Origin of the sequence: Mycobacterium sp. WUMAC-067 (assembly GCF_020217485.1) — a bacterium.
Lineage (GTDB): Bacteria > Actinomycetota > Actinomycetes > Mycobacteriales > Mycobacteriaceae > Mycobacterium.
The window spans coordinates 56,696-112,531 of record NZ_JAEKMI010000001.1 but is presented as its reverse complement, the minus strand read 5'-3'; the positions used below and the strand labels follow the sequence as shown (position 1 = coordinate 112,531).

At 66.8% G+C, this 55,836-nt stretch carries 56 protein-coding genes and 1 pseudogene (2 of these 57 only partly in view); 33 read left to right on the top strand and 24 right to left on the bottom strand.

Going from position 1 to position 55,836, the window contains the following annotated elements; all coding sequences use genetic code 11:
- Positions 1-1,565, bottom strand: partial view of a fatty acyl-AMP ligase gene (locus JF781_RS00570; RefSeq protein ID WP_225326469.1) — the 5' portion only. Its footprint begins 70 nt before the window's first position; 1,565 of the gene's 1,635 nt are visible here — the first part of the coding sequence; it begins with the start codon at positions 1,563-1,565; its stop codon lies beyond the left edge, outside the window.
- Positions 1,566-1,775: 210 nt separating this feature from the next.
- Between JF781_RS00570 and JF781_RS00565 the strand changes: the two genes are divergently transcribed.
- Positions 1,776-2,009, top strand: a complete 234-nt coding sequence (locus JF781_RS00565) for a hypothetical protein (RefSeq protein WP_225326470.1) — start codon at positions 1,776-1,778, stop codon at positions 2,007-2,009.
- Between the two features lie 44 nt (positions 2,010-2,053).
- On the opposite strand, the gene JF781_RS00560 is transcribed toward JF781_RS00565, so the two are convergent.
- Positions 2,054-3,499 (bottom strand): aldehyde dehydrogenase, encoded by a 1,446-nt coding sequence (locus JF781_RS00560; RefSeq protein ID WP_225326471.1) that lies wholly within the window; start codon positions 3,497-3,499, stop codon positions 2,054-2,056.
- 186 nt (positions 3,500-3,685) lie between these two features.
- Here JF781_RS00560 and JF781_RS00555 point away from each other — a divergent pair, with 186 nt between their 5' ends.
- From JF781_RS00555 to JF781_RS00505, 11 genes are all read left to right on the top strand, one after another.
- Positions 3,686-4,954: an aromatic ring-hydroxylating dioxygenase subunit alpha gene (locus JF781_RS00555; RefSeq protein WP_225326472.1), complete on the top strand. Its 1,269-nt coding sequence runs from the start codon at positions 3,686-3,688 to the stop codon at positions 4,952-4,954.
- Positions 4,951-5,289: a hypothetical protein gene (locus JF781_RS00550; protein ID WP_225326473.1), complete on the top strand. Its 339-nt coding sequence runs from the start codon at positions 4,951-4,953 to the stop codon at positions 5,287-5,289. Before JF781_RS00555 ends, JF781_RS00550 begins: the two co-directional genes overlap by 4 nt.
- Positions 5,286-6,539 (top strand): amidohydrolase family protein, encoded by a 1,254-nt coding sequence (locus tag JF781_RS00545; protein ID WP_225326474.1) that lies wholly within the window; start codon positions 5,286-5,288, stop codon positions 6,537-6,539. The genes JF781_RS00550 and JF781_RS00545 overlap by 4 nt, the downstream gene beginning before the upstream one ends.
- An 11-nt stretch (positions 6,540-6,550) precedes the next feature.
- Positions 6,551-7,003 carry a MarR family winged helix-turn-helix transcriptional regulator gene (locus JF781_RS00540; protein WP_225326475.1) on the top strand — a complete coding sequence of 151 codons (453 nt, stop codon included), beginning with the start codon at positions 6,551-6,553 and terminating at the stop codon, positions 7,001-7,003.
- A gap of 102 nt (positions 7,004-7,105) precedes the next feature.
- Positions 7,106-8,197 carry a ferredoxin--NADP reductase gene (locus tag JF781_RS00535; protein ID WP_225326476.1) on the top strand — a complete coding sequence of 364 codons (1,092 nt, stop codon included), beginning with the start codon at positions 7,106-7,108 and terminating at the stop codon, positions 8,195-8,197.
- Positions 8,198-8,229: 32 nt separating this feature from the next.
- Positions 8,230-8,973: an SDR family NAD(P)-dependent oxidoreductase gene (locus JF781_RS00530; RefSeq protein ID WP_225326580.1), complete on the top strand. Its 744-nt coding sequence runs from the start codon at positions 8,230-8,232 to the stop codon at positions 8,971-8,973.
- A 14-nt stretch (positions 8,974-8,987) separates the two neighbouring features.
- Positions 8,988-10,250, top strand: coding sequence for an aromatic ring-hydroxylating dioxygenase subunit alpha (locus tag JF781_RS00525; protein WP_225326477.1), 1,263 nt, complete (start codon positions 8,988-8,990; stop codon positions 10,248-10,250).
- Positions 10,247-10,585, top strand: a complete 339-nt coding sequence (locus tag JF781_RS00520; protein WP_225326478.1) for a hypothetical protein — start codon at positions 10,247-10,249, stop codon at positions 10,583-10,585. Before JF781_RS00525 ends, JF781_RS00520 begins: the two co-directional genes overlap by 4 nt.
- A 27-nt stretch (positions 10,586-10,612) precedes the next feature.
- The gene (locus JF781_RS00515) at positions 10,613-11,458 is read left to right on the top strand and encodes a TauD/TfdA family dioxygenase (protein WP_225326479.1); all 846 of its coding nucleotides are present in this window, start codon (positions 10,613-10,615) and stop codon (positions 11,456-11,458) included.
- The gene (locus tag JF781_RS00510) at positions 11,455-12,006 is read left to right on the top strand and encodes a carboxymuconolactone decarboxylase family protein (RefSeq protein WP_225326480.1); all 552 of its coding nucleotides are present in this window, start codon (positions 11,455-11,457) and stop codon (positions 12,004-12,006) included. The genes JF781_RS00515 and JF781_RS00510 overlap by 4 nt, the downstream gene beginning before the upstream one ends.
- Positions 12,007-12,199: 193 nt before the next feature.
- Complete coding sequence (locus JF781_RS00505) at positions 12,200-13,483, top strand: enolase (protein WP_225326481.1); 1,284 nt, start codon at positions 12,200-12,202, stop codon at positions 13,481-13,483.
- A gap of 12 nt (positions 13,484-13,495) precedes the next feature.
- On the opposite strand, the gene JF781_RS00495 is transcribed toward JF781_RS00505, so the two are convergent.
- From JF781_RS00495 to JF781_RS00465, 7 genes and pseudogenes are all read right to left on the bottom strand, one after another.
- Positions 13,496-16,303 (bottom strand): DUF2232 domain-containing protein, encoded by a 2,808-nt coding sequence (locus tag JF781_RS00495; protein ID WP_308011530.1) that lies wholly within the window; start codon positions 16,301-16,303, stop codon positions 13,496-13,498.
- A 143-nt stretch (positions 16,304-16,446) separates the two neighbouring features.
- Entirely contained in the window at positions 16,447-19,275 is a 2,829-nt protein-coding gene (locus JF781_RS00490) for an RND family transporter (RefSeq protein ID WP_225326482.1), read from the bottom strand.
- A complete protein-coding gene (locus tag JF781_RS00485; protein WP_225326582.1) occupies positions 19,272-19,670 on the bottom strand; it encodes an MmpS family transport accessory protein in 399 nt (132 codons plus the stop codon). Before JF781_RS00485 ends, JF781_RS00490 begins: the two co-directional genes overlap by 4 nt.
- 192 nt (positions 19,671-19,862) lie before the next feature.
- The gene (locus tag JF781_RS00480) at positions 19,863-20,288 is read right to left on the bottom strand and encodes a hypothetical protein (RefSeq protein WP_225326483.1); all 426 of its coding nucleotides are present in this window, start codon (positions 20,286-20,288) and stop codon (positions 19,863-19,865) included.
- Positions 20,289-20,358: 70 nt separating this feature from the next.
- A complete protein-coding gene (locus JF781_RS00475) occupies positions 20,359-20,544 on the bottom strand; it encodes a hypothetical protein (protein WP_225326484.1) in 186 nt (61 codons plus the stop codon).
- 16 nt (positions 20,545-20,560) lie between these two features.
- Positions 20,561-21,214 (bottom strand): annotated as a pseudogene (locus JF781_RS00470) (hypothetical protein); the annotation flags it as partial.
- A gap of 44 nt (positions 21,215-21,258) precedes the next feature.
- A complete protein-coding gene (locus JF781_RS00465) occupies positions 21,259-21,582 on the bottom strand; it encodes a multidrug efflux SMR transporter (protein ID WP_225326584.1) in 324 nt (107 codons plus the stop codon).
- Between the two features lies 1 nt (position 21,583).
- Between JF781_RS00465 and JF781_RS00460 the strand changes: the two genes are divergently transcribed.
- From JF781_RS00460 to JF781_RS00445, 4 genes are all read left to right on the top strand, one after another.
- Positions 21,584-22,591, top strand: a complete 1,008-nt coding sequence (locus JF781_RS00460; protein WP_225326485.1) for an alpha/beta fold hydrolase — start codon at positions 21,584-21,586, stop codon at positions 22,589-22,591.
- Positions 22,588-23,028 (top strand): DoxX family protein, encoded by a 441-nt coding sequence (locus tag JF781_RS00455; RefSeq protein ID WP_225326486.1) that lies wholly within the window; start codon positions 22,588-22,590, stop codon positions 23,026-23,028. Before JF781_RS00460 ends, JF781_RS00455 begins: the two co-directional genes overlap by 4 nt.
- A 61-nt stretch (positions 23,029-23,089) precedes the next feature.
- A complete protein-coding gene (locus JF781_RS00450) occupies positions 23,090-23,887 on the top strand; it encodes an SDR family NAD(P)-dependent oxidoreductase (RefSeq protein WP_225326487.1) in 798 nt (265 codons plus the stop codon).
- Positions 23,887-24,846: a phosphotransferase family protein gene (locus JF781_RS00445; RefSeq protein ID WP_225326488.1), complete on the top strand. Its 960-nt coding sequence runs from the start codon at positions 23,887-23,889 to the stop codon at positions 24,844-24,846. Before JF781_RS00450 ends, JF781_RS00445 begins: the two co-directional genes overlap by 1 nt.
- Positions 24,847-24,858: 12 nt before the next feature.
- Here JF781_RS00445 and JF781_RS00440 read toward each other — a convergent pair whose 3' ends face one another.
- Positions 24,859-25,053 (bottom strand): hypothetical protein, encoded by a 195-nt coding sequence (locus JF781_RS00440; protein ID WP_225326489.1) that lies wholly within the window; start codon positions 25,051-25,053, stop codon positions 24,859-24,861.
- 242 nt (positions 25,054-25,295) lie between these two features.
- Between JF781_RS00440 and JF781_RS00435 the strand changes: the two genes are divergently transcribed.
- A complete protein-coding gene (locus JF781_RS00435; protein ID WP_225326490.1) occupies positions 25,296-25,970 on the top strand; it encodes an MspA family porin in 675 nt (224 codons plus the stop codon).
- On the opposite strand, the gene JF781_RS00430 is transcribed toward JF781_RS00435, so the two are convergent.
- Genes JF781_RS00430 through JF781_RS00415 form a run of 4 tightly spaced genes read right to left on the bottom strand, consistent with a single transcriptional unit; the run spans position 25,967 to position 30,392 of the window.
- Positions 25,967-27,262 (bottom strand): acyl-CoA dehydrogenase family protein, encoded by a 1,296-nt coding sequence (locus tag JF781_RS00430; protein ID WP_225326491.1) that lies wholly within the window; start codon positions 27,260-27,262, stop codon positions 25,967-25,969. The genes JF781_RS00435 and JF781_RS00430 overlap by 4 nt on opposite strands.
- The gene (locus JF781_RS00425) at positions 27,263-28,408 is read right to left on the bottom strand and encodes a CaiB/BaiF CoA-transferase family protein (RefSeq protein WP_225326492.1); all 1,146 of its coding nucleotides are present in this window, start codon (positions 28,406-28,408) and stop codon (positions 27,263-27,265) included.
- Entirely contained in the window at positions 28,405-29,187 is a 783-nt protein-coding gene (locus JF781_RS00420) for an enoyl-CoA hydratase/isomerase family protein (protein ID WP_225326493.1), read from the bottom strand. The genes JF781_RS00425 and JF781_RS00420 overlap by 4 nt, the downstream gene beginning before the upstream one ends.
- Positions 29,184-30,392 carry an acetyl-CoA C-acetyltransferase gene (locus JF781_RS00415; protein WP_225326585.1) on the bottom strand — a complete coding sequence of 403 codons (1,209 nt, stop codon included), beginning with the start codon at positions 30,390-30,392 and terminating at the stop codon, positions 29,184-29,186. The genes JF781_RS00420 and JF781_RS00415 overlap by 4 nt, the downstream gene beginning before the upstream one ends.
- 272 nt (positions 30,393-30,664) lie before the next feature.
- Here JF781_RS00415 and JF781_RS00410 point away from each other — a divergent pair, with 272 nt between their 5' ends.
- Positions 30,665-31,630 carry an LLM class F420-dependent oxidoreductase gene (locus tag JF781_RS00410; protein ID WP_225326494.1) on the top strand — a complete coding sequence of 322 codons (966 nt, stop codon included), beginning with the start codon at positions 30,665-30,667 and terminating at the stop codon, positions 31,628-31,630.
- Between the two features lie 3 nt (positions 31,631-31,633).
- Here JF781_RS00410 and JF781_RS00405 read toward each other — a convergent pair whose 3' ends face one another.
- The 3 genes from JF781_RS00405 to JF781_RS00395 form a co-directional block, all read right to left on the bottom strand.
- Complete coding sequence (locus tag JF781_RS00405; protein WP_225326586.1) at positions 31,634-32,296, bottom strand: nitroreductase family protein; 663 nt, start codon at positions 32,294-32,296, stop codon at positions 31,634-31,636.
- Positions 32,297-32,310: 14 nt separating this feature from the next.
- Positions 32,311-33,837 (bottom strand): Hsp70 family protein, encoded by a 1,527-nt coding sequence (locus tag JF781_RS00400; RefSeq protein ID WP_225326495.1) that lies wholly within the window; start codon positions 33,835-33,837, stop codon positions 32,311-32,313.
- A 70-nt stretch (positions 33,838-33,907) separates the two neighbouring features.
- A complete protein-coding gene (locus tag JF781_RS00395; protein WP_225326496.1) occupies positions 33,908-35,437 on the bottom strand; it encodes an ATP-dependent DNA ligase in 1,530 nt (509 codons plus the stop codon).
- Between the two features lie 113 nt (positions 35,438-35,550).
- On the opposite strand from JF781_RS00395, the gene JF781_RS00390 reads away from it, so the two are divergent.
- Both JF781_RS00390 and JF781_RS00385 read left to right on the top strand, forming a co-directional pair.
- Complete coding sequence (locus tag JF781_RS00390; protein ID WP_225326497.1) at positions 35,551-36,318, top strand: SDR family NAD(P)-dependent oxidoreductase; 768 nt, start codon at positions 35,551-35,553, stop codon at positions 36,316-36,318.
- 167 nt (positions 36,319-36,485) lie between these two features.
- Complete coding sequence (locus JF781_RS00385; RefSeq protein WP_225326498.1) at positions 36,486-38,663, top strand: acyl-CoA dehydrogenase; 2,178 nt, start codon at positions 36,486-36,488, stop codon at positions 38,661-38,663.
- Between the two features lie 9 nt (positions 38,664-38,672).
- Here the strand turns inward: JF781_RS00385 and JF781_RS00380 are convergent, their stop codons facing one another.
- Positions 38,673-39,008: a Zn-ribbon domain-containing OB-fold protein gene (locus tag JF781_RS00380; RefSeq protein ID WP_008259204.1), complete on the bottom strand. Its 336-nt coding sequence runs from the start codon at positions 39,006-39,008 to the stop codon at positions 38,673-38,675.
- A 62-nt stretch (positions 39,009-39,070) separates the two neighbouring features.
- Here JF781_RS00380 and JF781_RS00375 point away from each other — a divergent pair, with 62 nt between their 5' ends.
- The 3 genes from JF781_RS00375 to JF781_RS00365 all read left to right on the top strand — a co-directional run bounded on the left by JF781_RS00375 (position 39,071) and on the right by JF781_RS00365 (position 42,861).
- A complete protein-coding gene (locus JF781_RS00375) occupies positions 39,071-40,264 on the top strand; it encodes a thiolase family protein (protein WP_225326499.1) in 1,194 nt (397 codons plus the stop codon).
- A gap of 18 nt (positions 40,265-40,282) precedes the next feature.
- Positions 40,283-41,737 carry a FadR/GntR family transcriptional regulator gene (locus tag JF781_RS00370; RefSeq protein WP_225326500.1) on the top strand — a complete coding sequence of 485 codons (1,455 nt, stop codon included), beginning with the start codon at positions 40,283-40,285 and terminating at the stop codon, positions 41,735-41,737.
- A 131-nt stretch (positions 41,738-41,868) separates the two neighbouring features.
- Positions 41,869-42,861: a sensor histidine kinase gene (locus JF781_RS00365; RefSeq protein ID WP_225326501.1), complete on the top strand. Its 993-nt coding sequence runs from the start codon at positions 41,869-41,871 to the stop codon at positions 42,859-42,861.
- Between the two features lie 49 nt (positions 42,862-42,910).
- Here JF781_RS00365 and JF781_RS00360 read toward each other — a convergent pair whose 3' ends face one another.
- Both JF781_RS00360 and JF781_RS00355 read right to left on the bottom strand, forming a co-directional pair.
- Positions 42,911-43,117: a hypothetical protein gene (locus JF781_RS00360; protein WP_225326502.1), complete on the bottom strand. Its 207-nt coding sequence runs from the start codon at positions 43,115-43,117 to the stop codon at positions 42,911-42,913.
- Positions 43,118-43,486: 369 nt separating this feature from the next.
- The gene (locus tag JF781_RS00355) at positions 43,487-43,675 is read right to left on the bottom strand and encodes a hypothetical protein (RefSeq protein WP_225326503.1); all 189 of its coding nucleotides are present in this window, start codon (positions 43,673-43,675) and stop codon (positions 43,487-43,489) included.
- A gap of 295 nt (positions 43,676-43,970) precedes the next feature.
- Here JF781_RS00355 and JF781_RS00350 point away from each other — a divergent pair, with 295 nt between their 5' ends.
- Complete coding sequence (locus JF781_RS00350; RefSeq protein WP_225326504.1) at positions 43,971-44,465, top strand: homocitrate synthase; 495 nt, start codon at positions 43,971-43,973, stop codon at positions 44,463-44,465.
- Between the two features lie 115 nt (positions 44,466-44,580).
- On the opposite strand, the gene JF781_RS00345 is transcribed toward JF781_RS00350, so the two are convergent.
- A complete protein-coding gene (locus JF781_RS00345; RefSeq protein ID WP_225326505.1) occupies positions 44,581-46,059 on the bottom strand; it encodes a cytochrome P450 in 1,479 nt (492 codons plus the stop codon).
- Positions 46,060-46,173: 114 nt separating this feature from the next.
- On the opposite strand from JF781_RS00345, the gene JF781_RS00340 reads away from it, so the two are divergent.
- Both JF781_RS00340 and JF781_RS00335 read left to right on the top strand, forming a co-directional pair.
- Positions 46,174-46,809 (top strand): TetR/AcrR family transcriptional regulator, encoded by a 636-nt coding sequence (locus tag JF781_RS00340; RefSeq protein ID WP_225326506.1) that lies wholly within the window; start codon positions 46,174-46,176, stop codon positions 46,807-46,809.
- A 37-nt stretch (positions 46,810-46,846) separates the two neighbouring features.
- Entirely contained in the window at positions 46,847-47,788 is a 942-nt protein-coding gene (locus tag JF781_RS00335; protein WP_225326507.1) for an SDR family oxidoreductase, read from the top strand.
- On the opposite strand, the gene JF781_RS00330 is transcribed toward JF781_RS00335, so the two are convergent.
- Both JF781_RS00330 and JF781_RS00325 read right to left on the bottom strand, forming a co-directional pair.
- Positions 47,723-48,766 (bottom strand): DNA polymerase IV, encoded by a 1,044-nt coding sequence (locus tag JF781_RS00330; protein WP_225326587.1) that lies wholly within the window; start codon positions 48,764-48,766, stop codon positions 47,723-47,725. The two genes, JF781_RS00335 and JF781_RS00330, sit on opposite strands and share 66 nt — an antisense overlap.
- A gap of 8 nt (positions 48,767-48,774) precedes the next feature.
- Positions 48,775-49,389, bottom strand: coding sequence for a TetR/AcrR family transcriptional regulator (locus JF781_RS00325; protein WP_225326508.1), 615 nt, complete (start codon positions 49,387-49,389; stop codon positions 48,775-48,777).
- A 92-nt stretch (positions 49,390-49,481) separates the two neighbouring features.
- Between JF781_RS00325 and JF781_RS00320 the strand changes: the two genes are divergently transcribed.
- The 4 genes from JF781_RS00320 to nrdE all read left to right on the top strand — a co-directional run bounded on the left by JF781_RS00320 (position 49,482) and on the right by nrdE (position 53,414).
- The gene (locus JF781_RS00320; RefSeq protein WP_225341130.1) at positions 49,482-50,036 is read left to right on the top strand and encodes an NAD(P)H-dependent oxidoreductase; all 555 of its coding nucleotides are present in this window, start codon (positions 49,482-49,484) and stop codon (positions 50,034-50,036) included.
- 527 nt (positions 50,037-50,563) lie between these two features.
- Positions 50,564-50,803, top strand: coding sequence for a redoxin NrdH (locus JF781_RS00315; protein WP_064936759.1), 240 nt, complete (start codon positions 50,564-50,566; stop codon positions 50,801-50,803).
- A gap of 32 nt (positions 50,804-50,835) precedes the next feature.
- Positions 50,836-51,279 (top strand): class Ib ribonucleoside-diphosphate reductase assembly flavoprotein NrdI, encoded by a 444-nt coding sequence (nrdI, locus tag JF781_RS00310; protein ID WP_225326510.1) that lies wholly within the window; start codon positions 50,836-50,838, stop codon positions 51,277-51,279.
- Between the two features lie 17 nt (positions 51,280-51,296).
- The gene (gene nrdE, locus JF781_RS00305) at positions 51,297-53,414 is read left to right on the top strand and encodes a class 1b ribonucleoside-diphosphate reductase subunit alpha (RefSeq protein WP_225326588.1); all 2,118 of its coding nucleotides are present in this window, start codon (positions 51,297-51,299) and stop codon (positions 53,412-53,414) included.
- 27 nt (positions 53,415-53,441) lie between these two features.
- Here nrdE and JF781_RS00300 read toward each other — a convergent pair whose 3' ends face one another.
- Positions 53,442-53,909 carry a glyoxalase/bleomycin resistance/extradiol dioxygenase family protein gene (locus tag JF781_RS00300; protein WP_225326511.1) on the bottom strand — a complete coding sequence of 156 codons (468 nt, stop codon included), beginning with the start codon at positions 53,907-53,909 and terminating at the stop codon, positions 53,442-53,444.
- Positions 53,910-53,936: 27 nt separating this feature from the next.
- On the opposite strand from JF781_RS00300, the gene JF781_RS00295 reads away from it, so the two are divergent.
- The 3 genes from JF781_RS00295 to JF781_RS00285 form a co-directional block, all read left to right on the top strand.
- On the top strand, positions 53,937-54,767 hold the full coding sequence (locus tag JF781_RS00295) for a helix-turn-helix domain-containing protein (protein WP_225326512.1): 831 nt from the start codon (positions 53,937-53,939) through the stop codon (positions 54,765-54,767).
- Between the two features lie 73 nt (positions 54,768-54,840).
- A complete protein-coding gene (locus tag JF781_RS00290; protein ID WP_255640590.1) occupies positions 54,841-55,569 on the top strand; it encodes a TetR/AcrR family transcriptional regulator in 729 nt (242 codons plus the stop codon).
- A 152-nt stretch (positions 55,570-55,721) separates the two neighbouring features.
- Positions 55,722-55,836 carry the 5' end (the start) of an NAD(P)/FAD-dependent oxidoreductase gene (locus JF781_RS00285; protein WP_225326514.1) on the top strand. 1,439 nt of this gene lie beyond the right edge of the window, so 115 of the gene's 1,554 nt are visible here — the first part of the coding sequence; its start codon is at positions 55,722-55,724; the stop codon falls past the right edge of the window.

Genomic DNA, 55,836 nt, shown 5'->3' with positions numbered 1-55,836 from the left:
GCCAGCACCACCACGCTGCGTGGCCGAGCCGCGACTTCGGTGACGACTTCGTGAGCGACCTCGTGCTTGATGCGCCGCACCTGCGCGGGATCGTCGACGTCGTTCGACTCCACCGCAACGGCAAACGATTCCCGAGAATGGCCGGCATCGAGCCGCACGGCCGCCACACACCCGGCGCGCACGCCGACGACCCGCCCGGCAGCACGTTCGACATCACCGGGGTAGATGTTGCGTCCGGCCATGATGATGACGTCTTTGGCCCGACCGCAGACGACCACGTGGCCCTGCTCGGTGAGGTAACCCAGATCGCCCGTGTTCAACCACCCCTGATTGTCTTGAGCGGCCACAAAACCGGCCGTCGTGACATACCCGGACGTGACCGGATCACCCCGCAACTCGATGACTCCCACACCTCGAGGCGCCAGAAGGGCGCCGTCCTCATCGACGATGCGTGCCTGTATGCCGTTCAGCAGCGGCCCCAGCGACGCGAGCCGACGGGTGCGGCCGGTGGAGGCGGGCACTGCGCGCCGCAGCACCGCCAGCATGTCGCCGTCCACCTCATCGACGACGAGTCCACGGCCACACTCCGAAAATGACACTGCCACAGTTGTTTCGGCCATTCCATAGGCGGGCAAGATCGCTTCTGGACGCAGTCCGAACGGCGCGCCGGCCAAACACAGTTCCTCCACGTCGGCCGGTTCGACCTGTTCGGAACCCGATAACGCCCACCGCAACGACGACAGATCAAAATCACCGGGCTTTGCGTGCCGCCGTAACCGCTTGGCCAGCAACGCGTAGGCAAAATTCGGTGCCGCGGTCATGGTCGCTCGGTACTTATCGATCAACTTGGGCCACAACAAGATATCGGACAGGAAGTCGATCGGCGTGATCTTGACCAACTCGGCACCGAATAGCATTGGCACCGTTAAAAATCCGGTCATTCCCATGTCGTGGAAAAGAGGTAACCAGCTCACGATCACATCGGTATCCAGGTCGTACCGGGCACCGACGAACATCGCCTCGGCGTTGGCGATCACGTTCGCATGAGTGATCATCACTGCTTTGGGACAATCCGTCGAGCCCGACGTCAACTGCAGAAGCGCCAGATCGTCCTCACCGCTGTCGACGACAGCGGTCGGTGCGGCGCTCAACAGCTCGGCCATCGTCACCACCGCGACGTCGTGCTCGGCCAACACGTCCACGGCGGCCATGAACGGCTCCGACACGATCACGACGGTCGCCTCGATCATCGTGATGACCGCCAGGGTGTCGCGGACCCACGCCTGCAGATCGGTGCGTGGCGTCGGTTGATGCAGCATCGTCAGACACGCGCCGCGCAGCCACACACCCTGCGCGATCGGCGCGACTTCCGCCGGGGCGCCGGCCAGCACACCGACCCGATCGCCCGCGCCGACCCGGAGCGCCGCCAATCCGCCGGCTACCCGCCGGGCGCTCTGATGAACTTCGGTCCAGGTGGACCGAACTGGCGAACCGGGCTCGCCGGTCACCAGGCCGTGGGTACTCGTCTCCGCAGCGCACAGCATCGCATCAACGAATCTGCTCACCGCCACCTCCCCTGCGTCAGGCCAGCTACAGGCCTGTTTTGGTCATCTCGGGACGTATGAGGTGCCGAGGACATGCTACTGACCTCAGGCGCGTCTCCCCAGAGGGCGCGCCGCCCGTCCGGGTAAGGGCGACGGCCGCGGCAAGCTGATCCGCCCGCGAGAAACGCGGAACTGCGGATAGGCTGGTGGGAACAAGGGAGGATGGACATCATGTCCACACAGAATTGGTCCGACGCACCCGAGATTCACCCGTCGCAGATCCGGGTCGGCGACGTCATCGGCACGCGGCGCCCCACGGAATTGCGCCTGACCGTGAAAATGATCAGTGGTCCGCAGAGCGGTCCGCGGCAATGGACATTTTTCAGCCGCGACGACAACGGCCAACAGCGCACCAGCACGTTCGGCGAGGACGACGTGGTTCGCAGATACGCCAAAGCGGCATGACAATGCCTTAGATCCGTGCCAAACGCCAAGGGCGGCAACGGATTCTAGGATCCCGCGGCGATCGCGATCGATTTCGTGTCCAGGTAGCTGTCGAGGCCTTCGGGCCCGAGCTCGCGTCCGTAGCCGCTTGCCTTGACCCCGCCGAAGGGCGCGAAGGGATCCATCGTGTACCCCTGGTTGACGCCGACGGTCCCGGTGTGGATGCGGGTGGCCATCGCCAGCGCGCGGTCGGTGTCGTCGCTCCACACCGATCCCGCCAGGCCGTAATCGGAATCGTTGGCGATCGCCAGCGCCTCCTCGTCATCGCGGTAGGGGATGACGGTGATGACGGGCCCGAAGATCTCTTCCCGGGCGATGCGCATGGTGTTGTCGGCCGCCGCGAACAGGGTGGGCCGGACATACCAGCCGCGGTCGAGCCCGTCGGGCATGTCGGTGCCGCCGACGACGACGCGCGCGCCCTCGTCCTGACCGATCTGGATGTAGTCGCGAACGCGCTGCTGCTGGCGCCGGGACACCAACGGACCGAGCTGGGTGTCGGGATCGTTGGGATCGCCGACGCGAAGGCCGGCCATCTCGGCCGCGAGCGCGTCGACGTACTCGTCGTGGCGCCCCTGCGGGACCAGCACCCGGGTGAGCGCATTGCAGATCTGGCCGCTGTTGGACAGGCTCGCGGAGCGCACCCCGGCGGCCACCTTGTCCGGCGATGCGTCGTCGAGGACCACGGCGGCGGACTTGCCGCCGAGTTCCAGGCTGACCTTGGTGAGGTTGACCGCGCAGGATGCGGCCACGGCGCGCCCCGCCGTGGTGGAGCCGGTGAACGACACCTTGTCCACGCCACGGTGGGCGACGAGGTAGGCGCCCAGCGCACCGTCGCCCGGCAGGACGCTGACCACGCCCGGCGGCAGGCCGGCCTCGGTGATCATCTCGCCCAAAAGCAGTGCGTCCAACGGGCTTTCGGGGGCAGGCTTGAGCACGACGGTGCAGCCGGCCAACAGCGCGGGCACCAGTTTGGTGACGATGAGGAACTGGGGCATGTTCCACGGCACGATCGCCGCGACGACGCCGACGGGTTCCTTGCGGACGTGCACGTCGCTCCCGAAGAACCCGGGCCTCGTCTCCTGCCACGGATGCCTTTCGGCCAGGTCGCAGAACGCGCGCATCATGAACGCCGGCAGGCCGACCTGGGCGCGCTGGGCGAAGCTGATCGGGGCGCCGATCTCGGCCGTGATCGTCGTGGCCATCTCCGCGCGGCGTCCGTCGTAGATGTCGGCCAGGCGCCGGATCGCGGCGATCCGCTCCGCCGGCTCGCTGCGGCCCCAGGGCCCGAAGGCCGCCCGCGCGCCGGCCACCGCCGCGTCGACGTCGTCGGATCCCGCCGCATTGACCTCGGCGATGGGTTCCTCGGTGTGCGGCGAGATGACGCGCAGGACGCCGGCGGGCGGCCGTGCCCCGTCTCTTGCGGCGATTTGCAGTGCGGGGTTGTGGTCCATCCGCGCCTCCCGGGGGCCAGTATCAACTACTTGCTATTGGTGAGTCGAGGATATACCGTCGGCCCTGACGGAGCTCTCAGGGATGGGTGAAACCGGTGCGCAGGTGGTTGTTTTCGCGCGGGCAGTGCCGCGGCGAGCGGCTGACACCTGAGGTTTCGGTGAGATTGGACTGCATAAGGAGCGATCATGCCTCGATTTCCTAAACCGCCGGAGGGAAGCTGGACTCAGCACTACCCGGAATTGGGCACCGCGCCGGTGTCCTACGAGGACTCGATCAGCCCCGAGATCTACGAGTTGGAACGCGACGCCATCTTCAAGCGGGCCTGGCTGAATGTCGGTCGCGTTGAACAGCTTCCGCGCAAGGGTAGTTACCTCACCCGGGAACTGAAGGTCGTCAACACCTCAATCATCCTGGTTCGCACGACATCTGGCGATATCAAGGCTTATCACAACGTGTGCCGGCATCGCGGCAACAAGCTGGTGTGGAACGACCTGCCGCAGGAAGAAACGAGCGGAGTGTGCCGGCAGTTCACCTGCAAATACCACGGTTGGCGCTACGACCTGGACGGCAACCTCACCTTCGTGCAGCAGGAGGAGGAATTCTTCGACCTCGACAAGGGTCGCTACGGGCTGGTGCCGGTGCACTGCGACGTGTGGGAAGGGTTCATCTTCGTCAACTTCGCCAAGAAGCCCGAGCAGTCGCTGCGAGAGTTCCTCGGACCCATGATCACCGGGCTGGAAGGCTACCCGTTCGACAAGATGATCTCGCGCTGGTGCTATCGCTCTGAAGTCAAGGCGAACTGGAAGCTTTACATGGACGCGTTCCAGGAGTTCTATCACGCGCCCGTGTTGCACGCGAACCAGTCACCGACCGCGTACTCGAAGGCGGCCGCCGAGGCGGGTTTTGAGGCCCCGCACTACCGGCTGGACGGGCCGCACCGGCTGGTCAGCACCTCGGGGGTGCGCGCCTGGGAAATGGCGGACGAGATGCGCAAACCGATGGAGGACATCTGCCAGAGCGGGCTGTTCGGGCCGTGGGACAAGCCCGATCTGGGCCCGATGCCCGAGGGGCTCAACCCGGCGAAATGTGATCCGTGGGGGCTGGATTCGTTCCAGCTGTTCCCGAACTTCGTCATCCTGTTCTGGGGCCAGGGCTGGTATCTGACCTACCACTACTGGCCGACGACTTACAACAGTCACCTCTTCGAGGGCACGCTGTACTTCCCGGCGCCGCGCACCCCCCGCGAGCGGGTGGCCCAGGAACTGGCGGCGGTGTCGTTCAAGGAATACGGGCTGCAGGACGCCAACACGCTGGAGGCGACCCAGACGATGCTCGAATCCGAGGTGATCGACGAGTTCTTGCTCTGCGACCAGGAGGTCCTGATCCGGCACCTGCACAAGGAGACCGCGGCCTGGATCGATGACTATCGCCGGACGACGAGCGCGGGGGTGTGAACGCGATGCCGACGATGCTGCCCGCCGAGTTCGCCGACCTCGAACCGTTCGCCGAGTGGTGCCTGGCCAGCGAACCCGAACGCTACGCCAAGAGGCTCGCCAGTTCGATGGTCGAAATGAAGGCCTTCTACGACGCGATCACCCCGCGCGCTGAGGAAGCATTGTCGTTCTGCGACAAGTTCTCTCTCGACGACTTGCCGGACGACGTTCTGAATTTGATGCACCTGCTCTACTCCATGATCATGGTGTCGTTCCCGGTGGAGTGCTGGAAGCAACCCCGCGTCCCCGACTCGGGCGCTTCGACCCTGGACTGCGTGTCCGAGCCGGTTCCATGACCGAGGCGACCGTCCTGCGGGCGGCGCGTTGGGCCGACGTCGTCACGGGGCAGATCCACGCTCCGGCGGTGATCGTGGTCGAAGGCGAACGCATCGGTGCGATCAATCCCGAAGAGCCGCTGCCGGATTCGGCCACCATCATCGACCTCGGCGACATGACGCTGCTGCCGGGCCTGATGGACATGGAACTCAACCTGCTCATCGGCGGGCCCGGCGGACCGGAGGGCCTGCCGTCGCCCATGCATGGCGTGCAGGACGACCCCTCCTATCGCACGTTGCGCGGTGCGGTCAACGCGCGCACCACCCTGGACGCCGGGTTCACCACGGTGCGCAATCTCGGGCTGATGGTCAAGACCGGCGGGTATCTGCTCGACGTGGCGCTGCAGCGCGCCATCGACCAGGGCTGGCACATCGGGCCGCGCATCTATCCCGCCGGCCATGCCGTCACCCCGTACGGCGGGCACCTGGACCCGACGGTCTTTCAGCGGTTGGCTCCCGGGGTCATGCCGCTGTCGGTGGCCGAGGGCATCGCCAACGGCGTCCCCGACGTGATCGCCTGCGTGCGTTACCAAATCCGGCACGGCGCCAAGCTGATCAAGGTCTCCGCCTCGGGCGGGGTGATGTCGCACAGCACCGCCCCCGGCGCGCAGCAGTACTCCGATGCCGAGTTCGCCGCGATCGCCGACGAAGCCCACCGCGCCGGAGTCCGCGTGGCCGCACACGCCGTCGGAGACACCGCCGTACAAGCCTGCATCCGTGCCGGGATCGACTGCATCGAGCACGGCTTCTTGGCCAGTGACGAAACGATCCAGATGATGGTCGACCACGGCACCTTCCTGGTCTCGACCACATACCTGACCGAGGCCATGGCCATCGACCGCATCGCACCGGAGCTGCGCAAGAAAGCGCTCGAGGTGTTCCCACGCGCAAAGGCCATGCTGCCCAAGGCGATTGACGCGGGCGTCCGGATCGCGTGTGGTACCGACGCGCCGGCCATCCCGCACGGCCAAAACGCCAAAGAACTGGGCGCACTGGTTGCGCGGGGCATGACTCCCGCACAGGCAATCCGCGCGGCCACGGTGGTGGCCGCCGAGCTGATCGACGCCGACGACGAGTTGGGCAGGCTGGCGCCCGGCTATCTGGCCGACATCATCGCCGTGCCGGGGGACCCGTTCGATGACATCGCCAGGACCCTCGACGTCCGCTTTGTCATGAAGAACGGACAGATCTACAAGAACCCCGCGGCCTGACGGAGGCAGCTATGGAACTCACCGACAACATCCTGTGGCTGCTCAAACAGGCCTTCTATTACTCCCTGACCACCATCAACGAGGCGATGCGGGAACACGGTGTGAGCACTGCCCAGATCGGTGTGCTGCGCCAATTGGCCAACGAACCCGGGTTGTCCGGCGCCGAATTGGCCCGCCGGCTGCTGATCAGCCCGCAGGGCGTTCAGCTCGCGCTCACCGCCTTGGAGCGCCGCGCCCTGGTGGAAAGAAAACAGGACCCCCAACACGCGCGCATCCTGCGGGCCTACCTGACCGGGGAAGGCCGCAAAGTCGCCGAGACGGTCGTCAACGACGCGATCGCCGCACACCAGGAGGTGTTCGGCGTGCTGACCGAGGACGAGCAGCGGACCCTGCGCGAACTGCTGGGCCGCGTGGTCGAAAAGGGCACCGGCCATGAGCTGTTCGACGATCACGTCGAGGGTTGACACCTGCTACGACGGCGCCCGCGCGCACCTTCGGGCCGCGGCGCCGGACGATGAATATCTAGTACTTGAGACTAATCGCAAGTAGTTGATACTCTGGCGGGGATGGGAGAGAACCGCATGGCAACGGACGCCGGTCCGGCGACGCTGAGCACCGGACCCGGGGGTGTCGACATGGCTGATGTGCCGGACGGCTTTGTGCCGCTGCGGATCAAGCAGGTGGTACGCGAAACCCGCGACGCCGTGTCGATCGTTGTCGATGTTCCGCAGGGCAGTGCGGCACAGTTCGGCTACCAAGCCGGACAATTCCTGACGCTGCTGGTCAGCATCGACGGACGCGAGTACCGGCGCTGCTACTCGATGTCGTCGTCCCCCGCCGTCGGCGAAGACCTGCGCATCACGGTCAAACGCGACCGCGACGGCGCGGTGTCGAACTGGCTCAACGACACCGCCGCACCCGGCGACCAGCTGTACGCCCTACCGCCGCAGGGTCGCTTCGTCTTGAACGACACCGACCGAGAGCTGGTCGCGTTCGCCGGCGGAAGCGGCATCACGCCGGTGTTCTCGCTGCTGCGCACCGCGCTGGCGTCCGGCACGCGCAGCGCGCGGTTGTTCTACGCCAACCGGAATCGTGACGCGGTGATCTTCGATGAGGCCCTGCAGGCGCTGGAAAGACAGCACGCAGACCGCTTCGTCCTGCACCACCATCTCGACGACCAAACCGGCTTCGCCACCCAAGCGGACATCGCCGCGTTCCTCGAGAACACCGACGGCGCCGACTTTTACGTCTGTGGGCCGAACGAGTTCATGGAGACGGTGCGGGCCGCCCTGGGTGGGGCGGGGGTGCCAGCCGACCGCCTGCACATCGAGCACTTCGACGTGACCGATGTGACCGCGGCGGCGCCGCCCGACGCCGACGCGGTCACCGACGAGGTCACCATCGTGCTGGACGGATCGACGACCACCGCGCCGTACTACGCGGGCAATACGTTGCTGCAGACGGCCCGCATGGCGGGGCTGCGGGCGCCGTCCTCGTGTGAAATCGGTTCGTGTGGAACGTGTATGGGCCGCCTGACGCAGGGCAGTGCCCGGATGATCAACAACGATGCGCTCGACCAGGACGAGGTCGACGAAGGCTGGGTGCTGACGTGCCAGGCGGTGCCGACCAGTCCCACGGTGCGGGTGGTCTACGAATGAGCGAAAAGGCGGTCGACGGTGGAGCGGTTGCGATGACGCGGGTGGCGGTGGTGACCGGCGGCGCCTCAGGCATGGGGGAGGCGACTTGTCACGAATTGGGTCGGCGCGGCCTCAAAGTGGCCGTCCTCGATCTCAATGAGCATGCGGCGCAACGTGTCACGGACGACCTGCGCGCCGAAGGCGCGACCGCGCTCGCGGTGGGCGCGGACGTCACCGACCGGTCCGCTGTGGAGCAGGCATTCGCGAAGGTGCGCAGCGAACTGGGGCCGGTGACGGTCCTGGTGACCAGCGCCGGGATGTTCGGGTTTTCGCCCTTCCTGGACATCACCGCCGAATCCTGGTCGCGGATCATCGATGTCAACCTGACCGGCACGTTTCATTGCTGCCAGGTCGCGCTCCCCGACATGGTGGAGGCGAACTGGGGGAGGATCGTGATGATCTCGTCGTCGAGCGCCCAGCGCGGATCCCCGTTCGCCGCCCACTATGCGGCGTCCAAAGGGGGCGTGATCACGTTGACCAAGTCACTGGCCCGCGAATACGCGCCGCACGGGATCACCGTCAACAACATTCCACCCTCGGGCATCGAGACACCGATGCAGCACCAGGGCCAGGCCGCCGGGTACCTGCCCTCCAACGAGCAGATCGCCAGCAATATCCCGTTGGGCTACCTGGGAACCGGGGCCGATATCGCGGCGGCGGTGGGATTTTTATGTTCGGAAGAAGCAAGGTACATCACCGGTCAGGTCTTGGGTGTCAATGGCGGATCGGTGATGTGATAGTGAGGGATGCGATGACCAGATCAGGCCGGCCGCCGGAAGGCTCCTGGACCGAGCACTACCCCGAATTGGGAACCGGGCCCGTCTCTTTCAGAGATTCGACGTCACCGGAGTTCTACGAACTCGAGCGGGAAGCGATCTTCAAGCGGGCGTGGCTCAACGTCGCCCGGGTGGAGGAATTGCCCCGCGTCGGCAGCTATCTGACCAAAGAGATCGAAGTCGTCGGGGCGTCGGTGATCGTGGTCAAAGGCAAAGACGAGCGAATCCGCGCCTTCTACAACGTGTGCCGGCACCGCGGAAACAAACTGGTGTGGAACGACTTTCCCGGTGAAGAGACCCGCGGGACGTGCCGGCAGTTCACCTGCAAGTACCACGGTTGGCGCTACGACCTGCAGGGCGAGCTGAAGTTCGTGCAGCAGGAATCGGAGTTCTTCGACCTCGATCCGGGAAAGTACGGATTGCGTTCGGTGCACTGCGACGTGTGGAACGGCTTCGTCTTCATCAACTTCGACAGCGAACCGCGCCAGAGCCTGCGCGAGTTCCTCGGCCCGATGATCACCGGCCTCGACGACTATCCATTCGGCAAGCTGACCGAACGCTACGACTGGGTGGCCCACAACAACAGCAACTGGAAGATCTTCGCCGACGCCTTCCAGGAGTACTACCACGTGCCCTCGCTGCACTCACAACAGGTGCCGTCGGAGGTGCGCGACCCCAACGCCGGATTCACCTGCGGGCATTTCCAACTCGACGGCCCGCACCGGTTGGTCTCCACCGCCGGACGGCGCCGCTGGCTGTTGCCGCCGGAATACATGTACCCGATCGAGCGGGCCACCCGCAGCGGTCTGGTGGGGCCGTGGCGGACCCCGGACATCGGCGAGCTGCCGGCCGGCCTCAACCCGGGAGGGATCGAGCCCTGGGGGATCAGCAACTTCCAGATCTTCCCGAACATCGAGATTCTGATCTACGGCGGGTGGTATCTGCTGTACCGGTACTGGCCCACCTCGCACAACACGCACCGGTTCGAGGCATACACCTACTTCCACCCGGCGAGCACCGTGCGGGAACGCATCGAACACGAGGTCGCCGCGGTGGTGCTCAAAGAGTTTGCGCTGCAAGACGCCGGGATGCTGGGTGGTACGCAGGCGGCGCTGGAGTACGGCATCGTCGACGACTTCCCCCTCAACGACCAAGAGATCTTGGTGCGCCACCTGCACAAGGTCGTCGTCGACTGGGTCGAAGCCTATCGCCGCGAACAGGATCCGGTGGGGGTGTGACCATGCATCCCATGTTGCCCAGCGCATTCGCCGAGCTGGAGGACTACGCCCAAACCTGGTGCCTGGCAACCGAGACCGAGCGCTGGAACGCCCGGGTCGGTGCGTCGATGCCGGAGCTGCTTGGCTTCTACGACGCGTTCTTCCCCCGCCTCGAAGAGGCCATCGACTACTGCGACAAGTTTCCGCTCGACAACCTGCCGGACGACGCGCTGAACCTGTTGCACATGATCTATTCGCTGATCATGGTCGCCATGGCGGTCGAGATCATGCATCAACCGGCCCCGGTCGACGCCGCCGACGCGGTCATGACCCGGACCGGCTGGCCGGTGCCCTGATTCATCCCTTCTCCGAAAGGTCCGACCATGGGTCTGCTGACCATCACGAAACTCACCGAGTCCGTCGGCGCCGAAGTCGCGGGCCTCGAGCCCACCGCGCTGGCCGACGACGACTCGGTCGGTGCCGCGGTGTTGGATGCGTTGGAAGACAACGGGGTTCTGGTCTTCCGTGGGCTGCACCTCGACCCGGCGGCCCAGGTCGGCTTCTGCCGTCGCCTCGGTGGAGTCGATCACTCCTCCGACGGTCACCATCCGGTACCCGGCATCTACCCGATCACCCTGGACAAGTCCAAGAACGCCTCAGCCGCCTACCTGAAGGCGACCTTCGACTGGCACATCGACGGCTGCACGCCGCTGGGTGAGGAATGCCCCCAGAAGGCCACGGTGCTCTCGGCGGTGCAGGTGGCCGAATGGGGCGGGGAGACGGAGTTCGCCAACAGCTACGCCGCGTACGACGCCCTGACCGATGAGGAGAAGGAGCGGTTCGGCGCCTTGCGTGTGGTGCACTCACTGGAAGCGTCCCAGCGCCGCGTGTATCCCGACCCTTCACCGGAACAGGTGCAGCGCTGGCGATCTCGGCGTACGCATGAGCATCCGCTGGTGTGGACACACCGCAGCGGCCGCAAATCACTCGTGCTGGGCGCCTCCGCGGATTACGTCGTCGGCATGGATCTCGACGCGGGCCGGGCACTGTTGGATGAACTCCTGGACCGCGCGACCGCGCCCGAGAAGGTCTACAGCCATAACTGGTCGGTCGGGGACACCGTCATCTGGGACAACCGCGGGGTGCTGCACCGTGCGGCCCCGTACGACCCGAACTCCCAGCGCGAGATGCTGCGCACCACCGTGCTCGGCGACGAGCCGATCGAATGACGGCAGCCGACCAGCATCCGCTGCGTCTGACACCGTTGCCCGCCGACGAGTGGGACGAGCGCGCCCGGGAAGCGTTGGCATCCCTGATCCCGGTCGAGCGGGCCAATCCCGTTGGTGCGGGCAATGTTTTGTCGACGCTGGTCCGCCACCCCGACCTGACGGCGTCCTACCTGCCGTTCAATGCCTACCTGCTGACCCGCTCGACGCTGTCGCCTCGGGTGCGAGAAGTCGCGCTGCTTCGCGTGGTGCATCAAAGCAAGTGCGGCTACCTGTGGTCGCACCACCTTCCCATCGCCGCGCGGGCGGGCCTGTCCGAATCCGAGATCGACGACATCCGGTCCGGCCGCTGCGCCGACCCGACCGACCAAGCCGTGATCCGGGCCGTCGACGACCTCACGGGTGACAGCACGATCGGCGAAACGACCTGGGATGAACTGTGCCGCCTGTTCACCCAGCAGCAATGCATGGATCTGATATTCACCATCGGTGGCTACCTGCTGCTGGCCTTGGCCGTCAACACGTTTGGCGTCCAAGACGAGGCACGGTAGAGCTCGGCCTCACCCCGAATGTGGCGCGCGGGCTGACTCACGTAATAGGCGACTTGCGAAAGCGCCGGCCCATGCGCTCTCGCGTTCGCGAACCGTCTCATGGTCGGTGCTATCTTCTCAGCTATCTCTCAGCGGACCCGCCTTACGCTGGAGCTCTCGAATAGACCTCAACTTTGTGCCGTGCGGGGGGTCGATGATGAAGATCGCGTCCGTCATCGCCCGTCAGCTGCTGGACTGCAAGGCTCGGCCGCTGGTCGAGGTTGAAATCACCACTGACACCGGTCATGTCGGCCGCGGCGCATCACCGACCGGCACGTCCGTCGGCTCGCACGAGGCGTTCGTCCTGCGTGACGGCGACCGAACGCACTACAACGGGCTCAGCGTGCACCGCGCGATCGCCGCCGTCACCGACGAAATCGCTCCCGTCCTGTTCGGCGCGGAACTCGACGATCCGCGGTCCCTCGACAGAATCATGATCGAGCTCGACGGCACGCCGGACAAACACCGACTCGGCGGCAACGCGATCTACTCCACGTCGATCGCGTTGCTGCGCGCGGCCGCCGCGGCCGCGGGCATGCCCGCCTACACTTACGTCGGCGCTCTGCTCGGACTCAAGCCCCCCACCACCGTCCCGGTGCCCAGCTTCAACATGATCAACGGCGGTCATTATGGGGATGTCTGTCAGACGTTCAGCGAATTCCTGGTCGTGCCGTATCGTGCGGACTCCGTCGCCGCGGCGGTGGAGACGGGTGTGAGCGTGTTCGCAATGCTCGGCGAGGTGCTTGCCGTGCGACTCGGCCGCACACCGACGCTGGCGTCGTCCTACGGATACGTCGCGCCGTCCAGCGATCCGCACGTCGTCCTGGAAATGTTGGTCGACGCGGTCGAGCGCGCCGGCTGCGCCGACGTTGTCGCGTTCGCGCTCGACTGTGCGTCCAGCGAGGTATACGACAGCAGCTCTGCGACATACGCATTCAACGGCGAGAGGGTCACCGCGGCGGCACTGATCGACCATGCGCGGGAACTGTCGACGGAATTCCCGATGCTGTTCATCGAAGACCTGCTCGACGGGGATGACTGGGCCGGATTCTCCAAAGCGGTGCAGACGGTCAACCGTTCGATCATTCTGGGGGACGACCTGATCGTCACCAACCGCGACCGCTTGCAGCGGGCCGTCGAGACGTCGGCCGTTGACGGCTTCATTTTGAAGCCCAACCAGGTCGGGACCATCGCCGAGGCGCTGGACTGCTTCGAATACGCCACGCGGAACGCTATTTTGGCGATCCCCTCGGGGCGGTCGGGTGGTGTCATCGACGATGTGGTGATGGACCTGGCGGTGGGGTTGGGGGCGCCATTTCAGAAGAATGGCGCGCCGCGCTCGGGTGAGCGCATCGAGAAGCTCAACTTCCTGCTGCGTGCAGCTGAAGGCATCCCAGACTGCGCACTGGCGGACGTGCCGGCACTGGTGCGGTTCTGAGCGCATCCCGGTTCAGCGGCCGGCGAACATCGCCAGCTCGATCGCCACCGCGGCCCCGCAGACCACCGACACGATCGAAAGTGCTATCCAATCATTCAGTTTCGGCCGCGACACGGCCGCCGAGATCTGGCCAGCTCCGCCACGGGCGGTGATCGCATCGCCCATCTCGTCGGCGCGGCGCAGTGTCACGGTGATGACCGCGACGATCAGATCGATCACCTCTACCGCTCGTCGCCTCACGCGGGCCCTGCGGGTCCGCGGTGTGTGTTTGGGTCGCAACCGGCGAGCGGCTTGGAGTACCCGGAATTCGTCGATCAGCATCGGGAAGGTGCGCAGTGCGAGAGCCAAGGCGGCCGACCAGTCGTCGATGGGGATCCGCAATGGCCGCAACCGGCGACCCAACGCGGCCACCGCGGGCGCGATTTCGGCGATATTGGTGGTCCACGACACCATCGCGCCGAGGCCGAGTAACACGACCGACATCGCGGTGACGCGCAGGAAGTCCAACAGGCCGCCGAGGCCGATGGAGGCGGTGCCCAAGTGGATCACCGGGCTCCCGCCGGCCAATGTCGCAGTGATGCCGACGATGGCCAGCACGATCCAAAGCCAGCGCGGCACTGACGGCAGCACGCCTCGGGGAATATGTGCTATCCACACGCCCGCCAGCAGGAGCGCGGCCGCCAGTGCGATCGCCACCCAGCCTGGGAAGAATGCCAACAACACCGAAATACCAAAAACGGTAATCAGTTTGGTGCCGGCCCAGAGCCCGTGCACGGCGGATCGCCCGGGCACCGGGCGCAGCAGTACAACGGGGCGAGGCGGGCGACGGGCCGCGCGCTTGGCCGGCAACGTCGTGGCCGGCGTATCGCGTTGGGCCGCACCGGATGCCGGTTCAAGCGAACCGTCACTGAGGTGCACGATGCGCGGGCACAGCTCTTCCAGCCCGGCGAAGTCATGCGAAATGACCACCACGGTCAGGCCCGTGTCCCGCCGCCGGTCCGCGAGCAGCTGGACAAGACCGCGCTGGCTGGCGGCGTCCAGCCCCGCCAGTGGCTCGTCGAGTATCAACATCCGCGGCGACCGTGCCAGCAACCCGGCCAGGACCACGCGGCGCATCTGGCCGCCGCTGAGCTGGTCAATCCGCCGCTTGGTCAGCGCGGCATCCAAGCCGACGACCGCCAGCGCCGCGGTCACCCGGTCGTGATCGTCAGGCGAAAAGCCAGCCGCAGAGGCCACTTCCAGGTCTACCCGGCTGCGCATCAATTGCAGCCGGGCTGCCTGGAACTTGAGTGCGACCATGCCGACCTGCTCAGCGACGGGGCGCCCGTCAAGCAGACAGGTACCGGTCGTCGGTTTCGTCAATCCTGCCATGATCCACGCCAGCGTGGACTTTCCGGAGCCATTGCCGCCGTGGATCAGCAGCCCGTCGCCCTCGTGGACCGCGAAGCTGACATCGCGGAGCGCGGTGTTCGCCCAGGGGGTGCCAGTGCCGTATTCGTGGCCGACACCCACGAGTTCGAGCAGCGGCGCGTGGGAATGCCGGCCCACCGCTACGGTCGGCGCCGGCGCGGCCGCGGTCTCGACCATGGCGGTGTTATCCAGCGAGGCGCTGAGATCGATTGTGCGGTCGGCGGATTCGGCCTCATCGCTGTAGTGGGTGACGTAGACCAGGGTTGTGCCGTAACGGTCGGTCAGGCCGGACAGCACGGCCAGCAATGCGTCCCGGCCCTTCTGATCGACCATGGCGGTGACCTCGTCGGCGATGATCAGCGACGGTTCGCGCGCCAGCGCGGCGGCCACCGACAGCCGCTGCAATTCACCGCCGGACAGGCCACCGGTGTCGCGTTCGGCGAAGCCGTCGAGGCCGACCTCCCTCAGTAGCCGGTCCACGTCCGTGGTCTTGCCGGGCGGCAGCCCCCAGACCACATCGTCGGCGACCCGCGTGCCCAGCACCTGGCTTTCCGAGTGCTGCATCACCAGCGCGGTGCCACCGAGCTGACCGAGCCCCACCGCGCCGGGGCGTTCGACAGTGCCCGATGTCGGTTCGCGGCCGGTCAGTATCAGCGTCAGCGTGGTTTTCCCCGAGCCGTTGGCGCCGGTGACCGCGACGTATTCGCCTGCCCGCACGTCCAGGCTGACCGCACGCAGCGCGTCATGGTCAGCGTGCGGGTAGCGGAAGCGCACCTCGTCCAGCCGCACCGGCACCGGCCCAATCGGTCCGCTTTCGGGCAGGGCGTCCAGTTTGTGAACATCGGGAACGCCGCGCAGCCGCTGCAGCACGCGTGACAGCGCCCACCAACCAATCACCGAAGCGACCGTGATCGCGATGGCGGCGTATCCGACAACCAGCCACTGCCAGTAATTCAACGCTTCGGCGAAGAACCGCTTGAACTCCTGCGCCGGCGCCTGTAGGTGTGGAACCCGCGCCATGACCGCCGCGACTCCGTCCGCCGTGGCGGCGATCGCGCCGAACACCAGGTGCCGGAACCGCGCCAGGACGGTCAGGGCGATGACCACCGCGACACCGACGACGACACCGGCGACGAGGGACACGGCGATCACCGTCGGCGTGCCGCGGTTGCGGCGCTTCACGATTCCGGCCAGCCCGCCGACGTAGGCGCAGAGCAGAACCGTCATGAATCCGCTCAAGCCGACTACCAGGAAGCCGATCACACCGGCGGCGACCGTCGCGGTGATCAGCACCCGGATCCGGTAGCGATAGGCGAGCAGGCCCATCGGCACGGCTCCCAGCAAACCCAGCCCCCCCGCGTGCGGGAGGACGACCGCAACGATCGCGATCGCCGCGCACAGGGCACCCATCACCGACGCCTGCGCCAGTTCATTGGGCCGTAGCGATGGAGTCCGTGACGGCGCGATCGCCGCGGTGGCTGTCACGCCACGATTATGCCCGTCGTCAAATGCGCTCTCTTATCAGATTTTCAGGTAGCGCTTGTCGGTGGGGCTCAGCGCTGCGGCAGCGGGTGAGTACGCACCAGCGTCGGCCACCAGAACCACGGTCCGAGGATGCGCAGGATGCACGGCACGACGAACGAACGCACGATCAGGGTGTCGAGCAGCAGGCCGATGCACACGGTGGAGCCCACCTGACCGATGGTTCGCAGATCGCTGGTGAGCATGGCCAGCATGGTGAACGCGAACACCAGACCCGCGGACGTCACCACGCCCCCGGTGCTGCCGAGCGCGCGGATGAGACCCGTGTGAATGCCGCCGTGCAGTTCCTCCTTGACCCTGTTGATCAGCAGCAGGTTGTAGTCCGACCCGACGGCCACCAGGATGATGAACGTCAGCGGTAGGACGAGCCAGTGCAGGTGCAATCCGACGAGGTGCTGCCAAAAGAGGATGGACAGGCCGAACGCCCCGGCGTAGGAGAAGGCCACCGTGCCGGGAATCACCAAGGCCGCCACCAGACTTCGGGTGATGAACATCATGATCAAGAAGATCAGCACGAATGCCGCGATCGCCGCGATCAGCAGATCCGACATCGCGTACTGCTTGATGTCCTTGTCGTTGGAGCCCGAGCCCCCGATGTAGACCCGGGCGCCGGCCAGCGACGTCTCTTTCAGGAGCGTCTTGATCGCGTCGGGGAACTGTTCGACATGCTCCACCCCCTCGGGGCCCATCGCGTCGCCCTCGTGGGTGACGATGAAGCGGGCGGCCTTGCCGTCGGGCGACATCATCAGCTTCATGCCGGCCTTGAGGTCCTCGTTGTCGAAGGCCTCGTGCGGGATGTAGAAGAAGTCGTCGCTGCGGGACTTGTCGAAGTCGTTGCCGACGTTGATCAGGTCGTCGAACGTCTGGTCGGTTTGGATGGACTGCAGATCCGCCGACCCGTAACTGTTGACCAACTTCAATTGCAGCGCCTCGGTGTCGTCAGCGGTGGCCTTCAGTTGGGCGATGATCTGCGGGAAGGCCTTATCCACTTCTGCGAGGGAAATTTCGGCTTTGTCGATATCTTCGGCCAGGTGGTCGATGTGATCGATCGTGTCCCACAACGATCGGAACGCCCAGCAGATGGGGATGTCGAAACAGTGCTTCTCCCAATAGAAGTAGCTCTTGATCGGACGGAAGAAATCGTCCAGATTCGAGACTTCCTCGTTCATCTCGTTGCTGACCCTTTTCAGGTCCTCCACGGTGAGCACCGTCTGGTGCAGTTCGTCGGAGACCTTCTGGAAAAAGCCGATCTCCTTTCGCAACACCGCGACTGAGTGCGCCTGGATCTCGGCCTGCGCATCGGTGTTGGAATTCTGCTCCCTGTTGAACGGGAGTTGTTGGCCGTTGCCGCTGCCCTGCGTGGTGAACAGGTAGGGAATGCTGGCGTGCTCGAGCGCACGGCCCAAGGGCCGCGTCATCCCTTGCACCATCGCCACGCCATGCAGCCGGATCAGGGCCCTGGCGACCCGGTCCAACGAGATGAAGTCGGCCGAGTTGCGCATATCGTGATCGGTCTCGACCATCAACATCTCGGAGAACAGCTTGCTCTTCGGGAAATGCCGATCGGCGGCCTGGAAGCCGAGATTCGCAGGCGCACCGGCCGGTTGGTACTGCCGGTCGTCGTAGTTCTGCCGGTAGCTCGGCACAAAGATCGCGCCGAGCATGACGACGGCGGAACTGGCCACCAGGATCGGCACCGGCCAACGCACGACGCTCGCGCCGATGCGCCGATAGAGCCGCCCGTGGACGTTGGTTCTCGGATCGAACATCCCGAAGAGGCTGCCGACGGTCAACACCGCCGGACCCAACGTCATCGCCGCGGCGATGGTGAACAACATGGTGATCGCGACCGCCGGTCCCATGGTGTGGAAGTAGTTCAGCCGCGCGAACGTCAAGCAGTAGCAGGCGCCGGCGATCGTCAGCCCAGACCCGATGATGATGGGCGCCACGCCCTTATAGGCGATGTAGAAACTATCCTCCCGGCTTTCGCCGGCCTGTCGCGCCTCGTGATATCGGCCCATCAGGAAGATGCCGTAGTCGGTCCCCGCCCCCAGGGTCAGCGCGATGACGATGTTCACCGCGAACGACGACAATTCGATGTATCCGTAATGGCCGAGGGTCGAGACAACCCCCTTGGCGACCAGCATTTCGATGAGGACGCCGAGCAAGGGCACCAGCAGGGTTGACGGGGTTCGGTACACCAGCAGCAGCATCACGACGATGAGGATGATCGTGACGATCGTGACGTTGTTCAGGCTGGCATTGGCGATGGCGAGGGTGTCGGCGGCCAGGGGGGCCGCGCCGCTGACGTAGACCTTGAGCCCGGGTGGCGGCGTGTCCTTTTTGATGATGTCGCGCACGGCGTCCACGGACTGGTTGGCCTGAATCTGGCCGATGTCGCCGGCGAGCCGAAGCAGCACATAGGTGCACTTGCCATCGACGCTTTGCGCCCCGGCCGCGGTGAATGGTTTGCCCCACAAATCCATCACGTATTGCACGTGCTTGGTGTCGTTCTGCAGGCGGTGCATCAAATCGTCGTAGTAGCGGTGATCCTGGTCGCCCAGTCGCCGGTTCGCCTCGAACACGACCATGGTCAAGTTCGTCGAGTCGGATTCGTGGAACTTTTCGCCGATGTGCAGCAGCGACCGCTGCGAGGGTGCGTAGTGCGGGACCATCGGCCCGGCGAGCTCTTCTGCGACCCGTTCCACTTGGGGCATAAAGGTATTCGTGGTGACCGCAAGAAGGCCCCAGAAGAAGATGATCGGAATCGCAAGGGCGCGGACCATTTTGGGGATGAAAGGACGCTTGACCCGGGGCTCGTCGAGGCGATGCCCGGTCATGCCGACTTCACCCTGCACTGGACGTCGGCGTCCTGATGGTCGCCCGATTGTTCGTCGCGGATAACGCCGTCCACCAGCATTCGACACCCGACCTGACCGCCATGAACGTGCACCGAGATGCTGCCGGACGCCACCGTGAGCGTGGTGGTCTCCGTGTGGGTCCACGGCAGGGTCGTGATGTCTACCTGATGCGGATGGCCGTCGATGTCGACGTAGACGAGCTTCCCGCCTTGCCCGGCGGAGCCGAACACCTCATAGGTGATCCGCTTGAGATTGAACTCCTCGGGTGCCTGCGGACCGTTGACGGTGATGACCGGCTCCGGTTCGGAGAACTGATGCACCTTGTACATGCACAGCAGACCCATGCCGATCGCGACGACGGCGACCAACGGCATCCAGATCCGCGCCAGCGCAGTCCTGCCGGCTGAACGAGGGCTCACTCGATCACCTCTCGCGACCCGGACCGGACATCGTGTTTGTGCCCTCCGCTCTCGCCCTCGCGCCCGTCAAATAGTAGACGGTCATGTGCTCAATTGACACATCATGGTGCAAAGGCCAGGAACACCGCAACCCGGTCTTGTCTTGCCTCAGGCCACTTTCTTCAGCCGCCGCCGCAACCGGGCGCTGCGGCGAATCTGAATCGCCAGGTTCGTCGAGGTCAGCATGGGGATCACTCCGAGGAAGGTCCGCTCGGACGGCGTCGCTCCATGCAGGTGATAGAGGCTGCCGAAGACGAAAAAGCAGCTCAACATGAACAACGCGCCGGGGATGCACAGGGTCATCAACGATCCGCGGTCGGCAACCACTTGCTTTGCGTAGTCCAACTCGTCCTGCGACATCGGTTCGCCTTTACGCACCTTGTGCAGAACCGCTTTGGCGCTCCCGATTTCTTCGCTGACCGGAGTGGTCGTACGGCGCTCCAAGCGGTTTACGTGCACGGCAGCGACGGCCGCCACGATCAACGCCAGCGCGAGGCTGACGGCGGTCAGCAGACCATATAACGCTGAACTCATTCTCCAGTCCTTGCTGCCTCGGACCAACGAAACTCGTGAAGAACGCTACCCCAGCCAATGAACAGGGGCGTCAATGTTTTCCGGAGTCGCGGTCCTTGATCACGTCGCGGACGACCAATCCCAGCAGGAAGAGCAGGGCGAGCGGCACGAGTAGCTTGAAGATGATCGAGGCGTGGCTGTACAGCAGGCCGTAGGCGATCGCCCCGATCAGCACCATGGCGAGCAGGATGCCGCGATTGATCTTGTCCGTACTCATTCGGAAAACCTCACTTGTCGATGGCATTGCGGTGCTTGCGATTTCGGCGCACGACGAACCAGAGCAGTCCGGCCATCGCCACGGCGATGCCGGAAATGACCAGCATCACCTTCAGCCAGGCCCAGTCGTCGTGCTTCTCGTGGGCGACGGGCGAGGTTGCCACCGGCGCGTCGGCGGGGACGCGGATACCGGCCAGCTTGCTGACGAACGCACTCGTCGTCGCGTACGGGTCGGGTCCATGATCGGCGGCCGACTGATTCATCAATCCATCGACGCTGTCCGCAATGACCTTGGGCACCTGGTAGGCACGCACGTGATAGCCGTGCGAGTCGATGACGACGATCACCCCGCTGAATTTCGGATCCCGCCCCAACATGACGGCGTGGATGGCATCCGCGGTGGTCACACCGCTGTTACCGGGCGCCACCGCCGCCACCCAGATCGGCGCCTGGCCGCTCCACGCCCACGGGCCGGCGAGGATCTGTCGATTCAGTTCGTCGACGTTCTGCAGCGGCGGCCTCGCCCCGGGGTCGGTCACCACATGCGTCTCGGAGTTGAACCTGGCCACCAGTTCGTCGGTGTAGGCGTCGGCCGAGGCGCACGGAGCGAGCAGCATTGCCAGCGCCACGGTCAACGGGACGAGGACAAGGCCACGGAATCGGAATATCACTGTTCTCCTGCCACGAGTCGTTGGGCCGATCTTGGCTGCCGCCCTCAGTGGGCGCCACTCAAATTCAGCGTGACGACGCCGGCGATGATCAGACCGACACCGACGACCTTGGTCGGCGACAGCGACGATCCCAGGAACAGCACGGCGATCAGCACGATGAGCGCCGTGCCGATGGCCGACCACAACGCGTAGGCGACGTCGGTCTGCATGCCGCGCGAAATCGACACCGCCAACAGCGCGAACGAGATGGCGTAACCGGTCAGGCACACCACGGTCGGCCAGAGTCGGGAGAAACCTTCGGTGCTCTTGAGCAGGCTGGTCGCCACCACTTCCGCGAAGATCGCGCCGAGCAGGTACAGGTAGGTCAACATGCCCGACAACGCTAGCCGCGCGCAAGGCGAACCTGACAGACTGATCACCCTGGCGCGGCGGCCGTTCGGAAAGGAGTTGCGTGCGATGGCGTTTCCCGCTCACGTGTTGAGCCTTGACGTCAGCGACGCGATCGGCGAACGGGCAGCTCTGGCGGCGACCTATTACCCCGCGCGCACACGCGCGACGACCGCGGTGCTCGTCTGCTTGCCGGGGGGCACCTACAGCCGCGAGTACTGGGACCTCGACATTCCCGGCCATGACGGGTACAGCTTCGCCGAATTCGCCACCGAGGACGGCTACGCGGTCGTGACGATCGATCCCTTGGGCACCGGCGCAAGCTCACAACCGGTCCGTGATTTCGATTTCGCCGACATCGCCGCCGCGCTGGCCCGTGCCGTCCGCGCTCTGCCTGACACCATCGGCGTCCACGCGCCGCCGGTGGCCGTGGCGCATTCGCTGGGCGGATACCTCGCCCTCACCCAGCAAGCGCTGTACCCCAGCTACTCCGGCATGGCGATTCTCGGATGCACCAATCAGCACGTCGCGCCGCTGAACCTGGATGCGGCGTTCATCGCCCGCGCCGGGTCCCCGCAAGGGCGCGCCGAGCTCGCCCAGGAGATCCTCGCCGCCTTGCCGCAGCCGTATTTCGAGGGCCCCCGCGAGCATCTGCAGAGCTGGTTTCACCTCGACGACGTTCCCGCGGCCGTCGTCGCCGCCGACTCCGTCACCGCCAAGTCCGTCGTGCCGCGGGTGTTCGGCACGGCGATGATCCCCGGTGTCGTGTCGGAGCACGCGGCGCGGATCGATGTCCCGGTGCTTCTCGGTTTCGGCGTCGTCGATGTCTCACCGGATCCCCGCGCCGAGGCGGGCCTGTACCGGAGTTGCCCCGACATCACCACCGTGGTGTTGGCCGACAGCGCGCACTGCCACAACATGGCGTCGAGCAGACACCGGCTGTGGCGGCGACTGCTGGACTGGACCGCGACCGTGGTGTGCGGATCGTGACGAAGGGCCTCGACCGCCGCCTGGCCCGTCACGCTCCGGCCGTGCTGAGCGCGTTTCGCCTCGTCTACGGTCTGCTCTTCGCCGCCTACGGGTCGAGGAGCCTCCTCAATTGGCCCGTCCACTCGCCGGTCGTCGTGGAGTTCGGGTCCTGGCCCGGCTGGTATGCCGGACTGATCGAGATCGTCGCCGGTCTGCTCGTCGCCGCCGGGATGTTCACGCGCACCGCCGCGTTCATCGCGTCGGGGGAAATGGCGGTCGCCTACTTCTGGATCCATCAGCCCCTGGCCCTCTGGCCCGTCGCCGACCCACCGGGTGGCAACGGCGGAGCGCTGTCGATCCTCTTCTGCTTCGCGTTCTTCCTGCTGGTGTTCACCGGCGGGGGCGCCTATTCGATCGACGCGCTGCGCGGCAGGAGGCTTCCCCTCACCCGGCGATAATGGCATTCTCTGATACGGAGAAGCCGTTTCCGACGCTGGGCGGCTGCGGAGGAGGTCGACGATGAGCGTGCGGCGCTGTGACGGGATGGTGGCTCTCGTCACCGGAAGCAGCCGGGGCCTGGGCAAGGCGATTGCCGCGCGGCTGGCCGAACGCGGAGCCACGGTGGCGCTGACCGCCCGCACGATGGACCCCGACCCCAAATACCAAGGCTCGCTGAGCCAGACGCGCGACGAGATCGTGGCCGCCGGCGGGAAAGCCATTGCGGTGCAAGCGGATCTGTCCCAAGCCGAGGACCGCGAACGGCTTTTCGCCGAGGTGGCCGGCGCCGTCGGCGCACCGGACATGCTGGTGAACAACGCCGCCGTGACCTTCCTGCGGCCCCTCGACGGGTTTCCCGAGCGGCGCGCCCGGCTGATGATGGAGATGCACGTGCTCGGCCCGCTGCATCTGTGCCAGCTGGCCATCCCCGCGATGCGCGAGCGCGGGCGCGGCTGGATCCTGAACCTCACCTCGGTGGGCGGCGACCTGCCGGCCGGACCGCCGTTCTCCGAGTTCGACCGGACCGCAGGCTTCGGCATCTACGGGACGGCCAAGGCCGCGCTCAATCGGTTGACGAAAAGCCTTGCGGCAGAGCTGTACGACGACGGGATCGCCGTCAACGCCGCCGCCCCGTCCAACCCCGTCGCCACCCCCGGCGCCGGCACCCTCGACCTGGCCAAGACCGACACTGAAGACATCGCCCTGATCACCGAAACCGCGTTCCGGTTGTGCACGGGCGATCCCAAGACCCTGACCGGGCGCATCGCCCACACCCAGCCCTTCCTCGCCGAAGTCGGCTGGACCGCACCGGCGGGTTGATGGCCGAGCTCGATCTGGCGGAACTGCGCGCTCGCCTCGCCGATGCGGGCGTCACGGACGTCGCCCCACTGTCCGGGGGCGCCTCGAGCCTGACGTTCGGCGGCGACCTGGATGGCAGGCGCGTGGTGGTCAAGGTCGCTCCGCCGGGCGTGGAACCCGTCGCACATCGCGACGTGCTGCGCCAGGCGCGCGTCCTCAAAGCCCTTGCCGCGACCAGTGTTCCGGTTCCCGACGTGCTGCGGGAGGACCCGGGAAATCCCCCGGACGCGCCGCCGCTATATGTCATGTCCCGGGTCGACGGCGACTGTGTCGAACCACTCTTCGACGGATGCACGCCCTTGGACGGCCTGACTGACCGGTACCGGAATGCGTGCCGGGCCATGGCCGCGCTGCACCGCCTTTCGCCGAACGAGCTCGGGCTGGGCGATGAACCCGTCGTCGACCCGGTCGTCGAAGTCCACCGCTGGTCCGACACGCTGCGCACCGTCGACCCGGCGCTGGCGCCCGGCTGGCCGACGGTGCGCGACGCCCTATTGGATTGCGCGCCAGGCGCGATGTCGCCCCGCGTGGTACACGGCGACTTTCGGCTGGGCAATCTGCTCGCCACCGGGACGCGGGTCAACGCGGTCATCGATTGGGAGATCTGGTCGATCGGCGATCCGCGCATCGATGCGGGCTGGTTCCTGATCAACTGCGACCCGGACACCTACCGCAGGGTTCCGGTGCCGGACGGCACGGCGCCGCCGACCGCCGAACTCGCCGAGCTCTATCGGCGCGAGTTAGGTTGCGAGGTCCCCGATTTGGGCTGGTTCACCGCGTTGGCGTGCTACAAATCGGTGGCGACATGGTCGCTGATCGTCAAGCACAATCGCCGAAGGCGATCGCCGCGGGCCGAATTGGAAGCGATGGCAGCCACTTTGCCGCGGTTGCTGGCGCGCGCAGACTCGGTGCTGGACTGACGGGGTAGCTGATCAGCCGCAGTGGGCCCCGAGATTTTGGCAGACCATTCCGACACCGCCGCCGGTGGTCGACAGTTCGTTTTCATCATCGTCGAACGGGTTCGTCAACGTGGTCGGGAACTGGATCGGCCATTCGTCGATCGCCGGGATGTCGGGCTGCTGGCCGGGGTCCGGAGAAGCGAGCGCCGTGCCGGTGCCGCCGGTCAACGCTGCAAGGGTCATTGAACCCGCGACCAGTAGGCGAGCGCACCTGCGAGAAATCATCGCCACCTCTCCGTCATTCAGGCGAATACTGGAGATTGTCGAGACGCTACTGCCGATTCTACATTGCATAACAGTCACGAACGAGCAACAAATGTGGATTGCCGGCCAGCAAATTTCGTGTCCCGAACCGGACCCTGCGTACGGTTTCGTCCGTGAGGCCGGTAGCCAGCGTCGTCCGTCGTGCCATGGCTATCGCCGTTTGCCTCGCCATCTCGGTGATCGCGGCGCCCGCGGCCGATTCCGAACCCCAACTGGGCCCCGCTCCTCCCGACGCGGCGGCCCCGGGCGGGGGCGTGGTGCCCTCGAATCCCCCCGCGATCCTCAACACCCCTGACGGGTGGACCCTGGGAGTGGGCGCACGGGACGAAATGCAGGTTCCCGTGGCACCGTTGACCACCGCGATCTCGTCGCGCGAATACGTGTCCGGTGGCATCTTCGTCGGTTCGCTCAGAGGAGGATCCGAAGAGCCCCACGGCGTCCTCGAGGTGGGCTACCAGATCGGCTGCGGGATCGACATGAGCACCTCCAACGGTGTGATCATGGAGGGCGGCGCCGGCATCATCCCGGGTGTCACCCCGACCTTCGACACCACCGGCACGCTGCCGGCCCTGCTGCCATTCGTCTCGACGCCCATCAACGGCGCGATGAGCGTGGGACTCAAGCCCGGGCTGGTGATCGTGGTGCCGGTGATCAAGAAGCAGTTCAGGGGCGCGAATCCCTGGGTGATGATCAGCAATTTCCACGTCAAGATCGACGGCTGTGTGGGCCAGTCGTTCATCCGCTCCTATGCGGTGTTGACCCGCCAGACCGACCTCTCCGACGTGGTGCTGTCCTACGTGGGCGTCACGAAAGCGGTTTAGCCGCGGGGGATACCCGCTAGCTTGTCGGCGAACTTCGCCTCCGCCGCCGCGCGCAGCCGCAGCAAATGCTCGGAGGGAAACAGGTCGGGCGCGGGCTTGCGGTCCTTCAGCAACAGCCGGGCCAGCGTGACCTTGTGCACCTCGGTCGGACCGTCGGCCAGCCCGAGCACGAACGACTCCACCAGGTACTGCACGAAGGGCATCTCGTGGGTGGTGCCCAGCGACCCGTGCAACTGGAGCGCCCGCGAGGAGACGTCGTGCAGCACCTTCTGCATCATCGCCTTGACCGCCGAGATGTCGGCCCGGACGGCCTTGTAGTCGTTGAATTGATCGATCTTCCAAGCGGTTTGCAGGGTCAGCAGCCGGAAGGCCTCGATCTCCATCCACGAGTCCGCGACCATCTCCTGCACGAGTTGCTTGTTGGCCAGCACCTCGCCCTGGGTGTAGCGCGACGCCGCGCGCTCGCAGATCATGTCGAAGATGCGGCGGACCAACCCCACGGTGCGCATCGCGTGGTGAATGCGCCCGCCGCCCAGGCGGGTCTGCGCGACGACGAAGGCCCCGCCGCGCGGGCCCAACATGTGATCGGCTGGGACGCGCACGTTTTCGTAACGAACATAACCCTCGCGTCCGCCGCCCGGGGGCTGGTAGCCCAGTCCCACGTCGCGCAGCACGTTGATGCCGGGGGTGTCTCCGGGAACGACGAACATCGAGTAGCGCTCGTACGGCGGCGCGTCGGGGTCGGTCATCGCCATCACGATGAGGAATGACGCCATGGAGGCGAACGACGAGAACCACTTCTCCCCGTTGATGATCCAGTGATCACCGTCTTGCACCGCGGTGGTGCGAAACACCTTCGGGTCGGCGCCGCCCTGCGGCTCGGTCATCGAGAAACAGGAAATGATGCGGTTGTCCAGCAGCGGCTCGAGGTAGCGCGCCTTGAGCTCGGGTGTGCCGTAGTGCGCCAGGATTTCGCTGTTGCCGGAGTCGGGCGCTTGTGAGCCGAAGACGATCGGCGCGCATTCCGAACGCCCGAGAATCTCGTTGAGCAGCGCGAGTTTCACCTGGCCGTAGCCCGGACCGCCCAGGTGCGGGCCGAGGTGCGTGGCCCACAGCCCGCGCTCCTTGACGATCTCCTGCAGCGGCGGGATCAGCGCCTGGCGCACCGGATCGCCCAGGTCGTGAGACTCCTTGACAATCAGGTCGATCGGCTCGCATTCTTCACGGACGAAGCCTTCGACCCATTCCAGTTGCTCGGCCCATTCCGGGTCGGTGGAGAAGTCCCACGACATTCAGCGTCTCCTCTTGCTCTGTGCCACCACGCCGGAGTCGACGAGTTCGGCGATGGTGTGCGTGTCCAATCCGGCCTCGCGCAGCAGCGCTTGCGTATGGTCGCCCGGCAGCGCGGGGGCCGACGGCGTAGCCGGGCGCGTGCGGGAGAAGCGCGGCGCCGGGGCGGGCTGGGTGATGCCGTCGAGTTCGACGAAGGTCTGCCGCGCGACGTGGTGCGGATGCCGCGGCGCCTCGGACAGCGAAAGCACCGGCGTTGCACAGCATCCCGGCGTGTCGAGGATCCGCTCCCACTCGTCGCGGGGTTTCTCGGCGAAACGGGCGGCCAGCGTGGCGCGGTGCGCGGCCCAGGCGGCCGGCGCGTCGTCGTCATGGGGCACGGTGACGCCGAGGCGATCGCACAGTTCGGCGTAGAACTTCGGCTCCATGGCGCCGACGGCGACGTGACCGCCGTCGGCCGTGGCGTAGACGCCGTAGAAGTGCGCGGCGCCGTCGAGCAGGTTGGCTTCGCGTTCGTCGCGCCAGGTGCCGGCCGGCAGCATGCCGAAGTAGGGCGCCAACAGCGCCGCCACGCCGTCGACCATCGCCACGTCGAGCACCTGACCCACACCGGACTCGCGCGCCTCGAGGATCGCGCTGAGCAAGCCGACCGCCAAAAGCATTCCGCCGCCGCCATAGTCGCCGATCAGATTCAGCGGCGGGACCGGCGATTCGGCGGTGCCGATGGCGTGCAACGCGCCCGTGAGGGCCAGGTAGTTGATGTCGTGACCGGCGTGACCGGCCAGCGGGCCGTCTTGCCCGTACCCGGTCATGCGGGCGTAGACCAGGCGCGGGTTGCGCTCGGTCAGCGCGTCCGGCCCGATGCCCAGGCGTTCGGCCACTCCCGGGCGGTACACGTCGACGAAGGCGTCGGCGCCGGCGGCCAAACGGTGAACCAGGTCCCGGCCACGGGGATCCTTCACGTCGGCGGCCAGTGACCGCTGGCCGCGGCGGACCGTGTAGTCGATCGGCAGCGGGCCGTCGACGCCGGCCAGGGCGTCGACGCGGATGACGTCGGCGCCCAAGTCGCCCAACAGCATTCCGCAAAACGGTGCCGGCCCCAGACCGCCCATCATGACGATGCGGACGCCGCGCAGGGGTCCGGTCATGAGGACCACTTCTTGCGGCGTTCGGCCGCCTCGTCGGTCGCGTGAGTGATCACCTGATTGCGGTTCTCCAGTTCCAGCGCCGACTCGAAGCTCGCGGCGTCGGTGTTGACCTGCAGGGCTCGCTTGGTCAGTTGCGCTCCGAGCGGGGCGTGGCCTGCGATCAACGAGGCCAACTCCACCGCGCGGCCGGCCAGTGCGTTTGGCTCGACGACCTCGCTGACCAGCCCGCGCCGATCGGCTTCGGCGGCCGACACCGTGCGGCCGGTGAGCATCCAATCGGCGGCCACGCTGGTGCCGACGATGCGCGGCAGGTGATAGCTCATGCCCATCTCGGCGCCCGAGAGCCCCAGCAGGATCGCGGCATTGCCGAAAGTAGCGGCGGCCGAGCAGATTCGGATGTCCGCGGCCAGGCACAGCGCCAGGCCCGCACCGACACAGGGCCCGTTGACGGCGGCGATGACGGGCTGCGGCACGGCACGCACCGCCTCGGCGAGGGCGGCCATCCTCTCCTGGAAGCGCATCCGCTCCAGCGCCGGCGCGGTGGCCTCGGGCATCGACGGCCCGAAGTCGCGCACGTCGATGCCCGCGCAAAACCCGCGTCCGGCGCCGGTCAGCACCACGGCGCGCACCGCGGCGTCGCCGGCCAAATCCGCGAGGAGAGCACGCAATTCGGTCTGCATCGCCTCGTTGATGGCGTTGAGCCGCTGCGGGCGATTCAGACGCAGGACGGCGACACCGTCGGCGGGCCGGTCGAGTTCCAGCGTGGCGGGCATGGTCACACCCGCTCGATGATCGTCGCCGTGCCCATCCCGCCGCCGGTGCACATGGTCACCAGTCCCGTTGTCAGATCGCGACGTTCAAGTTCATCGAGAACCGTGCCGATCAGCATGGCGCCGGTGGCGCCGATCGGGTGACCGAGGGCGATCGCGCCGCCGTTGACGTTGACCACGTCGGGATCGATGTCGAGATCGCGCATCGTCTTGAGCGGGACCGCGGCGAAGGCCTCGTTGATCTCCCACAGATCGATGTCGGCCGCGGTCATGCCGGCGCGTTCCAGGCATCGCTGGGCCGCGGGGGCGGGCGCGGTGAGCATGATGATCGGTTCGCTGCCGATGGCCGCCGTGGCCCGGATCTGCGCCCGCGGGGTCGCCCGGTGGGTGTGCATCCAGTTGGAGGAGGCGAGGAGCACGGCGGCGGCGCCGTCGACCACGCCGGACGAATTGCCCGCGTGGTGCACGTGTTCGATGTGGTCGAGGCCGGGATAGCGCTCGAGGCAGATCTCGTCGAACGTGCGTTGCTCGCCGTCGGCGCGGGCGGTTCCCATCGCCTCGAAGGCCGGCTTGAGGCGCGACAGCGTCTCGGCGGTGGTGCCCGGGCGGGGGTGCTCGTCGCGCTCCACGCGGCCGTCGGGGGTGGTCACGTCGACCAGGGAACGATCGAAGCGCCGCTCCTCGATGGCCACCGCGGCGCGGCTCTGGCTCTGCGCGGCGTAGGCGTCGACGACCTCGCGGCCGAATCCCTCCAGCGTGGCGATCAGATCGGCCGAAATGCCTTGCGGGACGGTCGGGTACGCCGCACGAAGATCGGGGTTGTTGCCGTCGATCGTCGGGACTCCGGCCGTCACCCCCCACCGCGACATCGACTCGACGCCGCCGGCGATCACCAAATCCTCACTGCCGGCGGCGATGCCCGACGCCGCGACGGTGACGGCCTGCTGGCCCGACCCGCAGAACCGGCTCAACGTCATCCCCGGCACGGCCTCCGGCCAGCCCGCCAACAGGACCGACAGGCGGGCGATGTCGTCGCCGTGGTCCCCGCTGAGGATGCCGTTCCCGGCGATCACGTCATCGACGTCGACCGGATCGAAGTCGGCCCGTTCCGCCAACGCGGTGAGGCAGCGGGCGAACAGGGCCTGCGGGTGAACCGCGTGCAGTCCACCGTCCGGGCGGCCCCGCCCGCGGGGCGTGCGTACCGCGTCGAGAATCCAGGCGTCGATGGCGGACTCCGATCGTCGTGGGTCGGCTCAGGTCACCAGCGATCGTAATTCGTCTCTCGGGTGTGGAGAACCACCTTCTCCGAATTGGCGAAGCTATTTTCGCGAGGGCGCGGGCAATCGGCACTGTCGTGGCGGGGCGTGACCAAGAGGCGGATGTTGCGCCAGCGCCGCCGCGAGCGTAAAGCCCTTGGGCCGCGGCGCTATTCGCGACGCGACGCATCGGCGTGCATAAGCGGGCGTTTAGCGGGTAGCCGGGCGCCATGACCACGATCGGATACTTTCTCAGCTGCGAGCAATTCGGCCCCAAGGAGCTCATCGACCAGGCCAAGCGTGCCGAGGACGCCGGCTTCGACGCGCTGTGGATCTCTGACCACTATCACCCCTGGAACGACGAGCAGGGCCAAAGCCCGTTCGTGTGGGGAGTGATCGGTGCCCTGTCGGAGGCGACGTCGCTTCCCGTCAGCACCGCCGTCACCTGCCCGACCGTGCGGATCCACCCGGCGATCATTGCGCAGGCGTCGGCGACCGCGGCGGTGCAACTCGAAGGGCGCTTCGTGCTGGGAGTGGGCAGCGGTGAGGCCCTCAACGAGCACATTCTGGGCGATCCATGGCCGTCCGCCGGTGTGCGCCTCGAGATGCTGGAGGAGGCGGTCGACGTCATCCGCAAGCTGCACCAGGGTGGCGAGGTGAGTCACCACGGAAAGCATTACGAGGTGCAGGAAGCGCGGGTCTATACGAGGCCCGAGCAGCCGGTACCGATCTACGTCTCCGCGTTCGGGCCCCAGGCCGTGGAGCTGGCCGCGCGCATCGGCGACGGGTACAGCATCGCCATGCCCGACGGCGAGCTGGTCAAGCAATTCCGGGAGGCCGGCGGCGGCGACAAGCCGGTGCAGGCGGGCACCAAGGTCTGCTGGGATCATGACCCCGATGCCGCGCTGAAGACGGCGCATCGGTTGTGGGGCAATGAGGGGTTGCCCGGCCAGACCTCCCAGATCCTGCCGCGGCCCAAGGATTTTGCCGCCCTCATGTCGCTGGTGCCACCGGAGACGGTCGCCGAGAGCGTCGCCTGCGGCCCGGATCCCGAGAAGCACATCGCGCAGGTGCGCCAGTACATCGACGCCGACATCGACGAGATCTACGTGCAGCAGATCGGCCCCGACATGGACGGGTTCTTCGCGGCATGGCAGCAAGCCGTGTTGCCCGAGCTGCGCGGCGAAACCGGCTAAACCTCAGCCGAACGGCGGGCCGTCGAATCGATCACGGGTGATGAACTCCGCGACCGGCCGGCGCCGCAGCTTCCTCAGCTGCCGCACCGGTTTGCCGAGCGGCACCACCGCCGCGACCGCGTGTTGATCGGGGATCCCCAGCAGCCCGCGGACGTCGTCTTCGGCCGCGATGGCCATCGTCGTGATGGTGCCGCCGTAGCCCTCGCTGCGCGCGGCGAGCAAGATGTTCCAAATCAGGGGATAAACCGAGGCCCCGCCGGCGATGCCCACGCGGTCCAGGCCTTGATCGAGGGCGGCGACGACGGACAGATCCACCGAAACCACCAGGACTACAGGCGCTTTCGCGATCGGCGCGACGAACGTGTCGGGGATCTGCGTCTCGTCGATGACGTCTTGCGGCACCCCGCTGGGATGGATTGAGTTCCAGGGGTTTTCCCCCGCCTGCAGCTGCGCGAAGTAACGGCGTGCGGCGGGCATCCCGAGTTCGGCCAGCCGGCGCCGCACCGCTGCGTCGCGGACCACGGTGACGTGGGCGCCCTGCCGGTTGCCGCCGCTGGGAGCGAAGCGGGCGTTGTCGAAGATGCGCTCCAGCACCTCGTCGGGCAGCGGATCGTCGGTGAATTCCCTTGCGGCGAACGTCGTTCGCATCACGTCGTACAGGTGCATGCCGGGGTGGCTCATCAACTCGCCGACGCGCACCGCTCCAGGCGGAAGGTGCGCTCGAACCCGGCCGGGTGCGTCGTCAGCGTCACTTCCACCGCCCCGCTGGGGGCGATGACGTAGCGCTCCTCGACGTCGGGGCCGTCCCGCCCCTCCGACCAGCGGCCGACCGGCTGACGCCCAAGGTCGTCCCGGTCGCGCAGGGCCGGGTCGAACGGAAACAGCACCGGGTCATACGGCGTGACGTCGCCGTCGGGCCGCCCGTTGACCAGGCGGCTGCATTCCACGAACCGGAAGTGCCCGATGTTGTGCGCCGCGCGATATCTGCGCTTCACCACCAGCGGGGATCGGCCGTCGTCCGGGAGCGAGACGTCCTTGGACACGATCGGGTCGAAGACGACCCCGGCGCCGGCTTCGGCCTCCCGGAAGACGCCGAAGTTTCTCGAAAAGCGTTCGGAGAGCGCGAAACCCGATTCCTTGTCGAGGAAGACGGCAAGGCCGATGGCCGTGGCGGCGAAGGGGTGCGGGGAGCGCTTGACCCGCTTCTCGCCGAAAGTGTTGCGCAGCATCCGCGACACCAGCGGGAAACCGCCCGCGCCCCCGACGACGTAGATGCCCGCCACCTCCGAGAGGTCCACGTCCTTGCGGCCGCCGGCCGGGTCACGCAGGACCCGGTCGAGCAGCTCCATCGTCTGATCGACCAGCGGCGCACACACCGTGTAGACGTCGTCGATGGGGCAGGAGAACGGGGGACGATCGACGGGGGAGAGGTCCACCAGGAAGCGTCGCGTCTGCGGCCCGACCGCCTCCTTGCGGGTGGCGCATTCCTCGGCGAGCAGGTCGCGTGTGGCGGCGTCGATGCTGGGCAGGCCGGCGCCGGCCAGCACCAGCTCGACGATCGCCTCGTCGAAGTCGTCACCGCCCAGGCGCTGGATGCCCTCGCTGATGACGACCTCGTTCGCGTGCCCGGTCATCTTGAGCAGCGAGGCGTCGAACGTGCCGCCGCCGAGGTCGTAGATGAGGACGTGTTCGCGTTTGGCGGTGATGGTGGAGCGGTACCGATGGGCGTATTCCAGGCTGGCCGCGGACGGCTCGTTGAGCAGGGCGACGACGCGGAAGCCCGCGGCGACGTAGGCATCCAGGGTGAGGAGGCGCTGGGCGCTCGAGGCGTTGGCCGGCACGCTGATCGCGGCTTCGATCGGTTCGCCGGTGGACAGGGTGGCGTTGGAGTGCCGCTGCAGGTCGGTTTTGAGTTGGGCCAGGAAGCCGGTGAGCAGATCGGCGAGGCGGTAGTCGCGGCCGGCCAGGTTGACCTCGGTCTGCGGGCCGGCGTCGTTGAGCAGACGCTTGAACGAGCGCAGCACCGACCACCCCGGATCGTGCCGGACGGCGGCGGCGTCGGCGCCGTAGCGCAACTCGCCGTCGGCATTTGCCGCGATGATCGACGGCCACGCGTCCACGCCGTCGAAGGAGACGACGGGATAGTTGCCTCGGTCGACGGCCGCGACGACGGTGTGGGTGGTGCCAAAGTCGATGCCGACTCTCATCGCGCAAGTTTAGAACCGCGCCGCGGGCTTGGGCACGACCTTTTCGTTCGGCGCGTCCGGCGCCCGTGATCTAGTACAGCGCGCGCACGGCGTCGATGGTGTCGGCCTCGGCGGGGCCCTTGTCGTCGCGGTACCGCACCACGCGGGCGAACCGCAGCGCCAGCCCACCGGGGTAGCGCGACGATTTCTGCACGCCGTCCATGGCCACCTCGACCACCTGCTCGGGTCTTACGTGCACGACGTAGCCGTCCGTCCCGCCGATCGCCAGTTCGCTGAACCGGGTCGTCTGCCAGTCCAGCATGGCGTCGGTCATGCCCTTGAAAGTCTTTCCCACCATGATGAATTCGCCCGTGGCCGGGTCGCGGGCGCCCAGATGGATATTGGAGAGCTTGCCGCGGCGGCGCCCCGACCCCCACTCCACGGCGAGCACCACCAGGTCCAGGGTGTGCACCGGCTTGACCTTCAGCCAGCCCGCCCCGCGGCGACCGGCCTGATACGGAGCGTCCGGCGCCTTGGCCATCACGCCTTCGTGGCCGGCGGCCAGCGTCGCGTCCAGGAAGGCGCCCGCCTCCACGGGGTCGGAAGTGAGCAGCCGATCGACCCGCTGCGCGGGCGGCACCAGCGCGTCGAGGGCGGCCAGCCGGTCGGTGGTCGGCGCGTCGAGCAGGTCAACGCCGTCGCGGTGCAGGATGTCGAAAAAGAACACCGAAAGTGGTTGCGCGGCAACGGCCGCGGCGACATCGACCGAGCGGCCGAACCGAGAGGCGGTGACCTGGAAGCGCTGCGGCCGGTTGTCCGGCCGCAGCGCGATCGCCTCGCCGTCGGCGATGAGGTCGTCCACCGGCAGCACCAGCGTCGCCTCTACCACCTCGGGAAGCCGGGCGGTGACATCGTCGAGGCTTCGGGTGTAGACGGTGACCTGGTCGCCCGCGCGGTGAATCTGTACTCGCGCCCCGTCCAGCTTGGCTTCGAAAATCGCCCGCCCGCCGTGGCGTTCGATCGCCTCGGCCACGCTCGGCGTGGTCTGCGCCAGCATGGGGCCGACCGGCCGGCCGACCCGCAGGGTGAAGGCCTCCAAGGCGGCGGGTTCGCCGGACAGGGCCGCCGCGGCGACCGCGGGCAGGTCGCCGCCCAGCATCGCGGCCCGCTGCACCGCGGGGGCGGGGAGCCCGGCGGCCTTGGCCACGGCGTCGGCCATGATTCCGGCCAGCGCGCCCTGGCGCAGTTCGCCGCCGAGCAGCCGCAGCAGGAACGTCTGCTCGGTTTCGGTGGCGGCGGCGAACAACGCGGCCAGGAGCGCGGCCCGGCGGGCCTGCGCGCCCTTGCCGGACACGACGCCGATCTCGGAGAAGGTGGCGTCGACGCCGCACACGGTCAGCGTGGCGATACCGGCCGGCGGCGGGCGCGAACGCAACGCCGCCCAACCGACCCCGATCTGGCGTTGCCGCAACTCGCCGGACAGCCAGGACACGACAATCGCGACCAGGGCGGCATCGGGTGCGGCCCGCGCCAGCAGGTCGGCGATATGGGCGACTTTTCTCAGCCGCGACGACGTGCTTCCGACGTCGGTTGACGCCTTAGCCACGTCGAGGAGGAGCACGGTTGCCAGCTTGGCATGGCTCGGTGACAAGCGTCCGGAGCGGACACGCTAGCGTGCCTACGTAACGTTACAGATTGCATGGATTCTGACAAGCCTATAAATGGGAGGTCCGGATGGAGATCAAAGGGAAGAAGGTCGTCGTCATCGGCGGCGCGTCGGGAATGGGTCGGGCCAGCGCCGAGCTGCTGCACGATCGCGGCGCGGATGTCGCGGTGCTCGACCGCGAAGGCTCCGACGGTAAGACGGTGGCCGACGGCATCGGCGGCACCTTCTACCCCGTCGACGTCACCGACTTCACCGGCACCGAGGAGACCCTGCAGTCCGCGGTCGACAAGCTCGGCGGGCTGCATGTCGTGATCACCACCGCCGGTGGCGGTATCGCCAAGCGGACGCTGACCAAGTCCGGCCCGCACGACCTCGAATCCTTCCAGTCGGTGATCGACCTCAACCTCATCGCCACCTTCAACATCAGCCGGCTGGCCGCCGCGCACATGGCGAAGAACGAGCCCGAAGACCCCGACACCGGGGAGCGCGGCGTCATCATCAACACCGCGTCGATCGCGGCCTTCGAAGGCCAGATCGGGCAGGTCGCCTACACCGCCGCCAAGGCGGGGATCGCCGGCATGTGCCTGACCATGGCCCGTGACCTGGGTTCGGTGGGCATCCGGGTGCTCGGGATCGCCCCGAGCCTGTTCGCGACGGGCCTGACCCAGGGCATCCCGGATGAATTCGCGGCGGCGCTGACCAAGGACGCGGCCTTCCCGAAGCGTCTTGGCCGTCCCGAGGAGTACGCCAAGCTGGTGGCCGCCATCGTGGACAACCCGATGCTCAACGGCCAGTGCCTGCGGCTGGACGCCGGGCAGCGGTTCGCGCCCAAGTAGACGCCCCTCGCTGGGACCCTCCCCGCATTAAGTACACTCTTTAGCCAGCCGCCCCGCTTCCCCTCGAAGCGGGGCAGGCACCCAGCTTCAGCTCCGCGGGGCCGCGCAGCGGTCCGAGTGGGAGCGGGGCAATCACCCGGCTGGCATGCGGCGCGAGGAGGGCCCTCATGGGTATCGCATTAACCGACGACCATCGTGAACTCGCCGAGGTGGCTCGCGGGTTCTTGACCGCGCAGAAGGCGCGCTGGGCGGCGCGGTCGCTGCTCGATGCCACCGACGAGCCCCGGCCCGGATTCTGGCAGAACCTGGTCGAATTGGGCTGGCTCGGCCTGCACGTCGACGAAGAGTACGGCGGCTCCGGCTACGGGCTGCCCGAACTGGTGGTGGTGATCGAAGAACTCGGTCGCGCGGTAGCGCCCGGGCCCTTCGTGCCGACGGTGATCGCGTCGGCGGTGATCGCCAAAGACGGTGCGGCTGAACAGAAGTCGCGACTCCTGCCCGGCCTGATCGACGGAACGGTCACCGCGGGCGTTGGCCTAAGCGGCGAGGTGCGGATCGACAACGGCGTCGCGACCGGCGAGGCCGGAATCGTGTTGGGAGCCGGGCTCGCCGAGCTGCTGATGATCACCGCCGGCGACGACGTGCTCGTGCTCGAGCGCGACCGCGACGGCGTCTCGGTCGAGGTGCCGGAAAACTTCGATCCGACACGGCGATCCGGGCGGGTTCGCCTGCAGGACGTGCGGGTGTCCGACGGCGACATCCTGTCGGGAGCGCGGCAATCGGCGCTGGCCCGGGCGCGAACCCTGCTGGCCGCCGAGGCGGTCGGCGGTGCGTCGGACTGCGTCGACGCGGCCGTCGACTACGCCAAGGTGCGCCAGCAATTCGGGCGCACCATCGCCACATTCCAAGCGGTCAAACATCACTGCGCCAACATGCTGGTCGGTGCGGAGTCCGGAATCGCCGCCGTCTGGGACGCCGCCCGCGCGGCGGGCGAGGACACCTCGGAGGACGAAACGCAATTCCGCCTGATCGCCGCGACGGCCGCGGCGCTGGCGTTCCCGGCCTACGTCCGCAACGCCGAACTCAACATCCAGGTGCACGGCGGCATCGGCTTCACCTGGGAACACGACGCGCACCTGCACCTGCGGCGTGCCGTCGTGACGTCGGCGCTGTTCGGTGGTGACGCGCCGGCGGCCGACGTCTTCGAGCGCACCGCCGCCGGCGCCGTCCGCGAAAACAGCCTCGACCTGCCGCCCGAAGCCGAAGAACTCCGCGCCGGCGTGCGCGCCGACGCCGCCGAGATCGCCTCCCTGGGCAAGGACGCCCAGCGCGACAAGCTGATCGAGACCGGCTACGTGATGCCGCACTGGCCCAAGCCGTGGGGACGCGCGGCCGACGCCGTCGAGCAACTGGTCATCGAGGAGGAATTCCGCGCGGCCGGTATCAAGCGGCCCGACTACGGAATCACCGGCTGGGTGATCCTGACCCTCATCCAGCACGGAACGCCTTGGCAGATCGAACGATTCGTGGAGAAGGCGCTGCGCAAGGACGAAATCTGGTGCCAGCTGTTCTCCGAGCCCGACGCCGGCTCGGACGCGGCGTCCATCAAGACGCGCGCCACTCGGGTCGACGGTGGTTGGAAGATCAACGGCCAGAAGGTGTGGACCAGCGGTGCGCACTACTGCGCGCGCGGCCTGGCCACCGTGCGCACCGACCCCGACGCCCCCAAGCACGCCGGCATCACCACGGTGATCGTCGACATGAAAGCGCCCGAGGTCGAGGTGCGGCCGCTGCGACAGATCACCGGTGGCTCGGACTTCAACGAGGTCTTCTTCAACGACCTGTTCGTGCCCGACGAGGACGTTGTCGGGGAGCCCAACTCCGGCTGGACGGTCGCCCGCGCCACGCTGGGCAACGAGCGGGTCAGCATCGGTGGCAGCGGGTCGTTCTACGAGGGGCTGGCCGCGCAACTGGTGCAGCTGACCCAGGAACGCCCGGATCGGTTGGCGGGCGGGCACGTTCGGGTCGGGAACTATCTGGCCGGGGAGACCGCACTGCGCCTGCTGAACCTGCGGCGCGCCGCGCGCAGCGTCGAAGGCGCGGGCCCGGGCCCCGAGGGCAACGTGACCAAGCTGAAGCTGGCCGAGCACATGGTGGAAGGCGCCGCGATCATGGCGGCACTGCTGGGTCCCGAGGTCGCGCTGCTCGACGGCGCCGGCGCCCTGGCCGGCCGGCTGATGATGGGAGCGCGCGGCATGGCGATCGCCGGCGGCACCTCGGAGGTGACCCGCAATCAGATCGCCGAGCGGATCCTCGGCATGCCGCGCGACCCGCTGATCAACTGATTCCGCGGCTCACGCCGGCGCGAACTGCGGCGCACCGGCGGCGCCCCGCTCCGGACGGAGCGTGACCGGCATCCCGCAGGTCACCGAATCGGGTTCGCAGTCAACGATATTGGCCGCCACCCGCAGGCCACGCTGCTCGGCGAGTTCGACGATGGCGATGACGTAGGGGGTGGGGATCTCCGGGTTGTACGGGTGGTGGTTGACCGTGTAGGTGAACACCGTGCCGCGCCCCGACACCTCGCGCGCCACCAGCGAGCCCCCGCACTCGCGGCATTCGCCGCTCGCCGGATGCACCCAGCGCGCGCAGCCGTCGCAGTACTCGATGAGCAGCGCCCCGTCTGACACGACGAATACAGTACACTCAATTGATTCGACGCGGCGACGGTGTGGTCTGACGGGCGGTGTACATGACGCATTTCGAAAAAGACGCGATCTTGTCCGGCATCGGGATCTCGCGGATCGGCCGTCGCACCGGCACTCCGGGCCTGGAGCTGACGATGGAGGCGGTGCGCGCGGCCATCGAGGACGCCGGATTGGCCGCGACCGACATCGACGGGATCGCCACGCTCGGCGACACACCCGCCGAAGACGTCAACGCGCAACTGCGCATCGACGCCGCGGACTGCGGATCCGGGTTCGGCACCGGCGGCCTGCTGTCGCCGGTGATGTCGGCCTGCCGCGCGGTCGCCGAACGCCGAGCCCGGCACGTCGTGGTGTACCGGACGATCCAGATGCTCGGCGGCACCGTCCCGGTCAAGCAGGAAGACAACGCTCCCGCCCCTCCCTTGGCGCGGATGTTCGAGACACCCGAGGGCGAGCCGAAGCCCGCCGTCGGCGCGATGGACGACGTCAACGATCTGGTTGCGGCGCAGGCCTATTCGGCCGCCAACTGGCTGGCGCTGAACTGCCGTCGCCACATGGAGCTGTACGGGACCACCAAGGAGCAGCTGGGGTGGATAGCGCTCAACGGCAGGCGCAACGCCGCGCTGAATCCCCGTGCGGTGTACCGGGATCCGATGACGATGGCCGACTACCTGGGGGCGCGGCCGGTCTCCACCCCGCTGGGGCTGCTGGACTGCGACGTCCCGATCGACGGCTCGATCGCGGTGGTGGTGTCCCACGCGGAGTACGGCGCCGACTGTCCGCACCGCGCGGTGCGGGTGGAGGCGATCGGCGGATCCGACGGCGCCGGCGGCTGGTTTCACCGCGACGATTACCCGAAGATGGCGATGTCGGACGCCACGGCGCAGATGTGGTCGCGGACGCAGCTGCGGCCCGCCGATCTCGACATCGCCCAGTTGTACGACGGATTCACCTATCTCACGCTGGCGTGGCTGGAAGCCCTCGGTGTGTGTGGGGACGGCGAGGCCGGGCCCTTCGTCGAAGGCGGCGCGCGGATCGCCCGCGACGGCATGCTGCCGCTGAACACCTACGGCGGCCAACTCTCGGCGGGGCGCATGCACGGCTACTGGGCGTTGCACGAGGGGTGCCTGCAACTGCGCGGCGACGCGGGGGAGCGGCAGGTCGCCCGCCGCCCGGAGGTCGGCGTCGTTTCCGTCGGCGGTGGGCCCGTCGCGGGGTGCATGCTGCTCACCTGTTGAGCGTGTGATTGAGCTCAAATGAGTGAGGACCTGAAGGCCGGCCAGGCCGACAAACTGGCGTCGATCCTCGCCCGCGACATCGAGGCGGACATCGTCCGCCGCGGCTGGGCCGTCGGCGAATCGCTGGGATCCGAACTCGCCCTGCAACAGCGTTTCGGCGTGAGCCGATCGGTGCTGCGCGAGGCCATTCGCCTGGTCGAGCACCACCAGGTCGCCCGGATGCGCCGCGGCCCCAACGGGGGCTTGTACATCTGCGAGCCCGACGCCGGACCCGCCACCCGCGCCGTCGTCATCTATCTCGAATACCTGGGCACGACGCTGGACGATCTGCTCAACGCGCGTCTGGTGCTCGAGCCGCTGGCGGCCTCGCTCGCCGCCGAGCGCATCGACGAAGCCGGCATCGCGCGGCTGCGGGCGGTGTTGCAGGCCGAGGAAAAGTGGAAGCCGGGATTACCGGCGCCGCGCGACGAGTTCCACATCGCGCTGGCCGAGCAATCGAAAAACCCGGTGCTGCAACTGTTTATCGATGTCCTGATGCGCCTCACCACGCGCTATGCCCTGGCGTCGCGAACGGACTCGGCGACCGAGGCCATCGAGGCGGTCGACCACCTGCACGCCCATCACGCCAAGATCGTCGCCGCCGTCACGGCCGGTGATTCCGCGCGCGCCAAGACGCTGTCCGAGCGACACGTCGAGGCGGTGACGGGCTGGCTGCAACGGCACCATCCCGGCGACAGGGTCCGCGGGCGTAGGCGGCGGCGTCTCGATTCCGAGGTGCCCCGCGGCAAGCTGGCCGAGATGCTGGCCGTCACCATCGGCGACGACATCGCCGCCAGCGGCTGGCACGTCGGGTCGGTCTTCGGCACCGAGGCGGCCCTGCTGGAGCGCTACCGGGTGAGCCGCGCGGTGTTCCGCGAGGCGGTGCGCCTGCTCGAATACCACTCGATCGCCCACATGCGCCGCGGACCCGGCGGCGGACTCGTCATCGCCGAACCCGCTGCCCAGGCCAGCATCGACACGATCGCTTTGTACCTGCAGTACCGCGACCCGAGCCGCGAAGACCTACGGGGCGTCCGCGACGCCATCGAGATCGACAACGTCGCCAAGGTCGCCAAGCGGCTCGACGAGCCCGAGGTGGCGGCATTCCTCGCCACGCATCGGTCACGGCTGCCGGACGCCGCGCAGCCGACGCCTGACGACGTCCGGCGGGCGATCGCGGAGGAGTTCAATTTTCACGTCGGGTTGGCGCAGCTAGCCGGCAACGCGCTGCTCGACCTGTTCCTCCGGATCATCGTCGAGTTGTTCCGCCGGCATTGGTCGAGCACCGGGCAGGCGCTGCCCACCTGGTCGGACGTGCTGGCCGTGCACCACGCTCACTTGCGCATTGTCGAGGCGGTGGAGGCCGCCGACGAGAGCGTCGCCTGCTATCGCCTCCGCCGTCACCTCGATGCCGCCGCCTCCTGGTGGCTGTGATCGCGCCGCCCGATGTCGCCCCCCCGCGGGTGTGCGCGCAAATGTGATCTGTTGCGCGGCATAGCGAAGGCCCGTCTTGGGTACTGGAAGGGGGGATGGGCGACAGCCGATCCAGCAGGGGGTTGGCGCAAGTGATCGAAAGCGAGAGCGCTGAAGTGACGGCGGATACCGAAACCAGACAATACGGTTTCGTCCACTCCGCACTGATTTATCACTCTCAGCAGGAGTTTTTGGACTTGGTGGGCCGCTTCGTCGGCGACGGTTTGGCGTCAGGCGAGGCGGTGTTGTTTGCCATGCCCCCCGAGGCGCTCGCCCTGGTGCAACGGACGTTGTACGGCGGCGACGGGTTGCCCACCGGGGTGTACATGGTCGACATCACCGAGGTTGCGCGCAACCCGAGCCGGTTCATGGTCATGGAGGGCGCGTTCATCGACGAGCACCCGGATCGGCGGGTGCGGATCGTCAGCCAGCTGGCGTGGCCCGGCCGCACCGAGGGGGAGTTCGTCGCCTGCATCGAGCACGAGGCACTGGTCAATACGGCGATGGACGGGTACCCGGCGACGAGCCTGTGCCTCTACGACGCGAGCGTGATCGACGACGGGGTCCTCGCGGACGCGCGGGCGACGCACCCGCTGTTGTGGAAATGCGGTGTGCTGCAGCGCAGCCCGGACTACGCGCCGAATGAAGTCCTGCAGCGTTGCAACCAGCCGTTGGCCGCGAGTCCTGGCGCCGTCACCTACATGGTCCGGAAGTCGGCGGACCTTCGGCCCGCGCGCTCGTTCGCCGTCGACTACGCGGGCTGGATGGGGCTGTCCCAGGAATGCATCGAGGATCTGCAATTGGTCGCCACCGAGTTGGCCACCAACAGTCTGATGTACACCGGGGGCGCCTGCCGGTTGGCCTTCTGGAAAGACGACGGGTATCTGGTGTGCGAGGCGCGCGACACCGGCCAGTTCGACGATCCGCTGGTGGGCCGCCTCGACCCGGGTCCGTGCGGCCCGGCGAGCCGCGGCCTGTACTTGGTCAACGCCATTTCGGATTTGGTGCGCACGCACACCACCAGGACCGGAACGACGATTCAGGCGTATCTGCGCTTCGATCCGGCCGCCAGTCCGGCCGGGTAACAAGCGACCCGTCGGCAAGGGGATCCAGCGGGTCGCTTGTCGTCATCGGTTACAGGCCGAGGCCCCCGGTGATCCCGCCGATGATCCCGCCGACCGTTCCTCCGAGGGTGCCGCCGAGCGTGCCGCCGGTAGTGCCGCCGCCGACCCCGGCGGTGGTCCCCGTCACCAAGCACCCGGTAGGCGCGAACAACACCACGACAAATCCGGCGGTCGCCGCGGCGGCTTTAATGGCCTTCTTTGTCTTCATTGAGTTCACAACGGGATCCTTTCTCGCGGGAGGTGTGACGGCGCGTACACCGCGCTGCAGAACGGATGTTATAACGGCTATTAGACGTACGTAAAGAGTTAATTTGTTTCGTAGAAAGGTCCCGGCTATGGTGCCCGGGATCATGTCAATAGCGCAGCGCCACAACGTCATTGGGGGCGAAGCCACAACGCGACCGCCATCGATTAATGGCAGAATATGTCGATTGGACGCCATTAATTCGCGTCGCAGTTGTGACGTGCGAGTAGTACGAAGTCGGTCGCGAATTAGTGTGTCATCCGGGATATCCGGACGAAATGCAAGCGACCGCTGGATGCCGCCGAAAATGCAGCGGCCCAGCGGGGCCGCTTGTCAAAAGGCTTAAAGGCCGAGGCTTCCTATGAGTCCGCCGATGCCGCCCACACCGGACCCGCCGGCTCCGCCGATGAGGCCCGAGCCTCCGGCGCCGCCGGTGACCGTCGTCGCGCATCCCGGTACGGCTAACACCGCGGCCAGCCCGACGGCCGCGACGGCAGTTTTGAGGGTCTTCTTGGTGCCTTCCGCCTTCATGATCGTGCCTTTCGTGTGAGGGGCGCATGGCCCGATGTCTGCACCACACGTGTTCAATAACCGTTGTTGTACGCACGTAAACCAAAAAATCCGATCTATTTTCTATATTTTTTTGTACGGTCGTATGGGAGTTGCAGGAGCGGCGCGAAGGGGTCTATTGTCGTCGCTCATGCGTCTTCTCGCGCGTTTCGTAGTAGCTAGCACCCGCAGCGGGGTCTGAACCGGACCGACCCCCCGCTGTGGGTCGGAAGCTACTGCCGTCGGTCGCACCAGCTGACTAGAGAAGACCGGCACCATGACTTTTCCCGAGCGGAATCAGCTCCAACATCTCGACCGGGCCACCGCGTGGTTTGGCAATCGCTTCGGCGTCTCGTTGCCCCGCGGTCTGCGAGAGCAGGCCGATGCCATGCCCTGGGAGGCATTCGTCGCGGCCTACGGACGCGGCACCGGACCCCTGCGGCTAGGCCAATGGGAGTGCACCGACGCCTCGAGACCTGGCCCGCAGGCGCGCAACTTCCGGGCGGTGATCGCCCTGGGCGATCGCATCAGCACGGCAACCGCCGCCGCCGGCGGCCCGATTGCGGCCCTGACCGCGATGCTGCACGAGCGCGGAGTCACCGTCGAAATCGTGAAGTTCCATCAGATGCAATCACCCACCGGCACAGCCACTTTCATCCGCGGCAGCAACGGTGCCCGCGCCGAGTGGGCGATGGGCCTCTCGGACGATCCGACGCAGTCGGCGCTGCGCGCGGTGATCGCCTGCGCCAACAGGCTGCTCGCGGTCGACTGATGCCGCGCGCTATCAACTAAAGGTGAGTTTCATTTGCGCTAGCGCCGGTGGTAGCGCAAATGAAACCCGGCCTCTACCGCGACGGCGGTGAAGGTGGCACGCCGTCGAGGACGTTCTACAGCGGGCGCAGCACGATCGGCATGCCGTCCATCGGAATCGGCATGCCGCCGTAGTCCCAGCGCGGCTGGTAACCCGGCCGGGCCAGCTCGACGCGGTAGCGGCGCAGCAGCCGGTGCACCACGGTCTTGACCTCCAGCTGACCGAACACCATGCCGATGCACTTGTGCGCACCGCCGCCGAACGGCGCGAAGGCGTAGCGGTGATTCTTGTGCTCCGAGCGTGGCTCGGCGAACCGCTCGGGATCGAATTTGTCTGGCTCCGTCCACAATTCGGGCAGCCGGTGATTCATGCCGGGCCAGATGGTGATGTTGGTTCCGGCCGGGATGTAATGGCCCAGCAGCTCGGTGTCGCGCACCGCCATCCGCATGTTGAACGGCAGTGGCGTCACCATGCGCAGCGACTCGTTCATGATCAGTTCGAGCGTTTCCAGCTTCTCCAGCGACTCGATGTCGAGTGGCCCGTCACCAAGCCGGGCCGACTCCTCGCGCGCCCGCTCCTGCCACTCCGGGTTGGCGGCCATGTTGTAGACCATCGTGGTGGTCGTCGACGTGGAGGTGTCGTGGGCGGCCATCATCAAGAAGATCATGTGGTTGACGATGTCTTCGTCGGTGAAGCTGTTGCCGTCGTCGTCCTCGGTGTGGCACAACACCGTGAGCATGTCGTTGCCGGTGGCGTTGCGGCGCTCCTTGACGCGCTCATTGAAGTAGTCCTCGAGCAGCTGGCGGGCGCGCAGACCGCGCCACCACTTGAACGGCGGGATCGGCTGCCGGATGATCGCCCCACCGGCCCGGGTCGTGGTGGTGAACGCCTGGTTGACCTTGGTGACGAGGTCGTGGTCGGACCCCGGCTCGTGCCCCATGAACACCAAGGACGCGATGTCGAGGGTGAGTTCCTTCATCGCCGGGTGGAACAGGAATCGCGCATCGTTGGTCGGCCAGCTGGCGACGATGTCGGTCGCGACGCGGTCGATGTGCTCGACGTAACCGGTCAGGCGGCTACGGGTGAACGCCTCCTGCATGATCCGCCGGTGGTACATGTGCTCGTCGAAGTCCAGCATCATCAGCCCGCGGTTGAAGAACGGCCCGATCACCGGGTGCCAACCCTTCTGCGAGAAGTCCTTGTTGCGGTTGGAGAACACGGCCTGGGTGGCGTCGGGCCCCAGCGCCGTGACCGCGGGCATGATCGGCGAGTCCAGGTAGATCAGCGGACCCTTGTTGCGGTAGAGGTACAACGCATAGTCCGGGCCGCCGCGGAACAGTTCGATGATGTGGCCGAGGATCGGGAGCCCGGCATCGCCCATCACGGGCTTGAGGTCGCTGCCGGCGGGCGGTTCCGCCAGGACTTTGGTGTCCCATTCGTGGGCGAGCAGACGCTTCTCGATCGCCCCCATGCCCGGGATGGTGTTGAGCGTCGGGGTGAATCGGCGCCGCGCCTGATCCAGCAGGTAGTGCGGAGTGCTGATGGTGGCGGTCATAGACGCTCCTTTAGCGTGCCCTCGGGGTGACAGCGGTCACTGTTTAATACCTTCGCTGAAAAACTTGACGGCTGTCAAGTTTGCTTTTTACGCGGCGTGGTGCAAGGTCAGGGAGTGAGCAGCCACCCCGCCAATCCGGAGCCGGGCGCACGTCGGCGTGGCGACAAGCAACGCCAGGCGATCGTGGAGGCCGTGCGCGAACTGCTGCAGGAAAAGCCGTTCGCCGAGTTGTCGGTCAGCACGATCAGCCTGCGGGCCGGGGTGGCCCGATCCGGCTTCTACTTCTATTTCGACTCCAAGTACGCGGTGCTGGCACAGCTGATGGCCGAGGCCACCGAAGAGCTCGAGGAACTCACGCAGTACTTCGCGCCGCGCCAGGCGGGCGAGTCGCCCGAGGAGTTCGCCAAACGGATGGTCGGCAGCGCCGCCGCCGTCTACGAGCACAACGATCCGGTGGTGACCGCCTGCAACGAGGCCCGCCACACCGACGTCGAGATCCGCGATCTGCTCGACCAGCAATTCGAGGTGGTGCTGGCGCAGATCGTCGCCATCGTCGAGGCCGAGATGAAGGCCGGGACCGCCCGACCGATCAGCGACGATCTTCCGACGCTGATCCGCACCCTGACCGGTACCACCGCGCTGGTGTTGACCGGCGACCCGATTCTGACCGGATCCGACAGCGATCGTGACCGACGGGTACGCGTGCTCGAGCAGTTGTGGCTGCACGCGCTGTGGGCCGGTCGTCCCTAGAGCCGGTCTGGGTGGTACCGGCGGTATCGTCAGCGCCATGGCGAAGAAGGCATCCGGGCGGTATTTCGCGGGGAAGCGGTGCTTTGTCACCGGGGCGGCCAGCGGCATCGGCCGCGCCACGGCGTTGCGGCTCGCCGCCCATGGCGCCGAGCTCTATCTGACCGACCGCGACTCCGAGGGTCTGGAATTGACCGTGGCCGACGCCCGCGCCCTGGGCGCGGAGGTCCCCGAGCATCGGTCGCTGGACATCGCCGACTACGACCAGGTGGCCGCGTTCGGCGCGGACATCCACGCCGCGCATCCGCCCATGGACCTGGTGCTCAACATCGCCGGCGTATCAGCCTGGGGCACCGTCGACCGGCTGACCCACCAGCAGTGGAGCAAGATGGTCGCCATCAACCTGATGGGTCCGATCCACGTCATCGAGACCTTCGTGCCGCCGATGGTGGCGGCCAAGCGGGGCGGCCATCTGGTCAACGTGTCCTCGGCGGCCGGGCTGGTCGCTTTGCCCTGGCACGCCGCCTACAGCGCCAGCAAGTACGGACTGCGCGGCGTCTCGGAGGTGCTGCGCTTCGACCTGGCCCGCCACCGCATCGGGGTGTCGGTCGTGGTTCCCGGCGCGGTGAACACGCCGCTGGTAGGGACCGTGGAGATCGCCGGCGTGGACCGCGAGGACCCCAACGTCGCCCGCTGGATACGGCGATTCGCCGGCCACGCCGTGTCGCCGGAGAAGGCCGCCGAGAAGATCCTGGCCGGGGTCACCAAGAACCGATACCTGATCTACACCTCGGCCGACATCCGGGCGCTCTACGCGTTCAAAAGGCTTGCGTGGTGGCCCTATAGCGTCGCGATGCGCCAGGTGAACGTGATCTTCACCCGCGCGCTGCGGCCCGCCCCGCCCAACCCGGCGCCGCTAGTCCGGCATGAGCAACTCCAGCCGCACCCCGAGCAAGCGGACCGGCCGGTCGAGGGAGAATAAATCCAGGACGCGCAACGCCGCGGCGACGATCGTGTCGCGATCGGTGGTGGGCGCGTCGAGTTTGCGAATCTTGGTGCGGGTGTAGAAGGTTGCGGTCCGCACGGTAACCGCCACCCGCGTCACCACCCGCGCTTCGGCCAGCACGTCGTCCAGCGCTTGCTCGGCCAAACCCGTTACGGCCGCGTCCATTTCGGCGCGATCGGTGAGGTCGCGGGGAAAGGTGACGACGTGGCTGCGCGAGCGCGGCACCCACGGCTCGGCGCTGACGTGGCTGTCGCCGCCGCCCTTGGCCAGCAGGAGCAGCCACAGCCCGGTGCGCGCCCCGAACGTGGCCGTCAACAACTCGGCGTCGCTGCCGGCCAGTTGCCACACCGTCGTGATCTCAAGGTCCGCAAGCTTTTTCGCCGTCTTGGGACCCACGCCCCACAGCGCGTCGACCGGACGGTCGGCCATCAGCGTCATCCAATTCGCATCGGTGAGCACGAAGATGCCGTCCGGCTTGGCAAAACCGGTGGCGACCTTGGCGCGCTGCTTGTTGTCGCTGATGCCCACCGAGCAGGACAGCCCGGTTTCCGAGGAGATGACGCTGCGGATGCGTTGTGCCGCCTCGGTGGGGTCCTCGGCGTGGACCGCGACGTAGGCCTCGTCCCAGCCCCACACCTCCACCGGGTGTCCCAGATCCCGCAGCAGGCCCATCACTTGCCCCGACGCCGCGTCGTACGCGGCGGGGTCCGAGGGGAGGAAGGTCGCCTCGGGGCAGCGGCGGGCGGCGGCGCGTAGCGGCATGCCCGCGCGGACACCGAATTCCCGGGCCTCGTAGGAGGCGCAGGTGACGACCTTGCGCGGTTCGCTCGGATCGCCGTTGCCGCCGACGATGACGGGCAGCCCGGCCAGCTCGGGGCGACGGCGCAACTCGACCGAGGCCAGGAACTGATCGAGGTCCACGTGCAGGACCCAATCCCGTGCCGCGGTGGGCATTCCGGCGTTCACCGCCCGCAGAGCTTGCGCGCCAGGCTTTCCCACGCGTCGCCCAACGTCGCCAGGGTGTGACCGCGCTCGGTCAGCTGATGCTCGACGTAATCCACGTCCAGCAACGCGAGCAATGCGTCGGTCTGGGCATCGAGGTCGCCGGTGGTCTTCGCCGAGGCCAGCACCACGCGCACGTGCCTGCGCAGGACGGCGGCCGCCGGCGCGTGACGAGTCCGCGGGTCGCGGTTGGCCGCGGACAGCAGCGCGCGGTGGGTGTGGGCGAAGCACATCCGTTCCCGGCCGAAGGCCACGAGCCGATCCAACGGCGGGGCATCGGGCCCCAGCGGCGGCGGACCGAACAGGAACGCTTCCTGGCTGGCCCGTTCGTCCTCGTCGAGCAGCACCATCATCAGGCCGGCCCGGCTGCCGAATCGGCGGAACAGCGTGCCCTTGCCGACGCCGGCGGCCGCGGCGACGTCGTCCATGGTGACGGCGTCGGCCCCGCGCTCGGCGACCAGGCGGCGCGCCGCATCCAGCAGCAGCGCGCGGTTGCGCACGGCGTCGCCGCGCTCCCGCGCCGGCAGCTGCGGGATGCACACGGGCAGCTCGCCCGACCGTTCGACGTCGCTCACCCCTGCACTTTAACGCTCACGGAATAAATCGGACCACAGTCCGTTTAGGTCGTGCGAGGATGTATACCAACGACCGAAGGGAACTGCGAGAAGTGGCAATCACAATCTTGGCGTTAGTGGGAAGCCTGCGGGCGGCGTCGATCAACCGTCAGATCGCCGAATTGGCGCGGGCCGTCGCCACCGACGGCGTCACCGTCACGCTCTTCGAAGGGCTCGGTGACCTGCCGTTCTACAACGAGGAGATCGACGACGCGATGAACGCCGACGCGCCGCCGCTGGCTCCGGTGGCCGCGTTGCGCGCCGCGGCGGCCGACGCCGACGCCGCTCTGGTGGTCACCCCCGAGTACAACGGCAGCATTCCGGCGGTCGTCAAGAACGCGATCGACTGGCTGTCGCGCCCCTTTGGCGACGGCGCGCTGAAAGGCAAGCCGCTGGCGGTCATCGGGGGATCCTTCGGCCGGTACGGCGGGGTGTGGGCGCACGACGAGACCCGCAAGTCCTTCGGCATCGCCGGCGCGCGGGTCGTCGAGTCGATCAAACTGTCCGTGCCGTTCACCACGCTGGAAGGCAGGGCCCCCGCCGAGGATGCCGAGCTCTCGGCGAACGTGCGCGATGTGGTGGGCAAGCTCGCCGCCGAAGCCGGCTGATTGGCCGAAGTCGACAAGCCGGCCGGGAGGCGACCAGCGAGGTTGTCGTTGCCGAATAGCCAAAGCCGCCAGCGTCGTCTGGCGGCTTTGCTAGCTGTCGGTGTGCGCGCCGCGGGCGGCGGGGCGAAACCGGGTTGTCGGTGGCCGCTGCTATACCCATACACGGAGGCGCCTTCGTCTCGGCGTGTGATCTGCGACACGCCGGGGCGGGGTGTCTGAATTTGTTCGACACAGGCCTTACGACCAGGGAATTTCAGAAATGTTATTCAGAACATCTTGTATCTCGACATCTTGTCAGCCACTAGGTGTAGTGTTTCGATGCACCGGCGGATCCCAGGATCGCCAAGCCAGCCAGGCTCGGTGAACCCCCGAAATCGACGCGAAGTGGTCGAAGACAGGTCTTCGGCACTGGTCGCCGCACGACGGGAATCTGGGCGCCTGCCGGATCGCTGAACCTAGCAAAGACGCAGTCCAAAAGTAGTTGCCAGTCCATTGGGTCCCCCTCTTCCGCAAAGGAGCGGCATTCTATGAGCATCACCGTGTACACCAAGCCGGCATGCGTGCAGTGCAGCGCCACCTACAAGGCGCTGGACAAGCAGGGCATCGTCTACGACAAGGTCGACATCACGTTGGACTCCGAGGCGCGTGATTACGTGATGGCGCTGGGCTACCTGCAGGCTCCCGTCGTGGTGGCGGGCAACGACCACTGGTCGGGATTCCGGCCCGATCGCATCAAGGCGCTCGCCGCGGTGGAACTCAGCGCGTAAGGCAAGACGTTAGGTAAGGAGGTTGCGGCACCATGGGGCGCAACCTGGTCTATTTCTCCTCCGTGTCGGAGAACACCCACCGCTTCGTGGAGAAGCTGGGGATTCCCGCCACGCGGATACCGCTGCACGGCCGTATCGAGGTGGACCAGCCCTACGTCCTGGTGCTGCCCACCTACGGCGGCGGCCGGGCGACTCCTGACCTCAACGCCGGCGGCTATGTCCCCAAACAGGTCATCGCCTTTTTGAACAATGAACACAACCGTTCGTTGATCCGCGGCGTCATCGCCGCGGGCAACAACAACTTCGGCGCCGAATTCGCCTACGCGGGTGACGTGATCTCGCGCAAGTGCGGCGTTCCGTACCTCTACCGCTTCGAACTAATGGGAACCCAGGACGACGTGGATGCCGTCCGCGCGGGCTTAGCCGATTTCTGGAAGGAACAGACGTGTCAACAACCGTCGCTGCAGAGCCTGTAACCACCGGAGCCCACGCGTTGCCGGGGGAGACGGACTATCACGCGCTCAACGCGATGCTGAATCTGTACGACGCGGACGGCAAGATCCAGTTCGACAAGGACCGCGAGGCCGCGCACCAGTACTTCCTGCAGCACGTCAACCAGAACACGGTGTTCTTCCACAATCAGGACGAGAAGCTCGACTACCTGATCAAGGAGAACTATTACGAGCGCGAGGTCCTCGACCAGTACAGTCGCAACTTCGTCAAGACGCTGCTGGACCGGGCCTACGCCAAGAAGTTCCGTTTCCCGACGTTCCTGGGGGCGTTCAAGTACTACACCTCCTACACACTGAAGACGTTCGACGGGAAGCGTTACCTCGAGCGCTTCGAGGACCGCGTCGTCATGGTGGCGCTGACGCTGGCCTCCGGTGACACCATCCTGGCCGAAAAGCTCGTCGACGAGATCATCGACGGCCGTTTCCAGCCGGCCACCCCGACGTTTTTGAACTCGGGCAAAAAGCAGCGCGGGGAACCGGTGAGCTGCTTTCTGCTGCGCATCGAAGACAACATGGAGTCCATCGGGCGATCGATCAACTCCGCGCTGCAGCTGTCCAAGCGTGGCGGGGGAGTTGCGTTGCTGCTGAGCAACATTCGCGAGCACGGCGCCCCGATCAAGAACATCGAGAACCAGTCCTCGGGCGTCATCCCGATCATGAAGTTGCTCGAGGACTCGTTCTCCTACGCCAACCAGCTCGGTGCCCGCCAGGGCGCGGGCGCGGTGTACCTGCACGCGCACCACCCGGACATCTACCGGTTCCTGGACACCAAGCGCGAGAACGCCGACGAGAAGATCCGCATCAAGACGCTGAGCCTGGGCGTGGTGATCCCGGACATCACCTTCGAGCTGGCCAAGAAGAACGAGGACATGTACCTGTTCTCGCCGTATGACGTCGAGCGTGTCTACGGTCTGCCGTTCGCCGACATCTCGGTCACCGAGAAGTACTACGAGATGGTCGACGATGCCCGCATTCGCAAGACCAAAATCAAAGCGCGCGAGTTCTTCCAGACGCTGGCCGAGCTGCAGTTCGAATCCGGCTACCCGTACATCATGTTCGAGGACACGGTGAACCGGGCCAACCCGATCGACGGCAAGATCACCCACTCGAACCTGTGCTCGGAGATCCTGCAGGTCTCCACGCCGTCGGTGTTCAACGACGACTTGTCGTATGCCAAAGTGGGCAAGGACATTTCGTGCAACCTGGGGTCGCTGAACATCGCCAAGACGATGGACTCGCCCGACTTCGCGCAGACCATCGAGGTGGCGATCCGCGCGCTGACGGCGGTGAGCGATCAGACGCACATCACCTCGGTGCCCTCAATCGAGCAGGGCAACAACGAGTCCCACGCAATCGGGCTCGGCCAGATGAACCTGCACGGCTACCTGGCCCGCGAGCGCATCCACTATGGCTCAGAAGAGGGCGTCGACTTCACCAACATCTACTTCTACACCGTGCTCTACCACGCGCTGCGCGCGTCGAATCGCATTGCGATCGAACGGGGAAGCAAGTTCGGTGGCTTCGAGAAGTCGAAGTACGCCTCGGGTGAGTTCTTCGACAAGTACACCGAACAGGTGTGGGAGCCGGCCACCCCGCGGGTCCGGGAGATCTTCGCCGAGGCGGGCATTCGCATTCCGACGCAAGACGATTGGCGGCGGCTGAAGGAGTCGGTGCAGACGCACGGCATCTACAACCAGAACCTGCAGGCCGTCCCGCCGACGGGGTCGATCAGCTACATCAACCACTCGACCAGCTCGATCCATCCGGTGGCGAGCAAGATCGAGATCCGCAAGGAAGGCAAGATCGGCCGCGTCTACTACCCGGCGCCGTATCTGACCAACGACAACCTGGAGTACTACCAGGACGCCTACGAGATCGGCTACGAGAAGATCATCGACACCTACGCCGCGGCGACGCAGCACGTGGATCAGGGACTGTCGCTGACGCTGTTCTTCAAGGACACCGCCACCACCCGCGACGTGAACAAGGCGCAGATCTACGCCTGGCGCAAGGGAATCAAGACGCTGTACTACATCCGCTTGCGCCAGCTGGCGTTGGAGGGAACAGAGGTCGAGGGCTGCGTGTCCTGCATGCTGTAGGGCACCGACGCACTCTCGGGGAGTGCTTTAGAGGTTGTCGGCGCCCCAGCCGGCAAGCCGGTGTTCGCGCTCGGCGGCATCGATGTCTTCGACCCTCGTCATGATCGACCAGCGGTGCCCGAAGGGGTCGACGATTGAGCCGAACCGGTCGCCGGTGACGAAGGTCTGGGCCGCCTCGCGTACCGTCGCGCCCGCCCTCTGGGCCCGCGCCAACACGTCGTCGACGTCGGTGCAGTACAACGCCATCGAATGGGTCACCGATTCTGTCCGGCCGGGGGCTTCGAGGTGATAGCCGGGGTTGGGATCGGCCAGTTGCAACCTGCCGTGGCCGAAGTCCAGCTCCGCGTGCGCGATCGTGTCATTCGGCCCGGCCATCTTCTCGACGAGTGTCGCACCGAAGACGTCGACGTAAAAGTTGATGGCGGCTTCGGCGCCATCGACGACCAAGAACGGGGTCAAACTCGTGTAGCCCTCGGGAATCGGTTGCACAGTCATGGCAACCAGCTTGGCTAGATTCGTGATGTGCAGGCTTGGAAAAACGCGCCACAGGCGATTGGTCCACAGCCGGGCGTGGTCGGGCGCGCGGGGAGCGCAACGGCGTTCGACCTCCGTCGCCAAGCGCCGTCGGAGGCCGCCGCCAAATTCGTCGAGCATTTTTGGTCGGTGTGCTGGGATCTGACCGGCCAGCCGCCGCGTGAAAGCCAAGTGATCACTTTCCCGTCGATCAACCTCAGCCACGAGTGGGGCACCGACTCCCCGCGCCATGGATTCGCTTTGCCCGCCACCCTGGTACACGGTGTCGTCGAGAGGGTCTTCACCATCACGTTGTCGGGGCGCGGTGCGGTTGTCGGTGCGCGTTTCCGCGCCGGCGGGTTCGCCGCCCGATTCGGACGCGACGCGGCTGCGCTGACCGGCCGAATCGTTCGAGTCGACGATGACTTGTTCAGCGGTCCAATGCTTTTCGATGACGACATCGAGCTCGCCGCCGCGCAACTGGACACGGCGATCGGCGCCGCAACGGTCTCCGACCCGACCTACGAGGCCCTCACGGCGCTGCTACGGCGGATGCACGACGACGACGCTTTGCACCGCGTGGAACAAGTGATGGCTTGCTCGCCGTGGAGCGCGCGAACCACTCAGCGCGTGTTCCGGCGCTACGTCGGTGTGCCGGTCAAATGGGTGCTGTGCCGTTACCGCCTGCAGCAAGCTGCGTTGGCGATCGAGAGCGATCGTCGCGTCGACTTCGCCGAGCTGGCCGTCCGCCTCGGCTGGTACGACCAGGCGCACTTCACCAACGAGTTCCGGTCGATGCTCGGCTGCAGCCCCGGGGAGTACGCCCAGCGGCACCGTTAACCGCGGTGTCCTCGTCCCGCCAGTCTGCCCAGGTCAGAAGCCGCGACGGGGTAAAGTGCGTTTCGTGGTGAGAATGCCTCGACCCTCTAGGCCCCACCCGGCCGCCAAGCCGGGGGCCAAGGTCGACGCGCGCAGCGAACGCTGGCGCGAGCACCGCAAGAAAGTGCGCAGCGACATCGTCGACGCGGCGTTCCGCGCCATCGACCGGCTCGGACCCGAACTGTCCGTGCGGGAAATCGCCGAAGAGGCCGGCACCGCCAAACCGAAGATCTACCGGCATTTTCACGACAAGTCCGACCTGTTCCAGGCGATCGGGGAGCGGCTGCGCGACATGTTGTGGACGGCGATCTTTCCGTCCATCGACCTGAAGACCGACTCGGCTCGCGAGGTGATCCGGCGCGCCGTCGAGGAGTACGCCAACCTGGTCGACAAGCACCCCAACGTGCTGCGGGTCTTCATCCAGGGCCGTTCCGCGGCAAGCCCACAGATCCTCAACGAGGGCCGAGGTATCACCCTCGCCGTGGCCGACATGTTCGACAACGAGTTGCGCGAGATGGAGCTGGACCACGCGGCCGTCGAGCTGGCCGGGCATGCGGCGTTCGGCTCGGCCGCGTCGGCCACCGAGTGGTGGCTGGGTCCCGACCCCGACAGCCCTCTTCGCATGCCGCGCGAGCAATTCGTGGCCCACCTCACGACGATCATGATGGGGGTCATCGTCGGCACCGCCGAGGCGCTCGGCATCCGCATGGACCCTGACCAGCCGATCCACAGCGTGGTCCCGGCCAACCGCGCCGCGGGCTGACCTTTGGCACGTTGACATCGCCCTGGCGATCGTCAACACTCGTCCCAACCGATACCCTGGGTACTGGGTATCTGCGCCAGCGGGGCGGCTACGGCCGAGGATGCCAGCGAGCGCCGACCCGAGACTGGCCCGACGAGAAAGACCGATCGACCGTGACCGACGTCGTGACACACACCGAGACCGCACCCGTCCCCGCGGCCAAGGCCCCGAAGCCCGTCCACACCCGCGCCGTCATCATCGGGACCGGGTTCTCCGGCCTGGGGATGG

What these genes read in the sequence shown, in the direction of transcription:
- JF781_RS00335 (WP_225326507.1), top strand. Translation starts at nt 46,847, where the DNA reads ATGGCGAAGAAGGCATCCGGGCGGTATTTCGCGGGGAAGCGGTGCTTT.
- JF781_RS00445 (WP_225326488.1), top strand. Translation starts at nt 23,887, where the DNA reads ATGGCCGAGCTCGATCTGGCGGAACTGCGCGCTCGCCTCGCCGATGCG.
- JF781_RS00565 (WP_225326470.1), top strand. Translation starts at nt 1,776, where the DNA reads ATGTCCACACAGAATTGGTCCGACGCACCCGAGATTCACCCGTCGCAG.
- JF781_RS00315 (WP_064936759.1), top strand. Translation starts at nt 50,564, where the DNA reads ATGAGCATCACCGTGTACACCAAGCCGGCATGCGTGCAGTGCAGCGCC.
- JF781_RS00410 (WP_225326494.1), top strand. Translation starts at nt 30,665, where the DNA reads ATGACCACGATCGGATACTTTCTCAGCTGCGAGCAATTCGGCCCCAAG.
- JF781_RS00425 (WP_225326492.1), bottom strand. Translation starts at nt 28,408, where the DNA reads ATGACCGGACCCCTGCGCGGCGTCCGCATCGTCATGATGGGCGGTCTG.
- JF781_RS00505 (WP_225326481.1), top strand. Translation starts at nt 12,200, where the DNA reads ATGATGAAGATCGCGTCCGTCATCGCCCGTCAGCTGCTGGACTGCAAG.
- JF781_RS00405 (WP_225326586.1), bottom strand. Translation starts at nt 32,296, where the DNA reads ATGCACCTGTACGACGTGATGCGAACGACGTTCGCCGCAAGGGAATTC.
- JF781_RS00555 (WP_225326472.1), top strand. Translation starts at nt 3,686, where the DNA reads ATGCCTCGATTTCCTAAACCGCCGGAGGGAAGCTGGACTCAGCACTAC.
- JF781_RS00390 (WP_225326497.1), top strand. Translation starts at nt 35,551, where the DNA reads ATGGAGATCAAAGGGAAGAAGGTCGTCGTCATCGGCGGCGCGTCGGGA.
- JF781_RS00290 (WP_255640590.1), top strand. Translation starts at nt 54,841, where the DNA reads ATGCCTCGACCCTCTAGGCCCCACCCGGCCGCCAAGCCGGGGGCCAAG.
- JF781_RS00535 (WP_225326476.1), top strand. Translation starts at nt 7,106, where the DNA reads ATGGGAGAGAACCGCATGGCAACGGACGCCGGTCCGGCGACGCTGAGC.
- JF781_RS00370 (WP_225326500.1), top strand. Translation starts at nt 40,283, where the DNA reads ATGAGTGAGGACCTGAAGGCCGGCCAGGCCGACAAACTGGCGTCGATC.
- nrdI (WP_225326510.1), top strand. Translation starts at nt 50,836, where the DNA reads ATGGGGCGCAACCTGGTCTATTTCTCCTCCGTGTCGGAGAACACCCAC.
- JF781_RS00515 (WP_225326479.1), top strand. Translation starts at nt 10,613, where the DNA reads ATGGGTCTGCTGACCATCACGAAACTCACCGAGTCCGTCGGCGCCGAA.
- JF781_RS00300 (WP_225326511.1), bottom strand. Translation starts at nt 53,909, where the DNA reads ATGACTGTGCAACCGATTCCCGAGGGCTACACGAGTTTGACCCCGTTC.
- JF781_RS00490 (WP_225326482.1), bottom strand. Translation starts at nt 19,275, where the DNA reads ATGACCGGGCATCGCCTCGACGAGCCCCGGGTCAAGCGTCCTTTCATC.
- JF781_RS00530 (WP_225326580.1), top strand. Translation starts at nt 8,230, where the DNA reads ATGACGCGGGTGGCGGTGGTGACCGGCGGCGCCTCAGGCATGGGGGAG.
- JF781_RS00450 (WP_225326487.1), top strand. Translation starts at nt 23,090, where the DNA reads ATGAGCGTGCGGCGCTGTGACGGGATGGTGGCTCTCGTCACCGGAAGC.
- JF781_RS00485 (WP_225326582.1), bottom strand. Translation starts at nt 19,670, where the DNA reads ATGCCGTTGGTCGCCGTCGTCGCGATCGGCATGGGTCTGCTGTGCATG.
- JF781_RS00350 (WP_225326504.1), top strand. Translation starts at nt 43,971, where the DNA reads ATGACTTTTCCCGAGCGGAATCAGCTCCAACATCTCGACCGGGCCACC.
- JF781_RS00430 (WP_225326491.1), bottom strand. Translation starts at nt 27,262, where the DNA reads ATGTCGTGGGACTTCTCCACCGACCCGGAATGGGCCGAGCAACTGGAA.
- JF781_RS00540 (WP_225326475.1), top strand. Translation starts at nt 6,551, where the DNA reads ATGGAACTCACCGACAACATCCTGTGGCTGCTCAAACAGGCCTTCTAT.
- JF781_RS00560 (WP_225326471.1), bottom strand. Translation starts at nt 3,499, where the DNA reads ATGGACCACAACCCCGCACTGCAAATCGCCGCAAGAGACGGGGCACGG.
- JF781_RS00385 (WP_225326498.1), top strand. Translation starts at nt 36,486, where the DNA reads ATGGGTATCGCATTAACCGACGACCATCGTGAACTCGCCGAGGTGGCT.
- JF781_RS00330 (WP_225326587.1), bottom strand. Translation starts at nt 48,766, where the DNA reads ATGCCCACCGCGGCACGGGATTGGGTCCTGCACGTGGACCTCGATCAG.
- JF781_RS00475 (WP_225326484.1), bottom strand. Translation starts at nt 20,544, where the DNA reads ATGAGTACGGACAAGATCAATCGCGGCATCCTGCTCGCCATGGTGCTG.
- JF781_RS00375 (WP_225326499.1), top strand. Translation starts at nt 39,071, where the DNA reads ATGACGCATTTCGAAAAAGACGCGATCTTGTCCGGCATCGGGATCTCG.
- JF781_RS00545 (WP_225326474.1), top strand. Translation starts at nt 5,286, where the DNA reads ATGACCGAGGCGACCGTCCTGCGGGCGGCGCGTTGGGCCGACGTCGTC.
- JF781_RS00480 (WP_225326483.1), bottom strand. Translation starts at nt 20,288, where the DNA reads ATGAGTTCAGCGTTATATGGTCTGCTGACCGCCGTCAGCCTCGCGCTG.
- JF781_RS00525 (WP_225326477.1), top strand. Translation starts at nt 8,988, where the DNA reads ATGACCAGATCAGGCCGGCCGCCGGAAGGCTCCTGGACCGAGCACTAC.
- JF781_RS00435 (WP_225326490.1), top strand. Translation starts at nt 25,296, where the DNA reads ATGGCTATCGCCGTTTGCCTCGCCATCTCGGTGATCGCGGCGCCCGCG.
- JF781_RS00510 (WP_225326480.1), top strand. Translation starts at nt 11,455, where the DNA reads ATGACGGCAGCCGACCAGCATCCGCTGCGTCTGACACCGTTGCCCGCC.
- JF781_RS00495 (WP_308011530.1), bottom strand. Translation starts at nt 16,303, where the DNA reads ATGGGTGCCCTGTGCGCGGCGATCGCGATCGTTGCGGTCGTCCTCCCG.
- JF781_RS00345 (WP_225326505.1), bottom strand. Translation starts at nt 46,059, where the DNA reads ATGACCGCCACCATCAGCACTCCGCACTACCTGCTGGATCAGGCGCGG.
- JF781_RS00355 (WP_225326503.1), bottom strand. Translation starts at nt 43,675, where the DNA reads ATGAAGGCGGAAGGCACCAAGAAGACCCTCAAAACTGCCGTCGCGGCC.
- JF781_RS00400 (WP_225326495.1), bottom strand. Translation starts at nt 33,837, where the DNA reads ATGAGAGTCGGCATCGACTTTGGCACCACCCACACCGTCGTCGCGGCC.
- JF781_RS00460 (WP_225326485.1), top strand. Translation starts at nt 21,584, where the DNA reads ATGCCCGACAACGCTAGCCGCGCGCAAGGCGAACCTGACAGACTGATC.